Consider the following 57,671-nt stretch of genomic DNA (forward strand, 5'->3'; position numbering starts at 1 on the left):
AGTTGTATGAGGGATAAGGGCAAATTGTAGGTTTTATCTCAGGTTCAAATTTAAGATTTTAGCAGCACTCCAAACTCTACAATTTGCGTATAGTGGTAGCTAATCACTATATCAATCAAGATACAAGAAGCACTGCTTCGCAAGAGGGTAATTAATCACCCCTCCTAACAAGAGAGGGAATTTCTTTTAACGGTTATTCATCAACACATAACGTCCATTTTCATAAATCCAGTAACTTCCGCGTGGTGGTGCCGGTAATCCCAAACGCTGCCAGTCAGTAATCACTGTATATCTCGAACTTTCAATGTAGGCCACATTTGGATCACCATTAACCCAACTATAGCTATTGGAATTCTGGTAAATCGTGGTCGGTGCCTGATACTGGATATTGAACCCGCTTTGGCTCTGTGCAGGAGGATAATATCCGCTATGGGATGGACGTTGCGGATAATAAGGCCGCTGCGAATGAGGCGGCTGTGGTGCATAATGAGGACGCGATGGAGGACGATGTTGAGGTTTAGAACGATCAACACCAGTATAGCCTACCCAGGCATTATCCGCCCAAGCGGGCACCGCAATACCAAACAGGAATGAAGCCAGCAATGCACCTGAAGCTAATTTTTTCATAAGTGCGTCCTCCAAAGATTTCTGACCATATTTTAACCAAAATCCATGCAGAAAATATGGATAAATTCCCTGCTGCTGCAAAGTTTTGTAATTGATTCCATGACTTTAATCAGCTTGCGTGATGAGCGCTGAAGTGCGTATGCTAATATCACCTTTTTAATGCTTTGAGTTGCATACTGTGTCTGATTTAAATTTCGATCGTTTATATGAATATTTTTGCAAGGTACCCAGTGTTCAAAAAGGACTGATTGATAGCTATGGCTCGGATGGAAAACAGGCTTGGTGGTTTAAATTTCAGATCAATGTCGATCATCCTTTAGCATGGCAAACTGTGCAGGAACTGGGTCATGTCCTGAACTATATTTCTAAAAATGAGCGCCTGCCGACTCAGTTTCTTCCAGTTTCTCCACCGCCTTATATGAATGGTGTCGCTAAAGATTTCCTGTCTTGGGTCATTCAGTGTAATCATGCCGACTTCCCACCAGATGTAGTGTGCGACTGGCTAGAAGCACGTTTGCCAAATCCGGTGGATGATGAATCTCAATGGAAAATCAAGACTGATATTTCTGAACTGGATGAGCTGACAGATAAAGAACTGGATCAACTGGTTCCGCCGAATCCAGAATCGAAAAGCTAATACTAGAAATCTCCCTAAATCCCTCTTTGATAAAGAGGGACTTTCCTCTCTTTTTTAAAGGGAGGTTAGGAGGGATTTAAAATCAAAACGTCGACCAACCACTCCATTCCATAAAACAGTATAACCAGTATTTCCAGAATGACTCTTCAGCATATTGAGCATAGTCCACGCTCATGGAACGGCCATTCAAATTAGACCAGGCCGTATTGAAATACTGCTGCGCATCGCTAAAGACTTCTGCCTGAGGCTGACCCACCACACGCAGATTGGTTTCCAGATTATAATTTTTCAGATTACGTGCCGTGAAATTTGCTGAACCCAAAATCATTTCAGCTTGCTGGGCACCATATTTCATCAGAATTTTGTTATGACATTGCTCGCCTTGAGTATTACACCAGCGTACCGGAATACCAGCTTTATGCAGTTCTGAAGCCACTTGGCGGTTAGGAATGCCATTTTTTTCACGACCAAATGCATCTTTGTTTGGATCAAGTAAAACCCGAAGTTTCACTCCGCGCTCATGCGCTGCAATTAACCCTTTCACAATCTTACGTTCTGACAGATAGAACATGGCCAGATCAATCTGCTCATCTGCTTTCGCCGTTTCAAGCAGCTTTAGAACTCCCTCATAAATGGCTTTTTCAGTTAGCACCTGAACTTGAGGCTGTTTTTTTTCTGCTTCAAACTCACCTGCAATCACAGCCGGCATATTGGCTTGAGACATGATCCCGACCGCCTGTTCTGTCGCAAGAATATCAATCGCTGTTCTGCCCCAGACCAGTAGACCAATATTGGAGTGCCGTGAACTGCCATCATGTGGGTTCATTGAGGTAACCAGTGCTTTCCAGCCCTGATCTGTATCCACGACCAGTGTTTTACGATGATTGGCTTTGAAATTAAACAGGTCGAAATAACTGCGTAAGGTCACTTTTTCTGGACCAAATGGATTCGGCAACCAGCCTTTTTCCGGATTATTGCCAATCCCCTGACAGCACAGATACCAGAAACCTGACCAGCTTGGATTAGAAGCACGCAGCGGTGTCAGATTGGTTTCGATTACATCTACTCCCGCCTGACGCAGTTCACGATAATGCTGTGCTGTAATTCCACCGTAGACAGAATTAATCGGATCGGTAATAAATTTGATTTCGACTTCAGGCTGCATCAATCGCTTGTTGAGTAAGGCATCTGTGAGCTGTTTGCTGAGTGCCTGATGTTCCTGTTTAGAGGCACCAGTCTGCTGATTAAACAGAAACATATCCAGCACGATCAGGGATTTTGCTTCCTCAACCATCTTCAGCATTTCATTAAAAATCTGATGATCCAGTTGTTGCTTGCCCTGTGTATCTAGATAAGTCTGATCGACCAGAAATTTCACCTGTGCATGGCGCAGCTTACCCGTGTAATTCAGCCCTTCAGGTAAGGGTTTATAAGTATGATAAATTGCTGAAGCCAGATAACTGGCCATCAGCACACCAATGATCAAGGCCGCATAACGGCGGTTTGACCAGTTCAGTTTATTGTGAATTCGTTGAAAGATACGCATAAAAAAAAACCTAACCCAATATACTCAGGCTAGGTTTAATCTGATGATTTTTCAAGTCTATTTCAGTGACAGTACTTGGATTCGGTCAGTTATTTCATCTGAATCCTAGAAATCATATTGTACGCCGACTGTGAAATTACGTCCGACTTGCGGAATATTCGACAGGAATGAGCTATGTGAATAGACCTGATCATCGAGCAGATTATTGGCTTTAAAATAAACCCGATAGGCATTTTTATCAGCAATGCTATTAGCATAGCTTAGGCCGACATTGACCATGTTATAGCCTTGGGTTTCATCTTCATAACTGGCCGTTTTGTCCTGATTAAAGACATGATAATACTCTGCCATTCCTGACCAGCCATCGGCAAAGTCTGCTTCAACCTTGGTTCCTAAGCGGCCTGCTGGAATACGGGGTGCATTTTCACCCTCAATTTTGCCGCGTACATAATCACCGAACACACCAAACTTGTATGTGTCATTTAATGCATAAGTAGCTTCCGCTTCAGCCCCATAGAAACGAGCTTTATCTTGAGTATATTCTACCCCACGCAAATTTCCATTTCTGGCCGTAGTCGCACCGTAGATATAGTCATCAAACCAGTTATGGTAAATATGCGCATGATAATCCAGCTTAGCACCTTCATATTCGAAACCCAGCTCTAGGTTATTCGAGCTTTCTTTTTCCAGATCAGGATTACCGACTTCATAGGTATTGGTGGCAAAATGCAGGCCATTGGCATACAACTCTTGCGCCAGTGGTAAACGTTGCTGATGTGAACCTACAATGGATAACTTATAGTTCGGGGCAAATTCCCAATTCGCAGCGGCAGAAGCAGAGATACCTGTGCCTGAATAATTTTTCTGTTCAGATTCAACTTGTACTTTTTGATGATCAACACGTGCACCCAGTTCGACATGCACATCACCGAGTTGTTTATGCTCTAAAGCAAACAGACTGTATTTTTCAGTTTTGGTATCTGGCATGACTACGCTTGAACCATGAACATGATGTTCTTCATCATCTTCGTCACCATCTTCATGATGATCATGTTCTGTAGCAGCCAGATTGATTTTCTGCTGGCTATATTGGGTGCCAATTACCCCTTCCCAACCAGCAACCGGAACATGCACCAGCTCTAAACGGCCATCGTAGCCTTTGCTTTTGAAATTACTGATCACTTCATTTTCTTCCAGCTCATCATGCTCATAATCGGTAAAGCTGGCATGGGCACGTAACTTGTCAAAACCAGCAAAAGGCTGTTCCAGTTCAGTACGTACTTCATAACGTTCAGATTTCAGATCTACCCATGGTCCGCCATGCTCTTCTTCATGCTCTGCGGTAGCACCCAGCTCTGGACAGCCATGGAAATGATCACCATGCAATACACAGCCATGATATTCATGACTATGCCCCGGCAAGCCATATTCATCCTGACGGTTGCTATAAGACAGGCCAACGAAACCACGATCATGAATCCATGATCCACCAATATTCACCGTCTGGCCTTCAGCAAAAGTATTACCTACACGACGTTCTTTTTCTAATTCATTACCATGCTCATGAACATAATCCGGAGCAATGTAGTCATTGGCCTTATGTTTAGTGCCTTCTACACGCAGGGCAAAATTTTCACCGACTGCAGCAGTCACGCCTGCACTTGCCAGTTTTTCATCACTGCCCGAGTTGTAACGTAGTCCAGCAGTCCCTTCCAGACCATCTTCCGGCATTTGGGTTGGGATTTTCTGGTCAGTGACATTGACCAGACCACCGACGGTTCCCGCGCTATAAAGCAAAGTTGATGGGCCACGAATCACTTCGACCTGTTTGGCCAGAATCGGATCAACCGTCACCGCATGGTCAGGAGATAAGGTCGATACATCAGCCGTTTCGGAAGCATGCTGCAAAACTTTGATACGTGGACCATCTTGTCCTCGAATTACAGGACGGCTCGCTCCGGTCCCATACTGATTTGAATACACCCCAAGTTCATCTGCCAGCGCATCACCAATAGTTGTCGCACGTTCAGATAAAGCTTTCTGGTCCACCATCAGATCAGCAACTGCAAAATCTGCCGCAGTCTGTACCAGTGGATGAGCTTGTACCTGAATGGTATCCATGGTTTGTACAGGAATAGAAGAAGATGACTGTTCAGCAAATACCGTAGGCGCAACTACAGCAAAAATTGAGAGTGTTATTAGATTCTTAGAAAAGGACATGACCCAAGCTCAAATTCAGCAATTTCGAATAGTGTTATAATATAACATTTCATTGCTTTTGCAATCCTTTACGATAATCAATGAGATATTTTATTAGAATGTCATTTGAATATTTTTCATTGTAGTAAAACACTATTTTTTATGCCCTTTACTTTATCACATGCTGTACTGGCTCCACCTATTTCATATTTAACTGGCAATCGGCTACCTGTTGCTGCACTGGCGATTGGCAGCATGGTTCCTGATCTGTACCGTCTTTTTACCCATAAGAATTCTAATATTACTCATTTATGGTCTTCGCTGATTCACCCTGATTTATGGATTGGTCTCATTTTTTGTGCGGTCTGGTACCTGATTTACCGGCCAGTGATTTATCGTTTCATTGGCATACAGCATGATTTAAATATTCATAATCTATTTTCAGCGTTCAAATTTATTTGCGCTATGTGTATTGCAGTGATGATTGGGACAGCAACCCATATTATTTGGGATGGTCTGACCCATGCAGATTTTCGAACCTTTGCCTTTTATGACATTCTCAGCCAGCAGTATCAAATTTTAGGACGAACTTATCCACTACACCGGATTTTGCAGATCGGGACTTCTGCTCTGGCTCTGCCTTTTATTCTATGGATGAGTCTGCATTACTATAAAACTCACCAGCAATATTTAAGCGTCAGTCACAAGATCCTCCTCTTTTGCTGGGGTCTATTCGGTCTATCTACGCTCACAGGTTTATTTTCGACATGGGACTATATGCGCTATATTCCGGATGATGCTTGGCGATCTGATCTGTATTATTTTACCGGCCGCTCTATCAATGAATTTAGCCAGGGCTTTTTAATCACTTTTAGTCTGGGCTGTCTGCTATTTTTATTTCTGGATCGTGATCGGCGTATGGGCTAGGAAAATCTCTCACTTCCTGCTTATTCACTTTAAAATGATACTGTTTTTGCCTCAAGTTCTTGTGACAACATGCCCAAAGAGGCATAATCCTACCTTTGCTAAAGGCGGTACGCTGTTTACGTATACGCTTCCTTAACCCATATAGTTGGATTTTTAACGCTATGATGCGAACTCATTACTGCGGTTCTTTAACCGAAGCTCAAATTGACCAGACCGTAACATTATGCGGTTGGGTACACCGTCGCCGTGACCACGGTGGTGTCATTTTCCTTGACATGCGTGACCGTGACGGTCTTGTTCAAGTGGTTATCGACCCAGATACACCTGAAGCGTTTGCAACAGCAGACAAAGCACGTTCTGAATACGTATTAAAAATTACAGGCCGTGTACGTCGCCGTTATGCGGGTACTGAAAATGCCAACATGGTGAGTGGTCAAATCGAAGTATTGGGTAAAGAAATTGAAGTTCTTGCTCAGTCTGAAACTCCTCCATTCCCATTAAATGACGAAAATACAAGCATTTCTGAAGAAATTCGTTTGAAATATCGTTTCCTGGACATCCGTCGTCCTGAAATGATCGATCGTTTACGTTTCCGTTCTAAAGTGACCAACCTGATCCGTAACTATTTAGACGATCACGGTTTCCTGGACGTTGAAACTCCGATCTTGACTCGTGCGACCCCTGAAGGTGCGCGTGACTACTTAGTTCCAAGCCGTGTATCTAATGGTAGCTTCTATGCTCTTCCACAATCACCACAGCTGTTCAAACAGTTGTTGATGGTAGGTGGTGTAGATCGTTACTACCAGATCGCTAAATGTTTCCGTGACGAAGATTTACGTGCGGATCGTCAGCCTGAATTCACTCAAATCGACATCGAAACATCGTTCATGAGCGATGACGATATTATGGATTTGATGGAAGGTATGACTGTTAAGATGTTCGACGAACTTCTTGGCATCAAATTCGACAAATTCCAACGTATGCCTTATTCAGAAGCAATGCGTGACTACGCTTCTGACAAACCAGACTTACGTATTCCTTTGAAACTTGTTGACGTTGCAGACTTGATGCAAGACGTCGAGTTCAAAGTATTCGCAGGTCCTGCTAAAGATCCTAAAGGCCGTATCGTTGCGCTTCGCGTTCCAGGTGCGGGCTCACTGCCACGTAGCGCAATCGATGAATATACTAAATTCGTTGGTATTTACGGTGCGAAAGGTCTGGCTTACATCAAAGTTAATGAACTTGAAAAAGGTATCGAAGGTCTTCAATCACCTATCGTTAAATTCATCGAGCCTATCGTGCTGGATCTATTGAAACGTGTTGGTGCTGAAAATGGCGATATCGTCTTCTTCGGTGCAGACAAAGCCAAAGTTGTGAATGATGCAATGGGCGCACTTCGTGTGAAAATTGGTCATGACATGAACCTTGCAACTTGCGAATGGGCTCCGCTTTGGGTGGTTGACTTCCCAATGTTCGAAGAAACTGATGATGGCAAATGGACTTCTGTTCACCACCCGTTCACGCTTCCTAAATCAAGCGTTGAAGATGTGAAGAATAATCCAGGCGAAGCATTGTCTGTTGCTTATGACATGGTATTGAATGGTACTGAAATCGGTGGTGGTTCACTGCGTATTTATACTTTAGAAATGCAAAAAGCGATCTTTGAAGCGCTGGGTATTTCTGAAGAAGAAGCAGAAGAAAAATTCAGCTTCTTATTAAATGCATTGAAATTCGGTGCGCCTCCTCACGGTGGTCTGGCATTCGGTCTGGATCGTCTGGTGATGCTAATGACTGGTGCTTCTTCAATCCGTGATGTGATTGCATTCCCGAAAACCAAAACTGCTGAATGTCCATTGACTCAAGCACCTGCACCAGTTGAATCAACTCAACTGCGTGATTTGGGTATTCGCTTACGTGAAAAACCAAAAGCCGAATCTCAAGAATAATTTCTTGATGATTTGAGTAAAAAAGCCCTGTTCTAACAGGGCTTTTTTATTGCATTGAGAAGCCTGCACGACAGTGGCATAATAGCTTCAGTTTCTATTTTTAGGTAATTTGGCAATGGCGATGCGTCCTGCTGTTCGTAACCGTGGCATCATGCTGATCGTGTTTTCAGTCGTACAATGGCTGTTCATGCGCTATATCCTTGCAAACAACCTGTTTAACCTGGACACCAATGACCGTATTGTGTACTTCTGCCTGAGCAGTATTTTAGGTGCACTTGTCATTTTTGTAGGTTTGATTTATATGGTGCTTAAAGGCAATCCTGATCAAGAATCTTAATCAGGCAAGCTGCACACCATGTACGCATTACTCAAGAACTTCTCCAAACTCCCGTTAAGATTCATTCAAAATTTGGCGAAAAGTGTTGGATCACTTCTCTATATCACGAATTCATCGATTCGCCGTACTACAGAAATTAATTTAGGGATTGCCTATCCTGAACTGTCAGCATCAGAACGTACACGACTGGCAAAACGAAGTGTTCAAAGCCAATGCATGACCTATGCCGAGTCAGTCAAAATTTGGGGTTCTGAACCTGAATTTGCATTAAAACAGATTCGGAATATTCATCATCCGGAAATTTTTACTGATGCACTGAAAAACCCGAATGGAACTTTAGCAGTCGTTCCTCATTTTGGTACTTGGGAGTTACTTAATGCCTGGGTGAATCAACACACTAGCCCTGTCATCATGTATAAGCCAAGTAAAAATCCTGATGTCGATCGGTTTATGCTCGAAGCACGGCAGCGTTTAAATGCTACCCTTGTTCCAACTGATGAAACGGGAGTACGGGCTTTATTCAAGCATTTAAAACAGGGTGGATTCGCTGCCATTCTTCCTGACCATGTACCCAAAGAAAGTGGTGGTATTTACTCACCTTTTTATGGACAGAATGCTCTATCTTCTACCCTGCTCTCTAAATTGGCTACAAAAACCCAATGCTCTGTGATTGGTCTAAGTTGTTTACGTCATGATGATCTAAACGGCTTTGATATTCATGTAACTGAGTTATCAATTGATATTCTATCTAAAGACTTACAGCTTTCTGTAGATACCTTAAACAAGGAAATGGAGCGAATGATTAACATTGCTCCAGAGCAGTATTTGTGGGGGTATAAGAGGTTTAGGAAGATTGAAGGAGATAATAATCTATATAAGTCCAATCTTCGTTAACCTGAAATTCAAAAAAACTTAGTTATGAGGTCGGAAACCTAGCCAATTTTTCCACCAGTAAAATAGCTTAGGACAGGTTAACATTAGGCGTTTCTTCCAATGTAATTCTTGCAATTTATCATCTAAATACGAAAGATCATTCAAACTACGTTGGATAAATGCAGCATATGCCTTAAAATCCATTTTCAAATAACTTTCAAATAATCCTAAAAGTAAGTGAAGGTAAACTTCTTGAAAATGTGCCAAATCACGTTGGTGACGATAAAGCTGAACGCCATATTCTAAGCTACTCAATTGCTTCATATTAACTTGGCAATTGGTAATACTTGATGACCGATAGCGATAAATTAGTAAGGGCTCTGGGATTTCAAAGATATTCATTCCTTCTCGGTATAAAAATGGAATGGAAAGCATATCCTCGTAGAGATATCCTTTAGGGAACTGAAAATCCAATAATATTTCTGTTTTATATACTCGTAGCCATGCATACCATTTATTTTTATGAAATAGATGTTGCAGATATGGTGAATCCACTTGAACTAACCCGGTTTGATCAGCCAAAATCAAAGGCTTTATTGTAAGAGACTTTGTTTCCATATAAGCATTAAAATGAATAAGATCTGCTTCAGGTTCTTCTTCAATTGCCTGCAAAATACGAGCTACAAAATTTGGTTCGACATAATCATCAGAGTCTAGAAACGCAATATAGTTTCCTTGTGCAACCTTATAACCATTATTACGCGCCATACTCAGCCCCTGATTTTCCTGGTTGAGTATTTGAATATGAGCTTCATGTGGATGAGTATTTAAGTAAGCTTGTAATACTTCCATTGAACGGTCTTTACAACCATCATTAACTACAATGCATTCCACCTCTGAGTTTAATTGTGGCAATAATGATGCAATACATTCTTCAATATAATCCTCTACCCCATATACTGGAATAATAATGGATAAAACATAAGGGCGGTTCAAACTCATTAATTCTTTTCACTCAAGTTCAAATAAGCAGTCACAACAGCTTTCATCAAAAATCTTTGATCTAATAAGGCATTAAAATCACTGGTATCCTTACAAACTTGCTGCATTTTTAACGCCAGCGCATCCACGTCCTGTACAGGAACCAAATGATGCAATCGAAGCACCTCTCTTGGCCCGGAAGGACAATCTGTACTAATAATAGGTGTACCTAAAGCTAAAGCTTCTAAAATTGCTATACTAAAACCTTCAAAATCAGAAGATACCACCATTAATTTTGCATGTTTTATATAAGGATATGGATTCTTTTTAAAACCTGTAAAAATAACCTTATCTTCTATCCCTAAGCTTTTAACCAATTTTTTAGATGATTCTAATAATTCACCAGTTCCAACTAAAACCAACTTTTCCTGAACATTTGCTTTTGCATAAGCTTCAATTAAAATATCATGTCGCTTTTGCCGCTTAAATTTCCCAACATTTACAATATAAGGCCCTTCAATTTCTGGCACATATTCATTTGCGGTTGAAATGACTTGATCAACATCAATCGGATTATAAATAGTAGTTATTCGACTTTCAGAACCAAAAACTTCCCGAAAATCTTTCTCAACCCCCTGACTAACAGCTACACACGGTTTCGATAGATAAACTTGGGCAAGTTGATTTTTTAACTTTTTCAGTCTCTCCCCATATTCGAGACTAGTAGTATTATGAATCACTAAATGAATATTCGGGAGTCGACTTTTTGACAATATAAAATCGACAGGAAATAAATTTGAAAGCACAAGATCTGGTGTACCAATATTTTTTAAGACAAATCGATCAAATGCTTTGGCCGCCCATTTTGGCCGTAAACTTTTTGGAATTAGGCGATATTTCTGATAGTCAAAAAAATGCAGATTAACCCCTTCAGGTATAGGTAAATCAATTATATTTTTAAAGTGTACGATATGAGCTTCATGCCCAGCATCTATTAAACCTTTTGCCAAGGTTAAAGCAAAACGTTCAGCACCATTCCCTTGTAAAGTAAAAATAGCTAAAACAACTTTCTTCTTCATTTCTTACAATCTTATATAAAATCTTTTTTATCTAACTTAATAAATCGCTTTTCAGCTTTAGCTATTACTTGGATATATCTAAATGCCATTGCAATTTGCCCAGCTAAACGTCGCTGCTTAAATTTAAACTTTTCATTAAAGGATGCGTATTCAGGTTTAAAATGCTCAGAGCGACCGATTGTTGATTCAAAATGCTCAGTATCCGACAATCCGTATGCAATCATTTGATCTTCTTGAATCAACGCAGCCGGTTCAACCTGATAAGCATTTAAACTATACGTGCTAAAAATAAAAGCATCTGCCGTAGAAGCAGCAAAATGATTTGCTTTTTCTAATAGTTTTTGTGCACCTGTCGGAAACAATATATAGCCTCCTGTTCCTGTTCTCTCTTGGAACAAGTCTAATAATTTGTATCCTGAATTATTTAAATAACAAGCCGGCTTTTTGCCTACAATCTTTTTACGACTTCTAACTTCGAGGTTAATTAAATCAGGTTGTAAATTTAAGGTTTGAGATTGTATATCTTTTAGAAGCTGCGCAATATTGCTTACAATCACAGCATCATCTTCTAGAATAAGAACAGGTTGATTACACTCTAAAACTTGTTGCCATGCTTTTTTATGACTTAGAAAGCATGCTAACTCTACTTTTTTTAATGGCCGCTGCCACCCAAAAGCTTCTGCATTAAATTGCTCTTCTGAAATCTGATCTATTGATACGGCTTGTAAAAAAGTAGGTTGTAGACCAACTTTTAAGAATTGTTGTTCTTGAAAGACACGCCGTTCCTTAGATTTAGGTAAATTAATAATTAATATTTCCATCTTTACCACCAACGTGTCTTTTCACGCGTATGTTGTTTCTTAAATCTTAAATAAACCGTATTGTTTTCTTCATGCTGTAATCGATCGAATATTTCTAAAACTATCACTCCAAGTGGATGTATCTTGCAAATTTGATCTAAACGCCAACGCATATTTCGTAATGTATCATCAGTCCCTACAACGAATGCTGAAGTTCCATCAAATAATGTTACACGTTCTTGTGGTAATCGATCCCGCTTTAATTCACACACTACCTCAGACTGATCACATAAATAACGTTCAGTTTCTTGTAATTTCAATGTATTAATCAACACAACTGCATTCATTAATGTCGCTTTAAGTGCGATATCATCGTGCAAATCTAAAAAAGTATCACATGCTGATATTAACCATCGAATATTTAAAGTCTTGAGCAAAAAATCTCGCTCATTCATCCATAATGCTTTAAATTTTTCAAAATTTTCTTCGACATCTACTTCACGCCGAATCAAAACAATAAGGCTTGCATGATAATGACTTAATGCCGGTTGACCAACAAACTCATGTTTAAGTTGTTCAATATGCTCATTTAAATCTTTAGCTGAACCATGCGTATACCGGATTTGATCACCGATAATAACTTCATTTTTCAGTTGTTCAATATCTACGCCCTCAAGCTGAGCATAGATTTTATCTGCGCCAAAACGACGCTGATGTCGGCTAAATGAAAACCATTGTTCAAACTTACTTTTCTTTCTTACGGGCATGTTTAAACCATTTAATTTGAATTACTGCCAAGCATCCTTGATCCATTGGGATGGCAACACATAGCGATACCATTTACCACCACCACCATTAATGGCATCAGGTGGGTTAATCTCCCCATGGAAAATAATAATTTTTACGCCCTCAGGCTTTACTGGTGGCTTGAAATAAGCCATCGGAATTTTTTGTAGGCAATGGTATTTATAACTTTTGCACCAGCTATCCGGCCAATAACTAAGTTTCTTCTCCTGGTCTACATACCAAGAAAGATAAGCCTGCTCATTACGGAATTTTTGACGGATTTCATCAAAGTGTTCGCGGAAATATGGCAAAAGACCAGGAAAAGCTCCGAGCTTAAAGCGATAAACTGAACTATTACCCGTAATACGCCATGGTCGTTTCCAGTCATGGATAATCAGAAACTCACCCGGATGCGTAAAGAATTCATCAATATTATCGACAATGACAACATCCAGATCTAAAAATAAAGCATTGCCTTTCAAACCATAGAGATCAGGTTCAAAGGTAGAGAGCTTATTCCAGCCACGTTCTGGTGCACCTTCTGGCAAAGCCAACGGTGGAATAGGAAAGCATTGCACATTTGGATCAATCCCTTCAGTACGGTCAGTTAAACACACCATTTGAAAATCAACAGTTGTGTGCCGCTTCACCATATTGTAAAGGCGATTAACATATTCAGACCCATATTTTGTGCCCCATTTCATACAGATCACAATATTTTGCTCAGGTGATTGTTCACCCTGAGTCTTAAGGTCATTTTGCTTTGCGTTCATGCACCCATCATCCACCTATGCAATATCAGTATCATACCATTACTGGTACTGACTGAGCCTATTGCTTTTCATTTCTGCACAGTTTACCGCAAATCTCATAAAGAAATATAATCTTCATTTTTTCATCACAAGAATTGAATATTTTTCCAGCAAACTAGATCGAAATAAAGTTCATATTTGAATGATAAATATAGAGCAACACTAATTTTAGTTGTTCGCTACGCTTATTAGTTTATTTTTATAGTGAATATATAACTTTCCATAATATAAGAATCGTCATTTTTTTCTGCAATTTATTGATTTTTCTACCTAACAACCTAATCGTTTTCATATTTTAATGAAAGTTCATTAAAAATAAAAAAAAGGACTCAAATGAGCCCTTTTTATTTGCTAATTCACTTATTTTACATAAGTTAACCAGTGTACATATTTAGGGTCTTTACCTTGAACTGCATCAAAATAAGCTTTCTGGATTTGAGTGGTAATTGGACCACGTACGCCTTCACCAATTTGACGGTCATCATATTCACGGATTGGTGTTACTTCAGCTGCAGTACCAGTGAAGAAAGCTTCATCTGCAATATAGAATTCGTCACGGGTAATACGGCGTTCTACCACTTCATAGCCAAGATCTTTAGCAATGGTAATAATCGATTGACGAGTAATACCGTCTAATGCGCCACCAGCGATGTCTGGAGTATGAATTACGCCATCACGTACCAGGAATACGTTTTCGCCTGAACCTTGGCATACATAGCCTTGCGGATCAAGCAGCATTGCTTCGTCATAACCAGAATGTGCCACTTCTTGGTGAGCAAGAATCGATAATGTGTAGTTACCAGATGCTTTGGCTTTACACATAGTCACGTTTGGATGGTGGTGTGTGAATGATGAAGTTTTTACACGAATACCTTTCGCCATCGCATCATCACCAAGGTAAGCGCCCCAGCTCCACGCTGCAACTACAGCATGAATGGTATTGTCAGTTGCGGCAATACCCAGTTTTTCAGAGCCAATAAAAATAATTGGACGTAAATAGCAAGATGCCAATTTATTTTCACGAACCACATCAATTTGAGCTTGTTCTAATGTTGCATGATCAAATGGAACTTTCATTTGATAAATTTTTGCAGAATTGAGCAAACGTTTGGTGTGTTCTTTCAGACGGAAAATAGCCGTTCCATTCGGGGTTTCATAAGCACGGACACCTTCAAACACACCCATGCTGTAATGCAAAGTATGTGTTAATACGTGAGTTTTCGCCTCACGCCAGTCTACTAGTTGTCCATCTTGCCAAATGAAACCATCACGATCAGCCAAATTCATGCCACAAACTCCAATTTTTCACAATTATTCACTATCCAGTGCAAATACTGCACTTGGATCAATCAGTCTTTGCCATAACTTGCAAACGGTCTTTCGGGTATCGTGCCAGTCGCTTGCAGACACTTGCATGGATTGATTTGCAAGGGCTAAGCGATGGCTCTCGGCGCGTTCACGGAGATAAGCTTGAATCAGAGCAGTCGCATCGTCGCTGGATAAGCAACCTGATTTTGCGGCATCCTCAAGGATTCTTACATTGTCGGAGTAATGGGCGAGATCTTTATTCGTCCCACTCCAAGCTAACACCGCATACTGTGCCATAAATTCGATATCAACGATACCACCTGCATCTTGTTTTAAATGAAAAATCCCATCTTTTTTTTGCTCTTTGGAAGAACCTAGATGATCTTTCATTTTCTGACGCATTTTCAGAACTTCACTACGTACATGACAGATATCGCGTTTCTGGGTAAGAATTTTACAGCGTAGTGCTTCAAATGTCTCTCTCAGGCTATCTTCTCCGGCAATGGAACGTGCGCGTACCAAGGCTTGATGTTCCCATAGCCATGCATTTTTCAACTGATATTGCTCAAATGCTTTCAGGCTAGTGACCAGCAGCCCTGCTTCTCCAGAAGGACGTAGACGAGTATCGACTTCATAGACACGTCCATCCAGTGTTTGTGTGGTCATGAGCGACATAAACTTCTGTGCCACACGCATGGCAAACTCAAAACCGCTAATTGGCTTGAGACCGTCCGTATCTGCCTGCTCACCCATATAATGAATGAAGACCAGATCCAGATCCGAACCATAACCCAACTCAATGCCACCGACTTTGCCATAGCCAATGACGGCAAAAGCCGTATGTTCTATCGAGCAGCGCTGCCCTTCTGCATCCAGCGGAAAACCATGTCGTTTGGCCACAATCTGATAAGCCAGATGCAGCGCAGCATTCACTGAGACTTCTGCAATATCCGTTAAGGCATCCGAGACTTTCATTAAAGGACTTTCTGCCAACACATCACTGGCAGCTACCGCAAGGACATTGGATTTTTTAAACAGGCGCAGCACCCGCATCTGATCTTCAACCTGATCAATTTCGATTCTGAGCAATTGCTGACGCAGGCTATCTTCCAGATCCTGCCGCTTAGGCAATTCAAAATCCATCGACAGGAACTCATCCAGCAATACCGGATAATGAGTAAGCTCCTCACAGATCCAGGGGCTGACAGTCGCCATCTTGACCAAACGCTGTAAAGCGCCTTTACTTTCAATCAGCATCACCAGATACACCGTACGACGCATGACTGATTCAACCAATGGCATCAGGCGAACCAGTGCAACTTGCGGTTTATCTGATTCTAGAATCGCCTCTATCAGATAAGGCCAAAACGTTTTTAAACGTTGAATGGCTTTAGCTGGCAATTTTTTTAAGGCATGACCATGCCAGAATTCATGCACCAGATTTTTTGCATGATCATCCAAGACTTCATTCAGCTGTTGTTCCAACTGAGAAAAACTTTTGCCTTGAGGCTCTGGTCCATTTTCCTTGATCAAGTGCTCAAACTGGTAAATCACTTTAGCGCGTTTTTGATCCAGCACTTCCATAAAGGCGGACCAGTCTGAAAAGCCCAAAGTATCCACAATACGTTGACGTAAATCTGGCTCAGTCGGCAAACATTGGGTTTGTTGATCATGCAGCGCCTGAATAGCATGCTCTACCCGACGAAGGAATAAATAGGCATCTTCGAGGTCAGTCACCGCCTGTTCATCCAGCAGTTCAGCCTCATCCAGATGATTCAGGCTGACCAGACATTGCCGGTCTTGCAGCTCTAACTTGGCTCCGCCATAAATCAGCTGAAAAACCTGCACTATAAATTCAACTTCACGAATCCCGCCTGCGCCAAGCTTGATATCATCTTCAATATTACGGCGCTGTACTTCACGCTCAATCATCGTCTTCATTTCGCGCATGGCTTCAAAAGCGCTGTAATCGACATATTTACGGAATACAAAAGGACGGGTCATGTCCAGCAGTTCATCACCTTCTGGGCTCGGATTGACGATGCGGGCTTTGATCCAGGCATAGCGTTCCCATTCACGCCCATGCTGGCTGAGATATTTTTCTAGTGCGGCATGACTGATGGCTAAAGCAGAACCATCACCCCAAGGTCGCAGACGCATATCAACACGGAATACAAAACCTTCAGCAGTGATATGGTCTAGCAGATAGATTAACTTTTGCCCCCATAGAATGCAGAACTGCTGAACATCAATACATTTGCGCCCATCCGTTTCACCCTGTTCATCAAAGGCAAAAATCAGGTCAATATCACTGGAAAGGTTGAGTTCCTGAGCGCCCAGCTTGCCCATTGCAATAATAATGAGATCCTGAACTTTACCGTTATAGCCAATTGGCTGGCCATATTTGGCGACTAGAGGAATACGGGCAAACTCTTTGGCAGCACAGATACAGGCATCAGCGAAATCAGACAGCTCGCGGGTCAGTGTGATGACATCGGTGAGTTGATTGGCATCCTGCCAGATCCAGCGGAACATCAGGCGAGCACGCAGAATACGTAAACTACGCATCCACATGGTTTCATCGCTGATATTTAATAGATTGGAATAGATTAAGTCTTGAATCTGTTCAGTGCCGAGTGATCCCTGAAACTGATCAATTGCATAATCCTGATTCAATAGATCTTGATGATTGGCCAATACCTGTTCTGCATACTGACTGGCTCTTAAGGTTTTCTGCAATTGTACCGCGTCCATCACTCGGTGATTCCCTCAAAACTTTTATTTAGTTATAGCAGGAGTTCACATCGAGTGGGAACGGTTTTAATAGAAATTTATGATTTTCAGGACTTTTCAGTATGCAGGTCTTCAAGTACCAATGCCTGATGATCATTGGTCACTTTAGGTAAATGCACAGTAAAGGTGGTTCCAGCGCCTTCTTTAGAATCTACGGCAATCTGTCCATGGTTCAGGTCTACAAAACGCTTACACAGTACCAAACCCAGACCTGCGCCTTTCTCATTGTCCGTGCCTTTTAAACTCACCGTGAGATTTGGTCTAAACAGATTTTCCATTTGCTCTTCAGTCATACCGAGACCAGTATCCTGAACAGTGATCTTGACTTGCTCACCTTCCATTTCAGCAGCCAGAATCACCTGTCCACCCTGATCAACTGGAGTAAATTTCAGCGCATTCGATACCAGGTTCTGCAAGACCGAAGTAATCATATTGATATCAGCATGCACCTTGATATCTTCAGGAACCTGGTCAATTACTTCAATATTCTTTTTCAGTGCCAGACTTTTCAGTACATCACAGACAATTTTAGTAGACTGTTTTAATTCATAGTTAATTGGATGATAAACGAAACGCCCACCTTCGGCCATCGCCCAGGTCAACAGACTTTCTAACAAGTTATACGTCGATTGAGCCGTATCATATAAATAATCAGAAATACTCTGGATACTGGATTCATCCAGAGTGTCACGTTCCTGTGCCAGCACTTCCGAGAAGCCTAACAAGCCATGGAAAGGTGCACGCAGGTCATGAGCAATAATCTGGAAGAATTTGGTTTTACTGAAGTTTTGTGCACATTGCTGTTCGTATATCTCTTTCAGCTGTGTATGTTCCTCATTCAGTTTAACTCGTTTTACTAAAGATTCAGCAAATTGCTGGACGATAATAATAGCTTCCTGATCAAATACTTCAGTCTGATCGTCAAAGAAAACCACCTGCCCCAAAGACTGTCCTTGGGCTGATTTCAAATTGAATGCTACGAGCCGCTGATGGACTACGCCAAGGCTGTTCACATGATCTGATAGTTCTACATATGCAGGATGATTTTGATCGATCACATCCATTTCTTGTAGATATTTAGGGATGTCCACATTCTGTGGTACGTGCAAACCGCGAAAACCGAGCGGACAGCTGTACCAGATATAGGGTTCCATATGGAATCCGATGATACAGGTCTTAACGCCGAGTACTTTACGGGCGACCTTACAGAAGGTGTCTAATAAATTGTCAGAGGTATAGACACCTAAAATGAGAGATATACGGCACGAGCTTAACTGCTCCGTATTCTGACCGATCTCTAGCAGTTTTAGTTCCATGTCTGCCTCTCTGGATGTTATGGAATATAGAATAAAAATTACAACCGACTAAATTAATACAATCAATAACAAAGATTCTATATTTACTCAACGTTAAAATCTCATTTATCGACCAAAGGATTTGTTAACTTATTTCTCTAAAGATACATTGATAGCTTCAATACCTTGATATTTAAATATTAAGAATTACTTGAGAAAATATTCCTCTTATAAAAAATTACATATAATTATTTGAAATCCCTGAATTCATTTCAAATTGTTTCAATATCATCTGAGTTCTGAAATCCGAGGAAGATAAAAACAGCTCATTTTTCTTCTGATCTTTAGGTAAATAAAAGCTTTTGAATTTTCAAATATATAGAAAATACTTATTGTCACCTTCTGAAAAAATAAATCGCTAATCATATTAACTTTGACCTAAATTTATTTCTATTTTTTAAATATTCTTAATAATCATAAAATATTGAGTGATTTAAATAGTTTATTTATGCACTAAAACCAATTTTTTACGTAATCAAAAATATTAAAAGTTTACATTTTTTTACAGTTAACAATGACTTATAGGAACATTCTTGAATTTTCATGGAAAATAAAAATTAATTAGAGTGAATAAAAAAAGCGACAAAATGTCGCTTTTCTTTAATTCAATTTACAATCAGTTATCTGAAATCAGGGCAACTTGCTGCACATAGTTAAACAGCTTTTGCTTTGAGGCTGCCAGTTCTTCTTCCGGTGCCTGATTTTTTAGATCACGATGTACACGTAAATAATGCTGACGTAAGGTATGACGTTCTGTCGCATTATAGGTTTTGGTAAATTCATTAATTGCAGGATCACCATCTTTCACAATACGGTCAACCCAACGCTGCAATTGTGCTGTCTTTTTCAAACCCTGTTTCGGAGTCAGATAAGACAGAATCACGGTTTCATTTTCATTACGAAGTAATTTACCAATACGTGAAAATTGACGACGGCGTGCTTCATGTGAACTGATTTGCTGGACATCCAGCAAAGCTTCAATCAGACGTTCTTCAACGGGTAAATTTTTAATTTGTTTCGCACTCAGTTCTGCCAACTGTGCGCCTAAAGCAGCCATACGCTGAACTGCTTTTTTCTGTTCGGTTTTACTTGCGCGTCCCTCTAAAGATTCAAAGTCTTCTTCAGTTAAACTGCTCGGTCGACGTGCCACGATTAATCTGCCTCATAAAATTTTGCCGCAAACAGTGCCTGAATTTCAGATAAGGCCTTTTCCTCATCTGCACCTTCAATCACTAAGCGTAAAGTTGTTCCTTTGCCCGCACCAAGCATCAGCAAGGACATAATATTTTTGGCATCAACCAATTTGTCCGACTTGCCAATCTGGATACTGGAACGAAATTTGGTGGTAACTTCAATGAGTTTACCTGATGCACGCGCATGTAAACCTAGTTTATTAATTACGTCAACAGTCGTATCAATCATGACCAGTGCTTCATTTCTCGGTGGAGGACTTGAATAGACCATTTTGCCTCAAGCGCTTTTTTTAGTCTATCCACAATATAAACAGAACGATGCTGGCCGCCAGTACAACCAATCGAGATGGTCATATAATGACGATGACCCTCAGCAAAGGTCGGCAGCCATTTGTCTAAAAAATGATAAATATCCTGGAACATGTCTTCGACCTGATCACTTTTTTCCAGGAATTCCTGTACCGGCTGATCCAGGCCTGAATATTTACGCAGTTCCAGTTCCCAATGCGGATTCGGCAAATGACGGACGTCGAAAACATAATCGGCATCTAAAGGAATGCCATGCTTATAGCCAAAAGATTGCAGAATCACAATCAGGTTATCAGTCTGCCCTAGCTTGTACAATAAGGTATGTTTCAGATCATGTACGCTTTTATCAGTGGTATCGATATGCACTGTAGAGCGGAGCTGGATTGGCATCAGCAGGACTTTTTCTTCCTGAATACACTGATGCAGGCTCTTGAAACGGGCAGCCAAAGGATGCGGACGGCGTGACGCACTAAAACGGGCAATCAGCTCCTGATCCTGCGTGGTCAGATAGATGACATCCACCGTACCATGCTGTTGCAGCTGTTCAAACACATGGTCGAATTCCTGCAAATCTGCACGGGTACTACGTACATCCACCCCAAGCGCCAACTGTTCCAGATTATTTTCACAGTCCAGCTTCGCCACAATTTCAGGAAGTAAGGCCAAAGGCAGATTATCAATACAGTAATAACCCAAGTCTTCAAGTACCTGCAATGCAGAAGATTTACCTGAGCCAGATTGTCCTGTCACAATTAAAATGCGCTTCATGCCTTACGATCCTTTTACTTATCCAGCTGCGTATTTGATCTGCAGATTATCAATCAGACGAGTTTTTCCTAATTTCGCCGCGATCAGAATCACGACATCCTGATTAAATTCATCAATTTTCTGCAATTCCGGTGTACGGGCTTCTACATAGTCCACTACCAGACCTGCATCTGTCAAAGTTTGACGGATACCTGCCAGTGCTTCCTCCAAAGTTTTACCTGCATGTAACTGCTGCTCAGCAGTTTTCAGACTCTGGAAAATGACTGGTGCTGTTGCACGTTCCTGCTCGCTTAGATAGCCATTACGCGAACTAAGTGCCAGACCATCTTCAGCACGAGCAATCGGTACACCAATCACTTCCAGCGGAATATTGAGGTCTTGAACAAACTGACGAATCACAGCCAGTTGCTGATAATCTTTCTGACCAAAGAAAGCATAGTTAGGCTGAACAATATTAAATAATTTGGTCACCACGACCGCTACACCATCAAAATGACCTGGACGCTGTAAGCCACATAGATCATTGGTGATACCAGATACACTGATATTGGTCAGACGTGGCTTGTTACCATACATCTGCTCTACAGTTGGGGCAAAGACAATGTCACAACCCACATCTGCCAGTAACTGCTGATCCTGCTCTAAAGTACGTGGATAATTATCAAAATCCTCATTAGGTCCGAACTGGATCGGATTAACGAAAATACTCACAACAACGACATCACACAGTTTACGCGCCTCACGCACCAGATTCAGATGCCCCTGATGCAGGTTGCCCATGGTCGGGACAAAACCAATAATTTTACGCGCAGAACGTGCAGGATTGAGCGAAGCAGATAATCCTTGGATGGTTGTTTCTGTTTTCATGTTACAACTCGACTTGGAATGTTTGTTCAGGTGCTGGGAATGAACCATCTAAAACAGCCGCATGATAGGCTTTAAATGCATCCAGAATTGCAGTCGCACCAGACTGTTCTTTCATAAAGTTACGTACAAATTTCGCGGTATGGCCAAAGGTTAGACCAAGCATGTCTTGAACGACCAATACCTGGCCATCAGTGGCTGCCCCTGCTCCAATACCAATCACTGGAATATGTGGGAAAAGTTCAGTAATTTCCTGACCCAATTGTGCAGGCACGCATTCCAGCAACAGCACTGCTGCACCGGCTTCAACCACTGCCTTACAGTCAGCAATCAGTTGATCGGCCGCTTCACGGGTACGGGCCTGTAGCTTATAGCCACCAAAGACATGCACCGACTGCGGTGTGAGACCCAAGTGAACACAGACTGGGATCCCGTTACGGGTTAGAACCTGAACGGTTTCCGCCAACCAGGCACCACCTTCCATCTTGACCATTTGTGCACCGGCCTGCATCACCGTTTTTGAGCTTTGTAATGCATCATTCAGAGTGGCATAACTCATAAATGGCAGATCAGTCATAATCAGTGCATGCTGATTGCCACGGCGTACCGCTGCGGTATGGTAAGCCATATCTTCTACAGTCACAGGCAAGGTTGAATCACGACCTTGAATCGACATACCCAAAGAGTCGCCTATCAGAATACTGTCAACTTCAGCAATTTCCATGGCTTTGGCCATACTGGCGTCATAGCAAGTCAGGCAAGAAAATTTGCGTCCTTCCGCTTTATATCGTCTTAAATCACTGAGACTGATCATGAAGATGTTCCTCTATTATTGAAGTTCTCTCGAACATGCCAATAATTAAAAATTAAATATTTGCCCAATTCGTGCGGTCAAAAACCGTTAAGGTTGATTGCTTGACGATGTCCAGGTCTTTTAATGTGTTTCCATTCAGCTGCAAGTTGGCATCAATATCCAGTAATGGCACCAATACAAAGTCACGTTCCAGCACGCCCACATGCGGTACGGTTAACCGTTCATTTTGAATCTGTTCATCACCATAAATAAGCAGATCCAGATCCAAGGTACGTTCACCCCAATGACGTAGACGCACACGCCCAGCCTCCTGTTCGAAGGCTTGCAACCGATCCAGCAGATCCAGCGGTGCCAGATCCGTAATTAACTGTACGACAGCATTAAAATAATTCGGCTGATCTTGTGGCCCCATAGGTGGGCTTTGGTATAGATGCGAGGTTTTGACCTGCCCCAGACTTGCCAGCTTTTGCACGGCTTCAGCCAGAATCTGGCGTGAATCGCCCAGGTTACTTCCTAAACCGATATAGGTCACTGTCATTGTGTAGGCCCAAAAATAACCTGGCTTAAATCACGCTGCACCCGTTTACGCTTGGTAATTGGATGGTCTGCACCAATGTCGCCGCTGGCACTGGCCGCCACATGAGAAACCGGTTTGCTACGCTCATTCTCAAATTTGGCTTTACGCGCACGACGGCTACGTGGTTCCGGCTCATTCACCAGAGGTTCAATCTCGGTTACTACATCTTGTGCAGCCAGACGCTGTTCCAGATGTTCTTCCTGAGAAGCCTTGCGACGGCTCTTGGCACGCTGACGATTATATTGGGCAATGGCGCGCTCTTTTTCATCGCTGCCCATTTGCTGATAGGCTTCCCACCAGCTTCCCATACCTTGTGCAGTTTCATCGCCTGATTTTTCACGCAGCAACAAAAAGTCAAAGCCGGCACGGAAACGTGCATGACCTGATAATGCTTCAATCTGTTGCGGTTTTGGATTGAGCAAGCGGGTTTGCATTTCCCAGACTTCACGAATGAAAGTTTCCGCAAAGCGTGGAATCACAGTACGGGTAGCCTGACGTTTCAGTACATCCAGTCCTGCTTGCGCACGTGCTTCCGCAGGCACTACCCCTTTAGACAGATAAAAATCACAGCGCTCCAGGAACGGTTGCCACAACAATACCGCATAGAAGAAAGCCGGGTTGATGGTCTTGCCAATCGAAATACGCTGATCGGTATTTTTCGCTGCCAGTTCAATAAATGCAGTAATGTTTGGCTTGATATCGGCAAACAGCTGACGCCAGATGCCAAAATCAATCAGCATTGGCATCACACGATTCAGATGTCCCATAGTGAACAGCTTTTGCGATTCATCATAGAGACGGTGTGGAGACACATCACGTAGAAGCTGGGTCATTTCCGGAGTGAAAATATCCAGAATGGCTTTATCAATACTGAAATTGAGTTTGGCTGCAAAACGTAAAGTTCGCAGCATCCGGACCGGATCTTCCTCAAATCTTAGAGTCGGATCACCCAGTAAACGCAGCGTTTTGTGTTTAATATCATCTACTGCATTGCAAAAATCCAGCACGATACCTTTGCGTGGCTGGTAATACATGGCATTGATCGAAAAATCTCGACGAGCAAAATCCTGCTCAATGGTGCCCCAGTTATTATCGCGCAGGATCATCCCTGCTGCAGAGGTCACCGCTTTTTTAGGAGGCGCACGGAAAGTTGCCACTTCAACCAGTTCACGGCCCGAATAGACATGCGCCAGCTCGAAACGTCGTCCGATAATCCGACAACGCCGTCCGAACACTTCTTTAACCTGAGCTGGTGTAGCATTGGTCACTGCATCGAAATCTTTGGGATTTAAACCCAGCATCAGATCCCGGACACCACCACCTACGATATAAGCTTCATAGCCTGCCTTGGTTAAGGCATCAATCACATCGAGAATATAAGAAGGTAATTGAGCGGTTGATAAACCACATTTTGACGCGCGCAAAGTTTGCAAAAGACGCTGTCTCCTACGTCTGAACGTAAAATTCTAAGATGACGCTAATCATATCGCTTACACCGCTAAAGGGCAATTTGATTATGTCATTCTCATGGTTCAGATGGATGGCTTATTTACAATAAATTCAGCAGGGTTACAAAGCCAGTTTATCCTTGTTTTTGGCAAATAAGGCCGGCCCGATGCCTTTGACCTGTTGAATATCTTCAAATGTTTTAAATTTACCGTTTTTCTGCCGGTATTCAATGATCGCTTCCGCTTTCTTCTGCCCGATGCCATTTAACTGCTGTAACTGCTCAATACTGGCCTGATTCAGACTGATTTTATCAGCAGCTGAAGAGGCGGATAATGCAGGTTTAGCCAGATAATGATTGTTTTCAGAAACGGGGGTAGCAGCAGCAATTTTCTTCTTCAGGCGTGCATCATGCTGCTGCTGACGTACTTTCCATTCTGCATAATCGGTTGCAGTTGCATGTACTGTTCCAATTGAAGTATAGGCCAGCCAAATGCCTAGCAGGACAGTATTAATCCATGCTGGACCTATGCGATGTTGTACTTTGTTCATGAGCGGCTCTTTGTTTTAATTCTAATTTGGCCTGTTCCCAGAGCTGATCCAATTCAGCCAATGACAGGCTTTCCAGATTGAGTTGCTGTTGTTCTGCCCGATCTTCCATCAGGGCAAAGCGAGTCCGGAATTTATGGATCGTGCCCAATAATGCCATCTCGCTTGAGACACCAAGTTTACGACCAACATTCACCAGTGAAAATAAGCAGTCTCCAAATTCTTCGAGTATTTCATCGGAATTTTGTCCAGCAACGGCTTCTTTGAGTTCAGCCAGTTCTTCTTCCAGCTTGCCATAGGCACCCGCGACATCTGGAAAGTCAAAGCCGATTTTGGCGACATTTTTCTGGATCTCATCCGCCTGTTGCAGTGCAGGTGCATGCTTGATCTCATCCAAACGTGAACGTGGCTTACCCTGTTTTTCTTTCTGCTTGATTTCTTTCCAGAGTACCGAGACATCTTCAGGACTCAGCTGTGCAAACTGTTCAGCCTGAAATACATGCGGATGACGACGAATCAGCTTATCCGTAATCGCCTGAACTACATCATGAAAATCAAAAGCGCCCTGCTCGCTATACATTTGTGACTGAAATACGACCTGTAACAGCAAATCACCCAATTCATCCCGCACCTCATCAGCTTGGCCAGAGCGCACTGCTGCTTCAACTTCATAGGCTTCCTCAATCGCATATTTGGTTAAAGATTCGGGAGTCTGTTGCTGATCCCATGGACATTTTTCACGTAACTCACGCATGACTTGGAGTAATTGTTCCACCGTAAAACCTCTTCTTTACCAAATAGCCGCATTATTTTGCCTGTCTCTTGCTATGCTCAAGAAAAAAAGACAATAAGGAGATCAAGCACATGCACAGTATATTGATTAGTGGTGCAGCACAAGGAATTGGTGCCGCGACAGCCAGGCTATTTTACCAGCAAGGTTATAAAGTCGGAATTTATGATATTAATCTTGAACAGGCAGAACAATTGGCCCAGCAACTCGGTGAACATGCCAAAGCTGGCTTTCTGGATGTAACCGATTATGCATCATGGGAAACTACTCTATCTGAATTCGCATCCTGGTCAGGTGAAATCAATATTCTGGTAAATAATGCCGGGATTTTATATTCTGGTCCTTTTGAAGAAACGAATATTACTAATCACCATCGCACCCTTGACGTGAATATTAAAGGCGTCCTGAATGGCTGTCATGCTGCTTTACCCTACTTAAAGCAGGCTTCCTTTGCCCGGGTCATTAACCTGTCTTCAGCATCGGCGATTTATGGCCAAGCGGATCTGGCTTCCTATGCAACCAGCAAATTTGCGGTTCGTGGTTTGACTGAAGGACTAGATATCGAATGGCAAAAATATGGCATTCGGGTATTTGATGTGATGCCGCTTTTTGTTAGCACTGCAATGGTGAAAGATATGCAGGCCGAAAGTATCAAAAAAATGGGCGTGCATCTAAAAGCTGAGGATGTAGCGCAGGATATTTTCAAACTGGCACAGCTAAAAGATTCAATTTGGCAAGTGACCCATCATCCAGTCGGATTCAAGAGTAAGTTTTTATTTCACTTATCTCGAATGAGTCCACAGTTCGTTAACCGGCTGAGTAATTTAATGATTGCCAAACAATAAGAAATATTTTGGGCTTACTCTACTTTCAAACAGCTTGATGAATCTGAATCACTGGAAATCTTAGGCCTTTACAAGAATACTCGCTTTGCCAGGCCACAGTGAGCATGCAACCCGCTAAAGTATAGTTTTGATAGGCATAAATTCCAATTTCTGGATGTTCACAACGTCCACCATCCTGATGTGGATGGATTTGGGTATTCAGCTCATTGAGGTTTATCCGGATTCCGAGTCCTGAGGCTTTTAGGACCGCCTCTTTGGTGGTCCAGACTTTAAACCAGTATTCAGGATCATAATCTAATGCCTGCCACTGTCTCAGCTCTTCAGGATGAAAAGCGTGTTGGGCTAAGGCTTCAAAACGTACATTTCGATTAAGTTCTTCAATGTCAATTCCCAAATTCTGAATATGTTTGCTTGTTGCTAATGCATAAAAATTCTGGCTATGCGTATGATTAAAACCAAAGTCTGGATGGGCTGGAAAATAAGGCTTGCCGTATTCGGTTGTAGTAAAGTCCTGCTGGTCAATAACACAACCTAAATGTGCAGCTAGCAACTGATTACGATAGCTATAAATTAATTGTTTACGCTGCTGAATATAGGTTTTTCGATCTAAGTCTTGTAAATGCCTAAGTCGTGGTGCCAGCGCAACCCAATCAATATGAATAATAGACTTCAAAAATAGTCGCCCTTATAAAAAATGTTACTTTTAGGGCCTTCAGTATAAATCAACCTGATTGCCTCTCTGACAAACTATAGGTAATATCTTAAAATATATTTTAATAAAACTTAAATAAAACAATAAAATATACTGTAAATCAAAATAAATAATTGAGCTTTCAAACTATTTTTAATCGAATAAAAAATAGTTACAATCCAACCACAATTTTATACATAGAAAAACAGAGGGTCATATGTTTAAGCGAATCATATTCAGTACGACAATTGCTGCACTATCATTTTCAACACAAGCTGGCTCCTGGCTAGAAGCTGCTACTGCAGTTATGGGAGCTAGAAACGGTGCAATCATGGATCAAGCTGAAGCAAATATGGAGCGTAGCCGCGCACAGGCGAATGCTGCTGTTGCACGTGCAGATCGTGCTTATGCTTCTAATTATAATAATGCTTCAAATCAAAATAACGGTGTCTACTCAACAACATACTTAAAAGGTTTAGATTGTACAGATTTGGCAGTAGAAGCGCGCAGTTTTGAACGTACCTTAGAAGCAAGTCAAAATGCACTTAACCAGGCGAATGCTCAAGCCAATAATCCTGTTTCTAAATTGGCAGGTATTGCAAGTGGTGCATTATCTGCTTTTGCAGGTCAATCACAAACAGTTGCGCGCGCAACTGAAATTACCAATGCTTTTACTGGCAATAACAATCAAAATAATATTGCTGCTTCTCAAGCCGATGCTGACGTAGCTTTAGCTAATCTTGAAAATATCCGTATTTATCAAAAAGCAAAAAAATGCTCAATCTAAAATATGAATAAATAAAAAAGCCTGCTTTTGCAGGCTTTTTTATTTAAATATGACAATTAACCACGTTTAAATTTTTTCTCGGCTTTCTTAAATTTCTGTACATAACGACGGCGACGCGCAGCAGTACGTTCATCCAGCTGTGACTTGCGACCTTCAAATGGGTTTTCTGAGGTTTTAAATTCAATTTTTACTGGTGTACCTTCAAGCTTGTACACTTTACGGAATACATTTTCCAAGTAACGGCGATAATCTGCAGGTGTCTTATCTACCTTATTACCATGAACCACGATAGTAGGTGGATTCTGTCCGCCCATATGCGCATAACGCATCTTGATGCGACGACCTTGTACAGTAGGCGGTTGGTGCGCTTCAGTGGCATCATTTAGAATCTGGGTCAGCTTCGCTGGTGATACTTTCAGATGTGAAGAATCATAAGCACGGTGAATCGATGGATACATCTCACCCACACCTGTACCATGTAGCGCAGAAATCAGGTGGATTTTCGCCCAAGGAATAAAGTCAAAACGACGCTCTACATCGAGCTTACATTGTTTACGATCATATTCGGACATGTTGTCCCATTTATTGATCGCAATCACCATGGCACGGCCAGCTTCCAGTGCATAACCGATCAGGTGCAAGTCCTGCTCTACAATGCCTTCACGGGCATCTACCACGATCACAACTACATGTGCATCTTTCATCGCCTGTAAAGTTTTCACAATTGAGAATTTCTCAATCATTTCATCAACCTTACCTTTACGGCGTACCCCAGCGGTATCAATCAGGGTGTATTGACGACCATCACGCTCAAAAGGAATATAGATCGAGTCACGCGTTGTACCTGGCTGGTCAAACGCCACAACACGCTCTTCACCCAATAGACGGTTTACCAGTGTTGATTTACCTACGTTTGGACGACCAATAATTGCAAGACGCAGGCCAGTATTCTTGTCATGTTCTTCTGGGCTTTCATCTTCAGGCACATCTTCAAGTACTTCTTCCAGCATTTGCTGTACGCCACGGCCGTGGCTAGCAGCCACTTGCATAGGCTCGCCCATACCGAGTTTATAAAACTCGACCAGAGCAGCTTCAGCATGTACGCCATCAACTTTGTTAGCTACAAGGAAAACTTTCTTGCCCAAAGTACGCAGTTCACGAGCGATCTGTTCATCAGATGCCAGTAGTCCGGCACGTGCATCGACCACAAAAATGATCATGTCGGCTTCATGAATCGCAGTTTTAGACTGCTCAGCCATGTAGGAGTCAATACCGCCTTCATTTTCACCGATACCACCAGTATCCACGACAATGAAAGATTTGTTTTGATAGATCGCATCACCATATTTACGGTCGCGTGTCAGACCTGCAAAGTCTGCCACCAATGCGTCACGGCTCTTGGTTATCTGGTTAAACAGAGTTGATTTTCCGACGTTCGGACGACCAATGAGCGCAATTACGGGTTTCATAGATTAACCTTTATTCAATATCAGGCTGTCTAAAAATGGCCTGAACATCAGAAAGTTTTGGAAGAAAAAGGGAATAGGATTAAAGCCTAAAATAAATAAAAACACGGGGCATTGAACATTCAATCACCCCGCGTAAAAAATACGGTTGGCTTATTTTAGCATAAGCCAAACAAAAATTAACGATTCTGCCAGATGCTTAATGCACCCTTGCGAGTCGAAACATAGAGCTGGTTGTCAATTACGCGTAAATGACGCACTTCACCAGAAGTTTTAGCACGGCCAATAATCTGTCCTGTTGATGGATCTAATAGGTGCAATACCCCGTCCAGATCACCTACGACAAGCTCAGTTCCCAGCATTACCGGATTGCTCAGCTGACGATTCAACAACTGATCATTTTCCCATAAAGGCTGACCAGTGGTAATTTCATAAGCACTGATTTTACCATCAGTTTGGGCAACGAAGACGCCATTGCCCACCACTTCCGGCCGCTGGATACTGCTGGCATCTTCACTCCAGATCACCTGTTGTGAAGCCAGATCAAATACAGTCACCTGACCTTGATAGCTGGTGGTCACAATAAACTGACCTGCTACGACAGGATCACCGTCAATATCAATCAAACGCTGAATGTCCGAACGGCCATCCGAGATCGCAACACGGCGCTGTAATTTAGGCACACCACTTAGGGCATCGATTGCATAAATATAAGCATTTGAAGTCGCAATCAATACATTACGCACATCTAAAGGCACCGGAGCCGCCATGCCACGCAGGCTAAACTGGACATTCGGTAAATCATAGGTCCAGACCTGAGCGCCTGAAGCTACTTCGTGGGCATATACAGTACCGTCATTGGTAACAGTAATTACGCGACCTGCATGAATCAGTGAAGGCGCCAAGATGGCACCAGTCAATTGTGCAGTCCAGCGTTGTTCGCCAGTCTGCTGATCCAGTGCAATCAATTGGCCTTTGTTGCTGCCAACCACCACGATCCCATCAGCGGCTTCAACGCCAGAGCTTAAAGTATCTTTGCTGACTTTTTTCTGCCACAGGCGCTGCTTGCCACTAAAAGCAGTGACTTCACCCTTAGGGTCGATCGCAAATACGACTCCGTTATCCGCATCCAGACGTAAACGTAGCGGATCAGCCTTCTCTGTTGAAGAAACACTGGTCGAAAATACAGGAACAAGTGTTTTAGTCTGACTGATTTTTGGAAGTGGATTCGGTTTTACTTCTGGTACTTTATTGGTCTTACCCGCACAGCCAGCGAGTGCAAGAGTTAAAACAGTTAAAGCACAGGTGATTTTATATGTTCTGTTCATTCAGCTTCTTCCACTTGTGTTTCTATAATTGGGCGTTCGATTTCCGGGTCATCGACCAACACGCCTACGCTTTCGAGCTTAATTTGTAAAATTTGACGTTCTTCTTTACGTTCAATCAAAGCATCCCATGCACTTTGATATACTTTTTTGGCATTTTCAATATCATTTTTGGCAACATAGATATCGCCACGTGCTTCATCGGCGGTTGCTTTAAATGCAGGTTCAGTCACTGCATCCAAAGTTTTCAGGGCTGCATCATATTTTTTCTGTGCTAATTGTGCATAAGCCAGACGCAATTTAACGACCTGAACCAGGCCTTTATCATCAACTTTAGAGTTTTCAACTTTTTGTAATGCTTTCTCAGCAGCAGCGTAATCCTGCTTGTCATAAGCCAGTTTCGCCATGACCAACTGGGTTTGAATCGCTTGAGCTGAATCTGGCGCTTCTTTGACAATCTTGTCTGCAGTTTCAGATAGCTTGGCAAAAGCATCACCATCTGCAGCCTGTGCTTCATCCATCAGTTGCTGAACCTTGGCAGTCTGCATTTGCGATTCCGCCAGGTTTTTCTTCTGCCAATATTCCCATCCGAAAAAGGCAATCAGCGCAACCAGAATCCCGATAATGATCGAAGAACCATACTTCTTCGTGAAGGATTTCAAACTTTCAAGTTGTTCATCATCAGTCATTGCGCTCATGCGATTACCTTTTTCCTAATGTTTTATCGATTATTTTGAAGAAATTTTAGTACTGAAAAATGCGACAAAGTCTGCAAATGGCACAGTAGATTGCTCTGCAGTCGCCAGCTCTTTCACCGTAAAGCTTTGTGCTTCAAGTTCACGCTCACCGATAATGGCCGCATATAAAGCACCGGCTTGATCGGCTTTTTTCATTTGCGACTTCATTGAACCTTGTGAGCCGACTTTCAGACGAATATTACTGCCTGCAGCTTCCAATTGATCACGAATCTGTTCGGCCAACACCAGTGCTTTACCTTGAGAAGCAGGATCGGCAACCAGGAATACTTCGCAATCACGTACTGGCGTATTATCTTCAACCTGTTCCAGTAGAAGCAATAAACGCTCCATCCCCATCGCGAAACCAACTGCAGGTACAGATTGATCCGCTTTGCCTTTCAATTGACCGACCAAGCCATCATAACGACCACCGGCACACACAGTACCTTGTGAACCTAAATGAGTCGTAGTCCATTCAAATACGGTTTTGTTGTAGTAGTCCAGACCACGTACCAGTTTCTGATTGATGACAAAGCTGATACCGGCATCTGACAAATACTGTTGCAACTGGTTAAAGTGTGCCAGTGTTTCTTCACCCATAAAGTCATGAAGTTTTGGCGCATTTTCTAGGATACTTTGAGTTTTGGCATCTTTCGAATCCAGAATACGCAGTGGATTAGTCGTCAGACGGCGCTGAGAATCTTCATCCAGATCCGCTTTATGCGCTTGCAGGAACTCTACCAGTGCCGCACGATACGCCGCACGTTCATCAGACTCGCCCAAAGTATTTAGTTCGAGTTGCACCTTGTCAGCCACGCCCATACGTTTCCATAGACGTGCTGTCATCAGGATCAGTTCTGCATCTTGATCAGGCGTTGCCACACCAAATGTTTCCACGCCAAACTGGTGGAACTGACGATAACGGCCTTTTTGCGGTTTTTCATAACGGAACATCGGTCCGATATACCACACTTTAGGTGTTGCACCACGAAGCAGGTTATGTTCCAGCATCGCACGTACACAGCCCGCTGTTCCTTCAGGACGTAAAGTCAGAGACTCAGGCGGATTACCTTTGTCCAGAAAGGTGTACATTTCTTTTTCAACGATATCTGTGGCATCACCAATCGAACGTTTAAACAGATTAGTCTGTTCAACTATCGGCAAACGGATCTGTTGATAGCCATAGGCATCCATCAGACCTGACAGATGCTGTTCAAGACGTCTCCAAGCTGGGGTTTGCGTTGGGAGAATGTCATTAAAACCTTTGATTGCGACGATTGAACTCATGATCTACTCAGAAAAACTTGTGCGAATAATTTCTTTTGATTTGGCTTCTTCAAGCTCGGAAACACGTTGACGAACCATTGATTCGATTTCATCAACCAGTTGATTGGTATCGATTAAATGGCTCTTTTCACCATTACGATACACCAGTGAGCGCGGACTTGCACCTACTACACCGATATCGGCTTCTTTGGCTTCGCCCGGACCATTCACTTTACAGCCAATTACAGACACATCCATCGGAACACGGACATCTTCCAAACGTTCTTCAAGGGTCTGCATTACTTTAATCACGTTAAATTCCTGACGTGAACAGCTTGGGCAGGCAATGAAGTTAATTCCGTTAGAACGAAGGCCCAGCGATTTCAGGATATCAAAACCAATCTTGATTTCTTCTTCAGGCTCAGCTGCCAGAGAAATACGCATGGTATCGCCAATACCTTCCATCAGCAGACCACCCAAAGCAATCGCTGATTTCACTGAACCGGTACGATACACACCCGCTTCAGTCACACCCAAGTGCAGTGGATTATCAATCTGTTTAGACAGCAGACGATAGGCATCCATCGTCAAAAACACGTTTGATGCTTTGACCGATACTTTGAATTCATGGAAATTCAGACGATCCAGAATGTCGATATGACGCATCGCAGATTCCAGCAGTGCTTCACCTGTTGGCTCGCCATATTTTTTCTGGATATCTTTTTCCAGTGAACCGGCATTCACGCCAATCCGCATAGAAATGTCGTTATGACGTGCTGCTGCCACGACTTCACGAATCTTGGCTTCTGAACCGATATTCCCCGGGTTGATACGCAGACAGTCTGCACCCAGATCAGCAACAGCCAACGCAATTTTATAGTCGAAGTGAATATCTGCAACCAGTGGTACGTCAACTTGCTTACGGATTTCACCAAATGCAGCCGCTGCTTCCATACTCGGCACAGAGACACGCATGATGTCCGCGCCTACATCCACACAACGCTGAATTTGTGCAACAGTTGCTGCGACATCACAGGTTTCAGTATTGGTCATTGACTGAACAGTGATCGGTGCATCACCACCGACATAGACAGAACCGACACGAATTTTACGTGTTGGACGGCGCTGAATTGGATTTACGATCATGATTTCGCCCTATCTGCTCACCATTAACGTGATAAACGGAAATCTGCTTTTCCGTTAACCGTATAAGGTGACAATGCAATACTTTCATTATTTAAACTGAGTGATACTGCTGTCGCATCATCCAGTCGGATCTGGAATGGCGCTTCACCGCTCAGCTCTATAGTAGACGCTTGACGGCCAGTGGCCAGCACGTTACCGCCTGCATCTACAATATGCACAGAGGTTGGACGGCTAAAATCAAGCTTAAGCTGATCACCGGACATGGCAGCACCGGCATCCAGATTCAAAATCTCAACATCAGAAGAAGTGTCAGCAACTTCAGCATTATTTGAACTGCTTTCTGACCAGTTCTGGATCATGGCGACCAGTGCACCCAAGATCAGTACTACGACCAGCGCAATCAGACCGCGTTTTAACCATTTGCGGTTACGATCACGCTTTGATCCTGGCAATTTACCCATGATCTTGATTGGAGAATCTTTCAGAGCATGCGTTGCAACCATACCGGTATCATTGGCATAAATTTCATCAAAACGCTGAATCAGGCTAGAAGCATCGACACCGAGATATTTGGCATAGGTGCGGTAATAACCCTTAATAAAAGTCGCTTCAGGCAAGGATTTATAATCATCCTTTTCCAAGGCATTCAGGGTTTTTACCGGAATATTGAGTTCTTTGGCAACGTCTTCAAGCTCACGTTGCTGATTAATACGAATCTTGCGTAAGTACTCGCCTGGACGCTGAACATTTCCTAACGCGTTTGGAGCTACGCTCGAATTATTCGAATCTGAATTAGGATTTACTTCCATACGGCCTCAGTACTGTACTGTAATTGCAAATAACGTTGGTATTCCGGGCTTTCAGGGAACAATGCACGTAATTGATTGACCAAAACCTGCATGCCTAACTGATCGCCACTGGCACGCGCAGTGCGAATGCCAATCCAGAGCGCACGGGCACTCTGGTTTTTCTGCCCCACGCCACGTACAAACTGTTCATACATTTGAGTCGCGGCCGGGAACTGCTGGTTCAGATAAAAAATTTCTGCCAACTCTAACATTGATATATACGAAGCGCGATTAGCCTGTAGTGCCTGTTTGAATGATTTTTCAGCATTCACCAGATCACCCTGTTTCAGGTAAATCCGTCCCATATTCTCAAGGGCACGAAAACGCTGGTCATAACCTAAGGTTGCGCCGGCAATTTCGAACTGCTCGATCGCATCTTTATAGCGCTCAAGCTGATATAAATAGGTGCCGTAGTTATTTCGTGCCTGGGCATTTTTTGGATCTGCCGAAATTGCACGCTTGAAATAACCTTCAGCTTTTTCAAGATTGGGTTTGCTGCCTTCCTGCTGAAGCAGCACCCCCATCATCATATTGGCTTGCGAATCACGCGGATTAGTTTCCAGTGCCTGATCCAGCGCACGTTTGGCTGAATCCAGATCACCGTTTTTAAGATATTCAACCGCCAACTGAGTACGAACCTTGGTGGCTTTTTCCGGATCCTTCTGACCCAGATCTGGCGTTTGACACGCAGTTAAAACCAAAGACCCACATACTACTGAAACCAAAGCAAGTTTAGATGTCAGACTACTCAATTGGCGACCTCTTGTTATCCTTGTGAGCGCATAATCTCATTGGACTGCGCAATTTTCTTTTTCCACTGTTCCGCACGACGGGTACGGTCAGCAACTTGTCCTACCAGTTGTCCACACGCAGCGTCAATATCATCACCACGTGTCTGACGAATCGTACACACAAAACCGGCATCAGACAAAGTTTTTTGGAAAGAAATAATCCGGTTACGGCTTGAACGGCCATATGGCGCATGCGGGAACGGGTTAAATGGAATCAGGTTAATCTTGCTTGGCAGATCTTTAAGCAGCTTGATCATCTGCTGGGCATGTTCAGGTTTGTCATTTACGCCATCCAGCATTACATATTCGATAGTCACGTGCTTACGCGCACTTTCATTACCATCTTTAGTGATGTAGCGCTGACAAGCGGCAATAAGCTGCTCTAGCGGATATTTTTTGTTGATTGGCACCAGTTCATTACGCAGCTCGTCATTGGTTGCGTGTAATGAAATCGCCAAAGCCACATCAATATCTTGCGCCAATTGGTCAATCTTCGGCACGACACCAGACGTTGAAAGCGTTACGCGGCGTTTAGACATGCCATAAGCAAAATCGTCCAGCATGATGCGCATAGAGTTTAATACAGCATCATAGTTCAGCAATGGCTCGCCCATGCCCATCATCACCACATTGGTCACTGAACGCTCACGCTCAGCCACAGGCACTTCTTCCATATAGGAGTAGTTGGCCATCCATAACTGACCAATGATTTCAGCTTGAGTCAGGTCACGCTGGAAACCTTGCTTACCGGTTGAACAGAATGAACAGTCTAGGGCACAGCCCACTTGTGAAGAAATACACAGGGTCTTACGTGAACCAGTTTTATCCTCTGCCGGAATCAGGACAGTTTCAACCAGAGAGCCATCACCATCACCGACACGGAACACCCATTTACGGGTACCGTCTTTGGAATAGTTTTTATGCACTACTTCTGGCGCTTTAATTTCACAAATCTTTTCCAGTTTTTCACGCAGCTTGCCCGAGATATTGGTCATCTCGGCAAAATCAGTCACGAAATACTGATGAATCCATTTCATCACCTGACCGGCACGGAACTTCTTCTCGCCCATATCTTCGAAGAATTTTTCCATTTGCGGACGTGACATGCCTAGTAAGTTCACTTTTTCCACAGAATTTTGCTGTGCAGGAGTGGACGGAGATTGTTGCTGTGCATCAGAAACTGCTGATGTAGCGACCACTTCAGTACTCATGTGTATACCTAAACCATGTCTAAAGATGAAAGGAGAAGCTCAATATCTGAGCAAAGAATTATTCAGAGAATAAAAAAACCAGATAAGTATAATAACACTTATCTGGTTTGAATACTGCGTATTAACGAGTACGTGGAGCAATCTCAGTTTGCGCGAAGAAGTAGTTAATTTCGCGGTCAGCAGATGCTACAGAGTCAGAACCGTGAGCAGCGTTTTCGTCGATGCTTACAGCGAAGTCTGCACGGATTGTACCAGGAGCAGCTTCTTTAGGGTTAGTCGCGCCAAGGATGTCACGGTGAGCAAGAACAGCGTTTTCGCCTTCAAGAACTGAAACAACAACTGGACCAGAAGTCATGAATGCAACTAGGTCACCGAAGAAACCACGTTCTTTGTGCTCAGCGTAGAAACCTTCAGCTTCAGCTTGAGTCAGGTGTTTCATTTTAGTCGCAACGATTTTAAGACCTGCTTTTTCGAAACGAGCAAAGATGTCACCGATGTGGTTTTTAGCAACTGCGTCTGGTTTTACGATAGATAATGTACGTTCAATAGCCATGATTGGCTCCTTAAGTCAATTGTTGACATGAAAATTTGCCGCATTATACCGAATAATGGACTTTTTTCTGCCTTTAAACTGTAAAAAAATTGCTTTTTTCAAACTGGCAATTAACGTGCTTCGTCAATCCATGCCATTTGAATGGCTTCCAGAAGCCCTTCGGTTGATTTGGTTGGATCGTCTTCAAAATCAGGAAGTGCACATACCCAGGCATGCAGGTCGGTAAAGCGAACCCATTGCGGATCCACGTCTGGATGCGCTTCATATAATTCAATCGCGATATCGAGGGTATCTGTCCAACGTAAACCCATGTCTATTCCTAAGCCTATTTACTGTGATGTAGTACTTTAGCAAATCTGCAAAATTCTGCGAGTCTTTGCCGGATCATCTCGTGATTTTTTACAACATGATATTAAAAAAAGGTGCCGTAAATACAATCATGGTCGCCACCAGCGCACCCAATATGGCTCCTACCGCCACATCACTCGGATAATGCAAGCCTAAAACCATTCGAGAGATCGCCACTAAAATGGCAAACGGCAGCATCAAAAACAATAAGAAAGGTACGATATAACCCAGTACAATGGTCACCATCACTGCATGCAAGGTATGTCCCGAAGGAAAACTAAAATGATCCAGCGGATGCTCACAGAGCCGAATCACCTGATGCACCTGATAAGGACGTGGCCGTACTGTTTTGGTTTTTAATAGTTTATAAATCAGGGTTCCGACCATACTGCCAAACACCAGATAAACAATCTGTAAGGTATACATCAGGCCCTGAATCAGCCAGACGGCAATGAGCATCAAATACCAGAATACGCCATTGCCCAACCGGCTAATGATTTTAAAAAAAGCTGCAATGCGTTCTGAATGTGAAAAATGATTAAGATAAATACAGCCTTTTAAATCAATTTCTAAAAATTTTAGTTTTGCATTCTGAAATTTCATTGTAGAGCTCTTATTGTTTTATGCCCTGTATTTCAGGTTTTGCACGACTGAAAAATAGAGCTTGTTCAAATTGACACATGAGATAATCGCTATTCACCTTTTTAGTTTGTTAATGTCCGCATCCTTCTGTAATCGTTATAAATCGCTTAATTCAGACATCTAAAGATGAATTCTTACTACTATCCCAACCCAATCAGCCAACTTTTCCGATCATGTTGCAGCTGTAAACAAGTACATCCATGATCATTAGCGATCACTGCTCCACCGCTGGCCATCGCCTCCTGCACTATATTTTCTAACCTTTCAATCCGACCTATCTGAACTGTTAATAGATGATTTATGTATACTGGCATTCATTGAAATACGTCTGGATCACTACATTCAATTCATTCTTTGAGAATACTAGCCTTTAACAAAACCTGAGAAGGATCGAATGTGTTTTGAGTATAGTGCAGTTATAGCGCACAAGACTTTGGTGAAAATGTATCTGTAAGCCGCTTCTTGCCTTGCTCTTACTCAAAATTCGGCTATTTCCAAGCATTTAAAAGTTAATGAGATATAACTATCTATACTTTTAAGTATGGGGCTCGGGTGTGACTGTTTTATGAATTGATTTATGGGAGCTTAGCATTTCTTACATTATCAAACTTGCTGATGCTTTATGTCTGTTCCATCTACCTTTTCAATTTCTTTACTATACTTATGCTCAACCAATAACCGATTAAATACCTGATCCATGCCAATGAATTCAACTTGTAAAATAGTTGCCATTTTTGAATATGATTTATTTTTTGAGATAACATTTTATCTTCAAATCCCCAGTCAACCAACAAAGCTGCTCTAAGCAATAAAATTAAAATTAAAATTAAGACAGCTAACCACAAACTTAATGAAAGCCAACTACCCCACAATACATCACGATAAATAATTGTTTGGATTTGCTGCCATGAAGTTTTGGTATTTTTTAATTCGAATGCATATTGCTCAAACTCTTGATCACCTACTCCTACTTCAGTCCAAGCATAGATATGATTTTCTATATTAAAAATTCAGTTCAATCTTTCATCTTATCTTTTTATATTTATTTAAATTATTATTCGACTATATAAAAAAACCCACTCTAGTGAGTGGGTTTTCGCATTCAAATCAAATGATTCAAGAAATTAGTTTTTCTCTTTATCAACGATTTTGTTTGCTTGAATCCATGGCATCATCGCACGCAGTTTAGCACCAGTTTGTTCAATACCGTGTGCAGCGTTTTGACGACGACGAGCAGTCATAGATGGGTAGTTCAACGCACCTTCTTGGATAAACATCTTCGCATATTCACCAGATTGGATACGTTTAAGCGCATTACGCATTGCTTCACGAGACTGTTCGTTGATAACTTCAGGACCAGTTACGTATTCACCGTACTCAGCGTTGTTAGATACTGAGTAGTTCATGTCAGCGATACCACCTTCGAACATCAAGTCAACGATCAGTTTAAGTTCGTGTAGACATTCGAAGTAAGCCATTTCAGGCGCATAACCAGCTTCAACCAGAGTTTCGAAGCCCATTTTAACCAGTTCAACAGCACCACCACAAAGAACCGCTTGCTCACCGAACAGGTCAGTTTCAGTTTCTTCACGGAAAGAAGTTTCGATGATACCAGTACGGCCACCACCTACACCTGAAGCGTAAGAAAGCGCAACATTACGAGCATTACCAGAAGCATCTTGGTGGATCGCGATTAAGTCAGGAACACCTGAACCACGTTGGTATTCAGAACGTACAGTGTGACCAGGAGCTTTAGGCGCAACCATGATTACGTCTAAGTCTTTACGTGGAACAACTTGGTTGTAAAGAACAGAGAAACCGTGAGCAAATGCAAGAGTCGCGCCTTCTTTGATGTTTGGCTCGATCACGTCGCGGTAAAGTTGAGCTTGGAACTCATCTGGAGTCAAGATCATTACTACGTCAGCTTGAGCTACAGCAGCAGGAACTTCAGCAACTTTAAGACCAGCGTTTTCAGCTTTTTTCCAAGAAGTAGAATTCGCGCGTAGACCAACAGTTACGTCAACGCCAGAATCTTTAAGGTTAAGCGCGTGTGCGTGACCTTGTGAACCATAACCAATGATTGCTACTTTCTTAGATTGGATAATAGATAAGTCGCAGTCTTTATCGTAAAAAATTTGCATTGCTGTCTCCGCTTAAATGCTTGTGTGTCCGTTTCACCAGGCAATGATCCTTGATCACATTGCCTGAAGCCCCCTTCTTATTAGAATGAGGAAATAATTTAAAAAATTTAGATGGTTAGTACTTTTTCGCCGCGTGCGATACCTGACACGCCTGAACGTACCACTTCCAAAATCGTGTTTTCCGCTAATGCATCAATAAAACCGTCGATTTTTTCAGTCGTACCCGCGATTTGAATCGTGTAAGTTGTTGGTGTTACGTCAACCACCTGACCACGGAAAATATCGGTCGTACGTTTGATTTCATCACGGGTTGCGCCTAAAGCTTTCACTTTGATCAGCATCAACTCACGTTCAATGTGCGCACCTTCAGACAGATCCACGACTTTAACCACTTCTACCAGCTTGTTCAGCTGTTTGGTGATCTGTTCGATCTTGTGATCATCACCATAAGTCGTCAAAGTCAGACGTGAAAGTGTTGGGTCTTCAGTTGGCGCAACGTTCAATGTTTCAATGTTGTAGCCGCGTTGTGAGAATAAACCCACCAAGCGAGAAAGCGCGCCTGCTTCGTTTTCTACGAGTACAGAGATAATATGTCTCATTTCGTGCGCTCCCCTTTTGCTAACCACATATCCTGCATCGATTGACCCGCAACCAGCATTGGATATACGTGTTCTGTACGGTCAACCATTACGTTAATAAATACGCACTTATCATTGATCGCCATCGCTTCTTCAAGCTTAGACTCAAGCTCATCCGCATGGTCAATCTGAATACCTACATGACCATAAGCTTCCATCAATTTTGCAAAGTCAGGTAAAGACTCTACATAAGAGCTAGAGTGACGACCTTCGTAGTTCATGTCCTGCCACTGTTTCACCATACCTAAGGCACGGTTGTTCAGGCACAGGATTTTCACGTTCAAGCCATATTGCTTACAGGTAGAAAGTTCCTGGATACACATCTGAATCGATGCTTCACCAGTAATACAAACTACTTGCTGATCCGGGAATGCAAGTTTCGCCGCCATCGCATATGGCAGACCTACACCCATCGTACCTAGACCACCAGAGTTGATCCATTGACGAGGACGTTTGTAGCGATAGTGTAACGCGCCGAACATCTGGTGCTGACCAACGTCAGACGTGATGATCGCTTCACCATTGGTGATTTTGTCTAGAGCACGAACCACTTGCTGAGGCTTCATTGAGCCATCAGTCGGTACATCAAACTTCAAGCCATGAACCTGACGCCATTCATCAATCTGTTTCCACCATGCCGCAATCGCTTCAGGATTTGGCTTGGACACATTCATTTGCTTCAACTGGTTCAGCATTTCGTTCAGCACAGGTTCTACTGCACCCACGATTGGAATGTGCGCCATGATGGTTTTAGAAATGGTCGCCGGATCGATGTCAATGTGAATGACTTTGGCATTCGGACAGAATTTCGCCGGGTTATTGGTTACACGGTCATCGAAACGTGCGCCTACACACAGAATCACGTCTGCATTGTGCATGGTCATGTTGGCTTCGTAAGTTCCGTGCATACCCAACATGCCGATGAATTGTGGATCATCGCCTGGGAATGCGCCAAGGCCCATCAGGGTATTGGTAACCGGGTAACCCAATAGATGTGCAAGCTCAGTTAATTGTGCTGAAGCATTGCCCTGAACCACGCCGCCGCCTGAGTAAATGACTGGGCGTTTCGCATGAATCAGTTCATCAATCGCTTTACGGATTTGACCTGAGTGACCACGATATGGTGGTTGATACGAACGCATCTTCACTTTTTCAGGATATTCGTAAGCAAATTTCTCTGCCGGGTTGGTTGCATCTTTAGGAATATCAACTACGACTGGACCTGGACGGCCAGATGACGCGATATAGAATGCTTTTTTGATAATTGAAGGAATTTCGCTGGCATGGCGAACCTGGAAGCTGTGCTTCACGATTGGGCGAGAAATACCGACCATATCAGTTTCTTGGAACGCATCCTCACCGATCAAATGGCTTGCAACCTGACCAGACAGGATCACCATTGGAATGGAGTCCATATAAGCCGTTGCAATTGGAGTAACGGTATTGGTCGCGCCTGGGCCAGAAGTGACCAGCACAACACCAGTTTTACCTGTTACGCGTGAGTAAGCATCCGCCATGTGACCGGCAGCTTGTTCGTGACGTACGAGGTAATGATTAATTTTGTCTTGTTGAAATAGCGCATCATAAATATGCAGTACTGCGCCGCCTGGATATCCAAAAACATGTTCAACGCCTTCATCCGCTAATGCGCGAACGAGCATTTCACCACCAGATAGAAGTTCCAACGTGATTCACCCTATATTATTCACTGCACAAATGGGAGGCATTTGCAGTGTTCATTCATTAACTGTCTGCACTGTTATAGCACACAAATTTCATAGTTTTCAAAGCAATAGGAATAAAAAATCCGATCTACCTGCTGTTCGAGCAATACAAGATCTAAAACATGTTGGGGTAAACATATTTTGTTCGCTTTGTTCAATTTTTCGGCTAGAAAAATTGCCCATTGCATGACATGACACTTATTCGAAGGGTGATCGATCTAAGGCATATAAAACTATTGCTGCATTCTTGTGTTTTCAGCCTTTAAAGTCAAGTTTAAAAAACAGGCTATTATTGTTTATACGTCTAAAATTTGCTGCTTTTACAGGCAATTTCGACTTTAACTCTGGTTTTTAGCTTTAAAATTCTAATTTAAATTAATAAATTTCATATACTTAAAACTTTAATTTTATAAATTTTTAATATGTCTTATATAAAAAAATTGAATGAATTTTTAAGAAATTCAATGCAACTGTTTATAAATAAATTTTTTTTATATAAAATTACTCTTTTTAGGTATCAGCTCAAAACATTAAGATCACTACTGATCACAAAATTAATTGAATTAAAAATCATCTTATGGCAAAAAATTCTCTACAATAACAACTCTATTTAACCGCTTGAAATTTTCAGGACTTTTACTCATGAAAAGATCTTTCCTGACCGCATTAAGTTTTGCCACTACGCTTGTTTTAGGTGTAGCAAGCAGCTCTGCTTTAGCGATTGAATATTATAAATGGGTCGATGCCAAAGGCGTGACTCACTATACCAAAACCCCGCCTCCTAAAAATGCCAAGCATAAAAGCAAAGTAGAAACCTATGGCTGGACCAATTCCGCGCCTACTCCAGCAAGAACAACCGAAAATGAGAACCGGACCGAAACGGGTAACTCAAACTCATCTGCACCTGTGCCTGTCGTTTCTGAAAATGAGCAGCAACAGCGTGAAGCCAATGAAGCTTTACAACGTGGTCAGTCTGAGCATGTAGCCTTCTAATCATACTCGTCTGCCAATTTAGATTTTTCCTGCAGAATCCCGTACGCAAAATTCACTTTTAGGTGCATTTTGCGCTATGCTGTGCCTTATATTTTTTTTAACCGTTCTCTTGTATTACGTATATGACTACTCACATTGACTCAGAATATCAAGCCAGTGCGATTGAACCTCAAGTCCAGCAGGACTGGGAATCTCGCAAAGCCTTTAAAGTTGCCGACACTGTAGAAGGTCCACGTCGTTATATCCTCTCGATGTTCCCTTACCCAAGTGGCAAACTGCATATGGGTCATGTGCGTAACTATACCATTGGTGACGTGATCAGCCGCTTTCACCGTTTAAAAGGTGAAACTGTATTACAACCCATGGGTTGGGATGCTTTCGGTCTTCCTGCGGAAAACGCTGCAATTGCACACCAGGTCGCTCCTGCAAAATGGACTTTCGAAAATATTGATTACATGCGTAATCAGTTGAAAAAACTTGGTCTGTCTGTAGATTGGGACCGTGAATTCGCAACCTGTACACCAGAATACTATCGCTGGGAACAATGGTTATTCGTTCAGCTTTATAAAAAAGGTCTGATCTACCGTAAACTTTCCACTGTGAACTGGGACCCTGTCGACCAAACCGTTCTTGCTAATGAACAGGTTGAAAATGGTCGTGGCTGGCGTTCAGGTGCATTGGTTGAAAAACGTGATATCCCAATGTACTACTTCCGCATCACTGATTATGCGCAAGAATTACTGGACGATCTTGAAACACTGAAAGACGGCTGGCCACAACAAGTCCTGACTATGCAACGCAACTGGATTGGTCGCTCACAAGGTATGGAAATCACCTTCCCTTCAGCGAATCCGGAAGTCTATGCAGACGGTTTAACTGTATTTACCACGCGTGCCGACACATTGATGGGTGTAACTTATGTTGCAGTGGCAGCAGAACACCCAATGGCGTTAAAAGCTGCGGAAAATAATCCTGAGCTTCAAGCATTCATCGAAGAATGCCGTATGGGTTCTGTGGCAGAAGCGGATCTTGCGACTGCTGAGAAGAAAGGCATGGCAACAGGTCTTTCTGTAAAACACCCTGTCACAGGTGAAGAAGTTCCAGTCTGGATCGCAAACTACGTACTGATGTCTTACGGTTCAGGTGCGGTGATGGCGGTGCCTTCACATGATGAACGTGACTTCGAATTTGCCAATAAATATGGCTTAACCATCAAGCAAGTGATTGATGCCAAAGGTGCAGAAGATACAGACTTTGACGCAACTCAATGGCAAGAATGGTACGGCTCTAAAGACGGTAAACTGGTTAATTCAGGCGAATTTGACGGTTTAGACTTCCAAGGCGCATTTGATGCATTCTTGGCGAAACTTGAACCACAAGGTCTTGCGAATGTAAAAGTTCAATTCCGTCTACGTGACTGGGGTGTATCTCGTCAGCGTTATTGGGGTTGTCCAATTCCAATGATCAACTGTGACAAATGTGGTCAAGTGCCGGTACCTGAAGATCAACTTCCTGTGGTACTTCCGACTGACGTGGTTCCAGACGGTTCAGGTAACCCACTGAACAAGATGCCTGAATTCTACGAAACCACTTGTCCTTGCTGTGGTGGCGATGCACGTCGTGAAACAGATACGCTAGACACATTCGTAGAATCATCTTGGTACTATGCACGTTATGCATCTCCAGACTTTACTGATGGCATGGTAAAACCTGAAGCAGGTCAAACTTGGCTTCCTGTAAACCAATACATCGGTGGTGTTGAACACGCGATTCTGCACTTGCTCTATGCACGTTTCTTCCACAAATTGATGCGTGACGAAGGCGTGGTACAAGGTAACGAGCCGTTCACTAACTTGCTCACTCAAGGTATGGTGCTTGCGGATACTTATTACCGCGAATCTGAATCAGGCAAGAAAACCTGGTTCAACCCTGCCGACATCGAACTTGAGCGTGATGAGAAAGGTCGCATCACTTCTGCGAAATACAAAGGTGATGGTCAAGATGTCATCGTTGGCGGTCAGGAAAAAATGTCGAAATCGAAAAACAACGGTATCGACCCGCAAGCGATTATTGACCAATACGGCGCAGACACTGCACGTGTGTTCATGATGTTCGCAGCCCCACCTGATCAATCACTTGAATGGTCTGATGCCGGTGTTGAAGGTGCAAACCGCTTCCTGAAACGTGTATGGCGTTTGGCAACCGGTTTCCTTGAAAAAGGTAATACCGCGACTGACTTCGATAAAGCCGCTCTTTCTACAGCTGCGCAAGATTTACGCCGCAAGACTCACGAAACCATCCAGAAAGTGGGTGATGACATTGAACGTCGTCACGCATTCAACACTGCGATTGCAGCAATGATGGAACTGTTAAATGCGAACAACAAATTTGAAGCGAAAGATGATAATGACGTTGCTGTAGCTCGTGAATCGATCACTACGCTTCTTACATTGCTTGCTCCATTTGCACCACATTTAAGTCAGACTTTATTGGCTCAGTTTGGAATCGAGTTAACTCAAGCGCAGTTCCCACAAGTGGATGAATCTGCATTGACTCGTAATACACAAACCATCGTGGTTCAGGTGAACGGTAAACTTCGTGGCAAACTCGAAGTGTCTGTGGATGCATCGAAAGATGACATTCTTGCTCAAGCCAAAGCATTGCCAGAAGTTCAGCAATTCTTGACTGGTCCAACCAAGAAAGAAATTGTGGTGCCGAATAAGTTAGTGAATTTGGTGGTTTAATTTCCTTGAAGCCTCCTTGAGCAAGATATAAAGCACTGCTTTATATTGAAGCGCAAGAAAGGGAGGTTTGGAGGGATTTAATCTCCCCTAACCCCTCTTTAATAAAGAGGGGAATTCCCGTCCATATATAAAAAATGGGTTCTCCTCCCTTTTTTAAAGGGAGGTAGGGAGGGATTAAAAAACAATTCCAAACAAAGCCCGTTGCCAGCCAACGGGCTTTGACTTTACAATCCGGTTCAGGATTTCAAATATTTCCCTGAGGGAAAAAGAGGATACTCATGCATTTAGGCAAACGTTTAGCAGCAATTGTTTTAACTTGTGGTCTAAGTGCAGGCCTCGTTGGCTGTGGCTTTCATTTAAAAGGAACCAATCCGAGTTCCGCACCTGTAGCTTACTCAGTCATGAGTCTGGCCCTCCCTGACAATACTGAAGATCTTCAGGAAAAACTGGCTGTTTACCTGGGTGCTGCTGGAGTACAGCTGAGTAATGCACCTGATGCTTATGTCTTACGTGTCCTAGATTACACCCCTCGCCGTTTAGAATTGAATGGCAAACTGGTGGAAACCTTATTGCGTCTGAATGTGACTTTCCGAATCGAAGATGCACAAGGCAATCCGGTGACTGAACCACGTACTGTGGTAGCAACTCGTACCTATCAATATGATATTGAAACCGTGAATACGGATGACCAGGAACAAAAATATTTAAACCAAGTCATTATTGATGACATTGCACAGCAAATTGCGCGTCAAATTTCATCGAATCGTTTGCCATTGGCAAAACCAGAAACTTCGACTCAACCAGCCCAATAAGACGACCCAATGAAACTTGACTACCTCCAGGCATTAAAACGTGTCAATGAAGCTCGCGGTGCCTGGGTGTTGCATGGTCAGGAGCCTTTGCTGGAACAGAATCTGGTAGATGCCTTTCGTAGCAGCTGGCAAAGCCGTGAAGTTGAACGCCAGCGTTATGATATTAGCTCTGCCTCTGACTGGAAAAATGTCTTCAATGCTTTAAACAGCCTGTCATTATTTTCTAGCCAACTGGCAATTGAAGTGCATGGCAATATCAAACCGGATGCCAGTGGTCTCAAACTATTAAAAAGCTATCTGCAACAGGACAGTGACAACCTGCTGTTGGTGGTCATGCCGAAGCAAGATGCCAGCAGCCTGAAATCCAGCTTTTTCCAGACCATTGATGCCAATGGCGTAAATGTATCGCTAGTGGCCAACTACCCAAAAGATCGTCAACAGATCCTCGGAATTGAAGCGGAAAAACTAGGAATTAAGCTGGCCAATGACGCCTGGCAATGGCTAGAGCAGCATCATGAGCACAATTTGCTGGCAGCCAAAAATAGCCTGATGCGCGTAGCAGATACCTTTGCTGAAGTAGATATTATCCAGATTGACCATCTATATGCCTGCTTGCAGGATCAGTCCCGTTACAGCACCTATGATCTGAGTGATGCCTTGCTCAATGGGAATTTGGCACAATCAATTAAGATCTTTCAGTATCTGATTGCCTCAGGTGAACCGATGAGCCTGATTTTGTGGAGTATCAGCAAAGAAATGCGTCTATTGATGCAATTATTTGAACAGCCACAAAATGCCTTACAAATCGGTATCTGGAAAACTAAAGTGAGCTTATATCAGCAAGCCTTGCGTCGTTTAAGTCCACAGCGCTTTTTAAGCTGGCCTCAGCTTTTGATCCGGATCGATGCTGCAATCAAAGGGATGTCCAGAGAGAACCCTGAACATCTGATCTTGCAGGCCATTGCTGAAATGTGCGGTCAAAGCTTGTTTGCATCTCCGAGTGCCTAACTAAAGAAACGCGCAAACCAGCCTTTGCCTTTTTTCTTCTCCTGCGTTCGCAGGTAGCTCAGCATATTGTCCCGTACTGCTTCTACATAATCCTGATCATCGTGCTGAATATGGTTGATGAGCCATTTGGACAGAAGACGATATAAATCTTTTTCAATGGACTGACCTTGCTCAAACTTCAGACGATAATCATTTAATTTTTTGACAAATAATTCATGTATGCCGCGATGTGAAGGCAAATATTGATAACTCACCTGTTCCAGCAGGTTTTCTTCAAAGCTGAAATGTGACTGGGTATAGTCAATTAAATCGTCTAAAACCTCCCGGATTTTATCGCGATCTCCGGTACTTTTGACCTGCTCTAAAGCATTTATATAGTCCAGAATCTGGCGATGTTGATGATCAATCACCTCAATTCCAATATTGTAACTTTCATTCCATTCCATCTATGAACCTCATTAATTTTCTTAGTAAAGTCGTATTATTTTCCGCTCATTAAATGAGCATATTCTCTTAATGAATAAACCCATATTTTTTTTATGGAATTAGATATTACAAACTTTATTTGCTTAAATCTATATGTAAAACATAGATTTTTTAAATTTTAGTAGAACACATCATTCGAAAAATTAGATTAAAAAATAAAAGAGGTTGGCTTTAGCGCAGAATTATTTTTACAACAAATATCATTAAAAACTTCCATGATATTGAGCGGCACTATGGCGTATTTTTATCAGCAATTTAGTGGCCAAGTTTTTGCATGCAGTATATCTGAGAAGTACTTTATACTCCCATGAAGATTTAATTGATTCATCATATGATCAATATTTTTCAGATAGCTAAATCGTATAAAATTTCACCTAAAAAAGATAACTCTAATAGGAGTAGTTCAATGAATCCCTTATATAAAATCAGGTTTTATCTTATATGCTTTTTTAAACCAGGCAGTGGAAAATAGTTCTCATTTTAAATAAAAAAAATTCACGTTTTATCCTAATTTCGCTTTTATAATCAACTGTTATCCTACGACCCGAATCTGAATCCATATGCCAAAAATAAAACCTACGAAACTCATTATGGCGATTGTAATTGCCATCCTGGTGGCAGTCACTGCCTGGTATTTTCTGAAACCAAAAGAGCAGCAGCCACAATACATTACAGCTGAAGTGACCCAAGGGGATATTGAAAATTCGGTACTAGCAACTGGTGTACTTGAAGCCACCAAAATGGTCAGTGTCGGTGCTCAGGTTTCGGGTCAGGTTAAAAAAATGTATGTGCAACTCGGTGATCAGGTCAAACAAGGCCAGCTAATTGCCCGAATTGACTCTGTTCGTCAGGAAAATGATTTAAAGACTGCTGAAGCCAGCATTAAAAACCAGATGGCACAGCTTGCCGTGAAACAGGCCAACCTTGCCAAGGTGGAAGCCGAGTATAAGCGTCAGCAAGCCATGTATGCCCAAGATGCAACCTCGCGTTCAGAACTGGAATCTGCATTAGCCAGCTACAAAACCGCTCAGGCAGATATCACTGCGATTAATGCACAGATTGAGCAGTCACGTTTAACCTTGGCAACCGCGAAAGAAGATCTCGGTTATACCCAAATCGTGGCACCCATGGATGGAACTATCGTAGCGATCGTGACTGAAGAAGGTCAGACTGTAAACGCCAATCAAAGCGCACCAACGATTGTGAAACTGGCACAACTGGATACCATGACGATTAAGGCTGAGATTTCCGAAGCCGATGTCATGAAAGTTCAGGAAGGCCAAACAGTGTACTTCACTACTTTGGGTAATACTGATAAGAAAATTTACGCCAAACTTCGTCAGGTTGAACCTGCACCAAATTCAATTAATACCGAAACCAATACTTCAAGCTCAACTTCAGGCTCTGCAGTGTATTACAACGCCCTGTTTGATGTACCGAATGAAGATGGCAAGCTGCGTATTGATATGACGGCGCAAGTCTATATTGTTCTTGATGAAGCACGTAATGTACTGACTGTTCCAGCGGCTGCCATTCAAGGTTCAAACCGTCCACAACGTCCGAATCGTGGTGAAGGCTCTCGCGGCGCCGGTGACCCATCTGCACGTGGCGAAGGTCAGGATCAAGCCCGTGGCGATAGTAAACGTCTGGAAGGTGACCGTCCTCCTCGCTTAGAACTTTCTGATGCTGAACGTGCCCTGATTGAACAAGGCAAAGCTCAGCGTGCCATGGTTCGTGTATTGCAGGCAGACGGAACAGCAAAACCAACCCCTGTCCTGATTGGTCTGAATAACCGTGTAACCGCACAAGTGATCAAAGGCTTGAAACGTGGTGATCAGGTTGTGATTGCAGATGGCTCTGATACTTCTAATGACGGTGCTAAACGTGGCGGCAGTGGCCGTGGTCCTGGTGGCGCCGGCCCAATGAGAATGTAAGCATGAATCAACAACAGCAACCTCTACTCGAGGTCAAGAATCTGGTTCGTGAATTCCCTGCGGGTGAAAGCACGGTCCAGATTTTAAAAGGGGTCAATCTGGAGATTTATCCGGGCGAACTGGTCGCCATTGTCGGTCAGTCCGGTTCGGGTAAATCCACCCTGATGAATATTCTGGGCTGTCTGGATAAGCCGACCAAGGGCAGCTATAAAGTTAAAGGCCGTGAAACCCGCGAACTTGAAGCTGATGAACTAGCGCAGTTACGTCGTGAATATTTCGGCTTTATTTTCCAGCGTTATCATCTGCTCAGTGATTTAAGTGCGGCAGGTAACGTCGAAGTTCCTGCAATTTATGCCGGTGCAGATTCAGATACCCGTCACGAACGTGCTGTCAAATTACTGACTGATTTGGGCTTGGGTGAAAAAACCCAGAACCGTCCGAGTCAATTGTCTGGTGGTCAGCAGCAGCGTGTTTCGATTGCCCGTGCCCTGATGAATGGCGGTGACGTGATTCTTGCCGACGAACCAACCGGTGCACTGGATAAGAATAGCGGTATTGAAGTGATGCGGATTCTGCGTGAGCTGAATGCCAAAGGTCATACCATTATTCTGGTCACACATGATCATAACGTGGCAAAAAATGCGACGCGTATTATCGAGATTTCAGACGGGAATATCATTTCAGATAAACCGAATATGCCTGAAGTTGATGATGGTTTCGAGAAAGAAAATCTGGTCCGAAATGAACAGAAGAAAATCTCGAGCTGGCGTTCTGCAGTAGACCGTCTCGGTGAAGCTTTCCGTATGGCCTTATTGGCCATGAATGCGCACCGGATGCGGACCTTCCTGACCATGCTCGGGATTATTATCGGGATCGCATCGGTGGTTTCGGTCGTTGCGCTCGGTAATGGTTCACAAAAGCAGATTCTGGAAAATATCAGCAGTCTCGGGACCAATACCATTACCGTGTTCCAGGGCCGGGGCTTCGGGGATAATTCACGTTCCTCCCAATCCAAGACGCTAATTCCCGCTGATGCCGATGCACTGGCAGAACAGCCTTATGTGGATGGGGTTAGCCCATCGGTCAACAGCAGTGTCACTGGACGCTTCAAAGAGATTGAAGCATCAACTACCGTCAACGGCGTCAGTGAAGACTTCTTCTATGTCAAAGGTATGACCTTTAAATCAGGTCAGCCATTTGATAAAGAAAGTATTACTGAGCAGGCGCAGGATGTGGTGATTGATACCAACACCCAAAACACTTTCTTTGCAGATGGCACCAATCCTGTCGGTCAGGTGCTGCTTTTAGGCAGTGTACCAAGCCGGGTGATTGGCGTCATTGATGCGCAAAAAGGCATGATGGGAAACAATGATAGCCTGAATGTGTATCTGCCCTATTCTACCGTCATGAGCCGTATGCTGGGTCAACCGAATGTGCGTCAGATCATTGTGCGTATTAAGGATGAATATCCAAGCGCAGCCGCGGAAAATGCCATTTTGAATTTACTGGTCCAACGTCACGGTGCGCAGGATGTGTTTACGCAAAATGCAGACAGTATCCGTGAAACGATTCAGCAAACGACTCAAACCATGACCTTGCTGATCTCTGCGATTGCGGTGATTTCTCTGGTCGTCGGTGGTATCGGCGTAATGAATATTATGCTGGTTTCCGTGACTGAACGTACTCAGGAAATCGGGGTACGGATGGCGGTCGGTGCGCGCCAAAGTGACATTCTGCAGCAGTTCCTGATTGAAGCTGTTCTGGTTTGTATTCTGGGCGGTATTTTAGGCGTATTGCTGTCACTCGGTATCGGTCAGCTGATTACCCATTTTGCTGGAGGAACCTTCCAGATGGCATACTCGACCACATCGATTGTCGCGGCCTTTGTCTGCTCAAGCCTGATCGGTATTGTGTTCGGCTTTATCCCGGCACGTAATGCAGCCCGTTTGAATCCGGTCGATGCACTTTCTCGAGAATAAGGAATCTGATATGCATACTCTTACCAAACTTGCCAGTGCCCTGATTCTAGGGAGTTCATTGGTTGGCTGTGCGGCCGTAGTGAAAACGCCGTATGAACAGCCTGCTGTACAGGTGCCTAACAACTTTCAAAACAGTAAAGCTGTAAGCCAGCAAATCCATGCTGATATTCTGGCAGATCAATGGTGGACTCTATTTAAAGATCCGCAATTGAATAATCTGGTGAATGACGTACTGGCAGCCAATAGTGATCTGGCCGTTGCCGGGATCAATTTACAGCAAGCTCGTATTCAGGCCAGACAAACACAAAGCCAGCAAGGTGTACGTATCAGTGATGCGGGGTTAACCACGCGTAGAAGCTTTGATCTGGAAGATGGCAGCAGTTCATCCGGCTTTGGGGTTAATTTCCCTGGCTTAAGCTATGAACTGGATCTGTTCGGTAAACTGGCCAATCAGACTGAAGCAGCACGCTGGGAAGCCCTGGCATCTGAAGAAGACTTGCAAGCGACTGCACAAAGTCTGATTGGTACGACTGCTCAACTGTACTGGCAGCTGGGTTATCTAAATGAACGTTATAGCGTGGTTCAACAAAACCTGGCGACTGCACAGCGTACCTATGATCTGGTCAATGTCCAGTATCGTGCCGGTGCTGTGTCTGGTTTGGATTTAACTCAGGCTGAACAGGCGATCCAAAGCCAGCAAGCGACCTTAAGTCAGATTGAGCAGCAACGTGTGGAAACACGTACGGCGCTGGCAGTACTCATGAATATGCCTGTGCAACAGCTTTCGATTCAGGAACCGAAACGTTTACCGAATATTGCTTTACCGTCGATTGAAGCTGGCTTGCCTGCTAGCCTTCTCTCCCGCCGTCCTGACTTGAGAGCTACTGAATTGCGTTTGCGTAAAGCCTTGGCCAACAAGGATGCCAATAAAGCCAGTTATTATCCTTCGATCAGCCTGACTGGCAGCCTAAGTACCGGCGTGGGCACCAGTTCATCATTGTCAGATGCACTTAAAAATCCGGTGGCGACCTTAGGTGCTGGACTCAGCCTGCCATTCCTGCAATGGAATGACATGAAGCGTGATTTGCAGGTGAATGAACTGGAATATGAAAAAGCGATTATCCAGTATCGTCAGACCATGTATGAAGCTTTTGCCGATGTAGAGAATGCCTTGTCTAATCGTACTGAACTCACCAAACAGGTTGCGTTACAACAGCGTAACGTTGAACTGGCTGAACGTACTGAACGTTTGACCGAAGTGCGTTATCGTAATGGTGCAGTAGCATTGAAAAATCTGCTGGATGCACAGGAAACTACGCGGAATGCCCGTCTGTCTTTGGTGCAAACCCGACAAAGCCAATACAATGCTTATGTGACCCTGATGCAAGCTTTGGGTGGTAGCCCGATCAAACAACTACCTTAAGCAATATATTTGACTCAAAAAAGACCGCTGTTAGTCAGCGGTTTTTTTATTGAAGTTTACATATGCAGATAAGCATTTACATTGTTGAGCTGTTCAATAGAAGGCTCATATCCTAACAGACTGCCTTTTTCTAGCCATTGACGGGCAATTGCAATATCACGTTCTACACCAATGCCTTTGGTATATAAGCGCCCCAGATGACTATAAGCATCAGCATTCACCTGCGCAGCCGCTTTACGATAGCACTGGATTGCCTGATCCAAATTGGCTTCAATGCCAATTCCTTGTTCCAAAGCCTCACCTAAAGCATTTAGTGCGAGACCATTATGCTGGCTCGCAGCCTGTTCCAGATATTTCAGTCCTAAAGCCGTATCCTGCTCCACCTTTTTGCCCTTTAAATACATTAAGCCTAATTCGGTCTGGGCTTGTGCATTGCCCAATTGAGCTGCCTGATGCAGATAACGTTTGGCCTGTTCCTCATTCACTTCAAAGACTGGATAAAAACCAGAATATGCTTGATACAGATACCAGGCAGCCTTACTTGATCCTTTCGCCACCGCCTGATTCAAATATTGAATTGCCTTTTCTCGGGTCGGCAGCGGATATTCAGGCAAGCCATAAAAACGTCCCACTATATAAATCAGATCAGCTTCAGACTGTGCTGCAAGTTGCTCTTGCTGTGCAACTTCCTGAATCATTTGGGTAGCTTTAGTCGTATCCTTGGCTACCCCCACTCCGTTTAAATAGCAGAGTGCCAGGCCCATCTGACTAAAGCGATGATCAGGATCGCTTTGCAAGGCATGTTGATAGAGTTCAAATGCTTTCTGCGGTTCATGTGCGACCAGATAGGATTCAAAATATAGTGCGGCAATCAGACTCAAGGCCTGTGGATGCTGGGTTTGTGCTGCTTCAGACCAGTAGCGAAATGCCATGGTTTCATTTTTTTGTACATACCAGCCATGAAAATAAGCCAGACCGATCAGGGTTTTGGCCTGTGCATCTTTATGTTCTTTGGACTGCTGTAATAGATGCTTAAACACCCGTTGACGTTGATCAGGATCAATAGTACCGAGTAACACGCCGGCATAGTAATCATATAAACCACTCTGATCACCGAGATGAATACAGCGTTTAATGAAACTCAAAGCCTGCTGTTGATCTTTGGGCAAGATTTTGCCATTTGCATAGGCTTCGGCAATATCCTGATTGGCCGCCAAGTGGTCCTGCTGTGCTGCCAGAAACAGATAGTGAATACCCAGACTTAAATCTTGCGCTGCACCATCTGCCAAATAATATTGGGCTAACTGATACTGTGAATTGGCATGTCCCTGCTCGGCATTTTGAATTAACAGTTGCAGACGTTGCTGTTCTGCAGTGTCATGATCAGATTCAGCCAGCTCAGTGATGCGATACTGCGCATCCAGATGACCGCGCGCGACCGCATGCCGATACCAGTACAAGGCTTTTTCAGGATCATTTAATTGGTATTGATGACCATCATAGATCTGGCCTAAATGATAGGCTGCATCCTCACCACCTAAACTATAAGCTTTTTCAAGAAAGCTAATGGCTTTTTCTGTGCTCTGCTCACGACCCTGTCCGTTTAAATGCATTAGAGCCATGCCCACATAAGCCTGTGGCAATTCTTGCTGCTGGGCTAACCCCTGATAAATTTGATAGGCACGTTCATAATCCGGATGATGCGGATCCGTACTTAGACGGGTTGCATACTTCAATTGAGCATCAATCTGCTCAATCCATAGATCATGATGCACGGCTTTGGCCTGATCACGTTTCACCGGATCAGGACGTTTCCACATCCAGATTGCTAAAGCCCCAATCCCCAAAACCAGCACTAGCAAAAACCACATAGCTGCTCCAAAACCAAAAGATTGTTTTTGTTATATGTTTAAAAATTCATTTTAAACTTAGCATAAAAAAAAGCACAGATCGTGTGCTTTTTTTTGACTCAATCAGGCTTTAAGTCTTTTACTATCGAGCTTTTTCAATACTTCCGATACCGCAACCATGGCGAAGCTAGATGTCACTACCACTGCAGACCCATAACCACCACAGCGTAAGCCTGCGCTTGCACAAACATCTGCACTCGAGAATGGGTTATCGATAGAGTAGACACAAGTGATGCCAAATTTTTCTTTTGGTTTTTTACAGATGCCTTTAGCACGTAATTGCGCACGTAATTTTGCCAGCATTGGATCCTGTTCGGTTCTGGATAAATCGGCAACACGGATTTTTAAGGGATCCAGTTTACCGCCTGCTCCACCGGATACAATCAATGGAACCTTGTTAAAACGGCAATGCAGCATCAAGGCAAATTTCGCTTTGACGTCATCGATACAGTCCAGAATGATGTCAGGATTTCCTGACAGAATTTCTTTCACATTTTCTGGCGTCAGATAATCGTCAATCAGATTGATCTTGATGCGTGGATTAATCGAACGGCAGCGTTCTGCCATGATTTCGATTTTTTCACATCCTAGTGTCGCCGTCATAGCTGGTAACTGACGGTTAATATTCGATGCTGCGACCACATCCATATCGACCAGTGTGAGCTCACCAATCCCGGTACGTGCCAATGCTTCGACTGCCCATGAACCAACACCGCCAATTCCGATCACCATCACGTGACTGTTTTCATAATGATGAAAGCTATCGTCACCATAAATTTTGGCTACACCCGCAAAACGGCGGTCATACTCATCATCTTGAAGCAGATCAGTCATAGGTCATCAATAGCAAGAAAAACACCAGAGCATTTTAGCAAAATCATGGACACTTTACTGCCACTAAAATCCA

General features: G+C 43.1%; 52 protein-coding genes. 14 read left to right on the plus strand and 38 right to left on the minus strand.

Annotated features, from left to right (window positions below):
* Positions 1-186: 186 nt before the first annotated feature.
* On the minus strand, positions 187-627 hold the full coding sequence (locus FTU03_RS05725; RefSeq protein WP_179992353.1) for an RcnB family protein: 441 nt from the start codon (positions 625-627) through the stop codon (positions 187-189).
* A 178-nt stretch (positions 628-805) separates the two neighbouring features.
* Here FTU03_RS05725 and FTU03_RS05730 point away from each other — a divergent pair, with 178 nt between their 5' ends.
* Complete coding sequence (locus FTU03_RS05730; RefSeq protein WP_125279367.1) at positions 806-1,264, plus strand: hypothetical protein; 459 nt, start codon at positions 806-808, stop codon at positions 1,262-1,264.
* A gap of 82 nt (positions 1,265-1,346) precedes the next feature.
* On the opposite strand, the gene FTU03_RS05735 is transcribed toward FTU03_RS05730, so the two are convergent.
* The gene (locus FTU03_RS05735; RefSeq protein ID WP_179992354.1) at positions 1,347-2,810 is read right to left on the minus strand and encodes a phospholipase D family protein; all 1,464 of its coding nucleotides are present in this window, start codon (positions 2,808-2,810) and stop codon (positions 1,347-1,349) included.
* Between the two features lie 105 nt (positions 2,811-2,915).
* On the minus strand, positions 2,916-5,030 hold the full coding sequence (znuD, locus tag FTU03_RS05740) for a zinc piracy TonB-dependent receptor ZnuD (protein ID WP_179992355.1): 2,115 nt from the start codon (positions 5,028-5,030) through the stop codon (positions 2,916-2,918).
* Between the two features lie 141 nt (positions 5,031-5,171).
* On the opposite strand from znuD, the gene FTU03_RS05745 reads away from it, so the two are divergent.
* From FTU03_RS05745 to FTU03_RS05760, 4 genes are all read left to right on the plus strand, one after another.
* Positions 5,172-5,936 (plus strand): DUF4184 family protein, encoded by a 765-nt coding sequence (locus FTU03_RS05745; RefSeq protein WP_179992356.1) that lies wholly within the window; start codon positions 5,172-5,174, stop codon positions 5,934-5,936.
* A 161-nt stretch (positions 5,937-6,097) separates the two neighbouring features.
* Positions 6,098-7,882, plus strand: a complete 1,785-nt coding sequence (aspS, locus tag FTU03_RS05750; protein ID WP_034704264.1) for an aspartate--tRNA ligase — start codon at positions 6,098-6,100, stop codon at positions 7,880-7,882.
* Positions 7,883-7,997: 115 nt separating this feature from the next.
* Positions 7,998-8,219: a hypothetical protein gene (locus FTU03_RS05755; protein ID WP_005232078.1), complete on the plus strand. Its 222-nt coding sequence runs from the start codon at positions 7,998-8,000 to the stop codon at positions 8,217-8,219.
* 18 nt (positions 8,220-8,237) lie between these two features.
* A complete protein-coding gene (locus FTU03_RS05760; protein ID WP_179992357.1) occupies positions 8,238-9,113 on the plus strand; it encodes a lysophospholipid acyltransferase family protein in 876 nt (291 codons plus the stop codon).
* An 18-nt stretch (positions 9,114-9,131) separates the two neighbouring features.
* Here FTU03_RS05760 and FTU03_RS05765 read toward each other — a convergent pair whose 3' ends face one another.
* The 17 genes from FTU03_RS05765 to mazG form a co-directional block, all read right to left on the minus strand.
* A complete protein-coding gene (locus tag FTU03_RS05765) occupies positions 9,132-10,094 on the minus strand; it encodes a glycosyltransferase family 2 protein (protein WP_179992358.1) in 963 nt (320 codons plus the stop codon).
* A complete protein-coding gene (locus FTU03_RS05770) occupies positions 10,094-11,152 on the minus strand; it encodes a glycosyltransferase (protein ID WP_179992359.1) in 1,059 nt (352 codons plus the stop codon). Before FTU03_RS05770 ends, FTU03_RS05765 begins: the two co-directional genes overlap by 1 nt.
* Before the next feature lie 11 nt (positions 11,153-11,163).
* Positions 11,164-11,973 carry a glycosyltransferase family 25 protein gene (locus tag FTU03_RS05775; protein ID WP_257225575.1) on the minus strand — a complete coding sequence of 270 codons (810 nt, stop codon included), beginning with the start codon at positions 11,971-11,973 and terminating at the stop codon, positions 11,164-11,166.
* Positions 11,974-11,975: 2 nt separating this feature from the next.
* On the minus strand, positions 11,976-12,719 hold the full coding sequence (locus FTU03_RS05780) for a hypothetical protein (RefSeq protein WP_179992361.1): 744 nt from the start codon (positions 12,717-12,719) through the stop codon (positions 11,976-11,978).
* Between the two features lie 21 nt (positions 12,720-12,740).
* Entirely contained in the window at positions 12,741-13,511 is a 771-nt protein-coding gene (locus FTU03_RS05785; RefSeq protein ID WP_179992362.1) for a glycosyltransferase, read from the minus strand.
* 399 nt (positions 13,512-13,910) lie between these two features.
* A complete protein-coding gene (locus tag FTU03_RS05790) occupies positions 13,911-14,837 on the minus strand; it encodes a branched-chain amino acid transaminase (protein ID WP_179992363.1) in 927 nt (308 codons plus the stop codon).
* Positions 14,838-14,861: 24 nt separating this feature from the next.
* Positions 14,862-17,612: a bifunctional [glutamate--ammonia ligase]-adenylyl-L-tyrosine phosphorylase/[glutamate--ammonia-ligase] adenylyltransferase gene (gene glnE / locus FTU03_RS05795; protein ID WP_179992397.1), complete on the minus strand. Its 2,751-nt coding sequence runs from the start codon at positions 17,610-17,612 to the stop codon at positions 14,862-14,864.
* A gap of 86 nt (positions 17,613-17,698) precedes the next feature.
* On the minus strand, positions 17,699-18,967 hold the full coding sequence (locus tag FTU03_RS05800) for a sensor histidine kinase KdpD (protein WP_179992364.1): 1,269 nt from the start codon (positions 18,965-18,967) through the stop codon (positions 17,699-17,701).
* Between the two features lie 655 nt (positions 18,968-19,622).
* Complete coding sequence (yjgA, locus tag FTU03_RS05805) at positions 19,623-20,156, minus strand: ribosome biogenesis factor YjgA (RefSeq protein WP_179992365.1); 534 nt, start codon at positions 20,154-20,156, stop codon at positions 19,623-19,625.
* Positions 20,157-20,158: 2 nt separating this feature from the next.
* Positions 20,159-20,428 (minus strand): HPr family phosphocarrier protein, encoded by a 270-nt coding sequence (locus tag FTU03_RS05810; RefSeq protein WP_034169914.1) that lies wholly within the window; start codon positions 20,426-20,428, stop codon positions 20,159-20,161.
* Positions 20,425-21,276: an RNase adapter RapZ gene (rapZ, locus tag FTU03_RS05815; protein ID WP_004782131.1), complete on the minus strand. Its 852-nt coding sequence runs from the start codon at positions 21,274-21,276 to the stop codon at positions 20,425-20,427. The genes FTU03_RS05810 and rapZ overlap by 4 nt, the downstream gene beginning before the upstream one ends.
* An 18-nt stretch (positions 21,277-21,294) precedes the next feature.
* A complete protein-coding gene (gene panC / locus FTU03_RS05820; protein ID WP_005232104.1) occupies positions 21,295-22,143 on the minus strand; it encodes a pantoate--beta-alanine ligase in 849 nt (282 codons plus the stop codon).
* Position 22,144: 1 nt separating this feature from the next.
* Entirely contained in the window at positions 22,145-22,954 is an 810-nt protein-coding gene (panB, locus tag FTU03_RS05825) for a 3-methyl-2-oxobutanoate hydroxymethyltransferase (RefSeq protein WP_004782128.1), read from the minus strand.
* Positions 22,955-23,006: 52 nt separating this feature from the next.
* Positions 23,007-23,492, minus strand: a complete 486-nt coding sequence (gene folK, locus FTU03_RS05830) for a 2-amino-4-hydroxy-6-hydroxymethyldihydropteridine diphosphokinase (RefSeq protein ID WP_179992366.1) — start codon at positions 23,490-23,492, stop codon at positions 23,007-23,009.
* Entirely contained in the window at positions 23,489-24,964 is a 1,476-nt protein-coding gene (gene pcnB / locus FTU03_RS05835) for a polynucleotide adenylyltransferase PcnB (RefSeq protein ID WP_179992367.1), read from the minus strand. The genes folK and pcnB overlap by 4 nt, the downstream gene beginning before the upstream one ends.
* A 136-nt stretch (positions 24,965-25,100) precedes the next feature.
* Positions 25,101-25,529, minus strand: a complete 429-nt coding sequence (locus tag FTU03_RS05840; RefSeq protein ID WP_179992368.1) for a ComEA family DNA-binding protein — start codon at positions 25,527-25,529, stop codon at positions 25,101-25,103.
* Positions 25,489-26,301 (minus strand): nucleoside triphosphate pyrophosphohydrolase, encoded by an 813-nt coding sequence (mazG, locus tag FTU03_RS05845; protein WP_179992369.1) that lies wholly within the window; start codon positions 26,299-26,301, stop codon positions 25,489-25,491. Before mazG ends, FTU03_RS05840 begins: the two co-directional genes overlap by 41 nt.
* An 89-nt stretch (positions 26,302-26,390) precedes the next feature.
* Here mazG and FTU03_RS05850 point away from each other — a divergent pair, with 89 nt between their 5' ends.
* A complete protein-coding gene (locus FTU03_RS05850) occupies positions 26,391-27,161 on the plus strand; it encodes an SDR family oxidoreductase (RefSeq protein ID WP_179992370.1) in 771 nt (256 codons plus the stop codon).
* 25 nt (positions 27,162-27,186) lie between these two features.
* On the opposite strand, the gene FTU03_RS05855 is transcribed toward FTU03_RS05850, so the two are convergent.
* On the minus strand, positions 27,187-27,801 hold the full coding sequence (locus FTU03_RS05855) for a 4'-phosphopantetheinyl transferase superfamily protein (RefSeq protein ID WP_257225581.1): 615 nt from the start codon (positions 27,799-27,801) through the stop codon (positions 27,187-27,189).
* A gap of 268 nt (positions 27,802-28,069) precedes the next feature.
* Here FTU03_RS05855 and FTU03_RS05860 point away from each other — a divergent pair, with 268 nt between their 5' ends.
* Positions 28,070-28,639 (plus strand): hypothetical protein, encoded by a 570-nt coding sequence (locus FTU03_RS05860; RefSeq protein WP_159124108.1) that lies wholly within the window; start codon positions 28,070-28,072, stop codon positions 28,637-28,639.
* A 56-nt stretch (positions 28,640-28,695) separates the two neighbouring features.
* On the opposite strand, the gene der is transcribed toward FTU03_RS05860, so the two are convergent.
* The 14 genes from der to FTU03_RS05930 form a co-directional block, all read right to left on the minus strand.
* Positions 28,696-30,108, minus strand: coding sequence for a ribosome biogenesis GTPase Der (gene der / locus FTU03_RS05865; protein ID WP_004782108.1), 1,413 nt, complete (start codon positions 30,106-30,108; stop codon positions 28,696-28,698).
* A 176-nt stretch (positions 30,109-30,284) separates the two neighbouring features.
* Positions 30,285-31,433 (minus strand): outer membrane protein assembly factor BamB, encoded by a 1,149-nt coding sequence (gene bamB, locus FTU03_RS05870; RefSeq protein WP_179992372.1) that lies wholly within the window; start codon positions 31,431-31,433, stop codon positions 30,285-30,287.
* A complete protein-coding gene (locus FTU03_RS05875; protein ID WP_005232125.1) occupies positions 31,430-32,128 on the minus strand; it encodes a tetratricopeptide repeat protein in 699 nt (232 codons plus the stop codon). The genes bamB and FTU03_RS05875 overlap by 4 nt, the downstream gene beginning before the upstream one ends.
* Before the next feature lie 30 nt (positions 32,129-32,158).
* On the minus strand, positions 32,159-33,454 hold the full coding sequence (hisS, locus tag FTU03_RS05880) for a histidine--tRNA ligase (protein ID WP_179992373.1): 1,296 nt from the start codon (positions 33,452-33,454) through the stop codon (positions 32,159-32,161).
* 3 nt (positions 33,455-33,457) lie between these two features.
* Positions 33,458-34,579: a flavodoxin-dependent (E)-4-hydroxy-3-methylbut-2-enyl-diphosphate synthase gene (gene ispG / locus FTU03_RS05885; protein WP_179992374.1), complete on the minus strand. Its 1,122-nt coding sequence runs from the start codon at positions 34,577-34,579 to the stop codon at positions 33,458-33,460.
* A gap of 23 nt (positions 34,580-34,602) precedes the next feature.
* Complete coding sequence (locus FTU03_RS05890) at positions 34,603-35,388, minus strand: helix-turn-helix domain-containing protein (protein ID WP_179992375.1); 786 nt, start codon at positions 35,386-35,388, stop codon at positions 34,603-34,605.
* A complete protein-coding gene (gene pilW, locus FTU03_RS05895; RefSeq protein ID WP_373684495.1) occupies positions 35,379-36,152 on the minus strand; it encodes a type IV pilus biogenesis/stability protein PilW in 774 nt (257 codons plus the stop codon). The genes FTU03_RS05890 and pilW overlap by 10 nt, the downstream gene beginning before the upstream one ends.
* A gap of 41 nt (positions 36,153-36,193) precedes the next feature.
* A complete protein-coding gene (gene rlmN, locus FTU03_RS05900) occupies positions 36,194-37,429 on the minus strand; it encodes a 23S rRNA (adenine(2503)-C(2))-methyltransferase RlmN (RefSeq protein ID WP_005232136.1) in 1,236 nt (411 codons plus the stop codon).
* 121 nt (positions 37,430-37,550) lie between these two features.
* Positions 37,551-37,982: a nucleoside-diphosphate kinase gene (gene ndk / locus FTU03_RS05905; protein ID WP_004782097.1), complete on the minus strand. Its 432-nt coding sequence runs from the start codon at positions 37,980-37,982 to the stop codon at positions 37,551-37,553.
* A 110-nt stretch (positions 37,983-38,092) separates the two neighbouring features.
* The gene (iscX, locus tag FTU03_RS05910; protein ID WP_005232138.1) at positions 38,093-38,293 is read right to left on the minus strand and encodes a Fe-S cluster assembly protein IscX; all 201 of its coding nucleotides are present in this window, start codon (positions 38,291-38,293) and stop codon (positions 38,093-38,095) included.
* 88 nt (positions 38,294-38,381) lie between these two features.
* Positions 38,382-38,933 carry a phosphatase PAP2 family protein gene (locus tag FTU03_RS05915; RefSeq protein ID WP_004782094.1) on the minus strand — a complete coding sequence of 184 codons (552 nt, stop codon included), beginning with the start codon at positions 38,931-38,933 and terminating at the stop codon, positions 38,382-38,384.
* 1,163 nt (positions 38,934-40,096) lie between these two features.
* Positions 40,097-41,113, minus strand: coding sequence for a ketol-acid reductoisomerase (gene ilvC / locus FTU03_RS05920; RefSeq protein WP_004782092.1), 1,017 nt, complete (start codon positions 41,111-41,113; stop codon positions 40,097-40,099).
* 107 nt (positions 41,114-41,220) lie between these two features.
* The gene (ilvN, locus tag FTU03_RS05925) at positions 41,221-41,712 is read right to left on the minus strand and encodes an acetolactate synthase small subunit (RefSeq protein ID WP_004782091.1); all 492 of its coding nucleotides are present in this window, start codon (positions 41,710-41,712) and stop codon (positions 41,221-41,223) included.
* Positions 41,709-43,436, minus strand: a complete 1,728-nt coding sequence (locus FTU03_RS05930) for an acetolactate synthase 3 large subunit (RefSeq protein WP_166139073.1) — start codon at positions 43,434-43,436, stop codon at positions 41,709-41,711. Before FTU03_RS05930 ends, ilvN begins: the two co-directional genes overlap by 4 nt.
* A gap of 681 nt (positions 43,437-44,117) precedes the next feature.
* Here FTU03_RS05930 and FTU03_RS05935 point away from each other — a divergent pair.
* The 4 genes from FTU03_RS05935 (at position 44,118) to holA (ending at position 49,032) form a co-directional block, all read left to right on the plus strand.
* Complete coding sequence (locus FTU03_RS05935) at positions 44,118-44,468, plus strand: DUF4124 domain-containing protein (RefSeq protein ID WP_179992377.1); 351 nt, start codon at positions 44,118-44,120, stop codon at positions 44,466-44,468.
* A 122-nt stretch (positions 44,469-44,590) separates the two neighbouring features.
* Positions 44,591-47,212 carry a leucine--tRNA ligase gene (gene leuS / locus FTU03_RS05940; protein ID WP_179992378.1) on the plus strand — a complete coding sequence of 874 codons (2,622 nt, stop codon included), beginning with the start codon at positions 44,591-44,593 and terminating at the stop codon, positions 47,210-47,212.
* A gap of 278 nt (positions 47,213-47,490) precedes the next feature.
* Positions 47,491-48,024, plus strand: coding sequence for an LPS assembly lipoprotein LptE (gene lptE / locus FTU03_RS05945; protein ID WP_166136360.1), 534 nt, complete (start codon positions 47,491-47,493; stop codon positions 48,022-48,024).
* A 9-nt stretch (positions 48,025-48,033) separates the two neighbouring features.
* A complete protein-coding gene (gene holA, locus FTU03_RS05950; protein ID WP_179992379.1) occupies positions 48,034-49,032 on the plus strand; it encodes a DNA polymerase III subunit delta in 999 nt (332 codons plus the stop codon).
* Here the strand turns inward: holA and FTU03_RS05955 are convergent.
* Entirely contained in the window at positions 49,029-49,478 is a 450-nt protein-coding gene (locus FTU03_RS05955) for a bacteriohemerythrin (protein WP_166136355.1), read from the minus strand. The genes holA and FTU03_RS05955 overlap by 4 nt on opposite strands.
* 600 nt (positions 49,479-50,078) lie before the next feature.
* Here FTU03_RS05955 and FTU03_RS05960 point away from each other — a divergent pair.
* The 3 genes from FTU03_RS05960 to FTU03_RS05970 are packed head-to-tail and all read left to right on the plus strand — an operon-like array spanning position 50,079 to position 54,854.
* Positions 50,079-51,452: a MacA family efflux pump subunit gene (locus tag FTU03_RS05960; protein WP_179992380.1), complete on the plus strand. Its 1,374-nt coding sequence runs from the start codon at positions 50,079-50,081 to the stop codon at positions 51,450-51,452.
* A gap of 2 nt (positions 51,453-51,454) precedes the next feature.
* Positions 51,455-53,431 (plus strand): MacB family efflux pump subunit, encoded by a 1,977-nt coding sequence (locus FTU03_RS05965; protein ID WP_179992381.1) that lies wholly within the window; start codon positions 51,455-51,457, stop codon positions 53,429-53,431.
* Positions 53,432-53,441: 10 nt separating this feature from the next.
* Positions 53,442-54,854 carry an efflux transporter outer membrane subunit gene (locus FTU03_RS05970; protein ID WP_179992382.1) on the plus strand — a complete coding sequence of 471 codons (1,413 nt, stop codon included), beginning with the start codon at positions 53,442-53,444 and terminating at the stop codon, positions 54,852-54,854.
* A 56-nt stretch (positions 54,855-54,910) separates the two neighbouring features.
* Here the strand turns inward: FTU03_RS05970 and FTU03_RS05975 are convergent, their stop codons facing one another.
* Both FTU03_RS05975 and FTU03_RS05980 read right to left on the minus strand, forming a co-directional pair.
* On the minus strand, positions 54,911-56,725 hold the full coding sequence (locus tag FTU03_RS05975; RefSeq protein ID WP_179992383.1) for a tetratricopeptide repeat protein: 1,815 nt from the start codon (positions 56,723-56,725) through the stop codon (positions 54,911-54,913).
* Positions 56,726-56,827: 102 nt separating this feature from the next.
* Positions 56,828-57,598, minus strand: a complete 771-nt coding sequence (locus tag FTU03_RS05980; RefSeq protein ID WP_004782076.1) for a ThiF family adenylyltransferase — start codon at positions 57,596-57,598, stop codon at positions 56,828-56,830.
* Positions 57,599-57,671 lie beyond the last annotated feature (73 nt).

Source organism: Acinetobacter sp. YH12046, assembly GCF_013419905.1.
Taxonomy (GTDB): Bacteria; Pseudomonadota; Gammaproteobacteria; order Pseudomonadales; family Moraxellaceae; genus Acinetobacter.

What these genes read in the sequence shown, in the direction of transcription:
- FTU03_RS05960 (WP_179992380.1), top strand. Translation starts at nt 50,079, where the DNA reads ATGCCAAAAATAAAACCTACGAAACTCATTATGGCGATTGTAATTGCC.
- bamB (WP_179992372.1), bottom strand. Translation starts at nt 31,433, where the DNA reads ATGAACAGAACATATAAAATCACCTGTGCTTTAACTGTTTTAACTCTT.
- FTU03_RS05860 (WP_159124108.1), top strand. Translation starts at nt 28,070, where the DNA reads ATGTTTAAGCGAATCATATTCAGTACGACAATTGCTGCACTATCATTT.
- FTU03_RS05790 (WP_179992363.1), bottom strand. Translation starts at nt 14,837, where the DNA reads ATGAATTTGGCTGATCGTGATGGTTTCATTTGGCAAGATGGACAACTA.
- folK (WP_179992366.1), bottom strand. Translation starts at nt 23,492, where the DNA reads ATGACAGTGACCTATATCGGTTTAGGAAGTAACCTGGGCGATTCACGC.
- FTU03_RS05935 (WP_179992377.1), top strand. Translation starts at nt 44,118, where the DNA reads ATGAAAAGATCTTTCCTGACCGCATTAAGTTTTGCCACTACGCTTGTT.
- iscX (WP_005232138.1), bottom strand. Translation starts at nt 38,293, where the DNA reads ATGGGTTTACGTTGGACAGATACCCTCGATATCGCGATTGAATTATAT.
- ilvN (WP_004782091.1), bottom strand. Translation starts at nt 41,712, where the DNA reads ATGAGACATATTATCTCTGTACTCGTAGAAAACGAAGCAGGCGCGCTT.
- aspS (WP_034704264.1), top strand. Translation starts at nt 6,098, where the DNA reads ATGATGCGAACTCATTACTGCGGTTCTTTAACCGAAGCTCAAATTGAC.
- FTU03_RS05765 (WP_179992358.1), bottom strand. Translation starts at nt 10,094, where the DNA reads ATGAGTTTGAACCGCCCTTATGTTTTATCCATTATTATTCCAGTATAT.
- glnE (WP_179992397.1), bottom strand. Translation starts at nt 17,612, where the DNA reads ATGGACGCGGTACAATTGCAGAAAACCTTAAGAGCCAGTCAGTATGCA.
- panC (WP_005232104.1), bottom strand. Translation starts at nt 22,143, where the DNA reads ATGAAAACAGAAACAACCATCCAAGGATTATCTGCTTCGCTCAATCCT.
- FTU03_RS05725 (WP_179992353.1), bottom strand. Translation starts at nt 627, where the DNA reads ATGAAAAAATTAGCTTCAGGTGCATTGCTGGCTTCATTCCTGTTTGGT.
- lptE (WP_166136360.1), top strand. Translation starts at nt 47,491, where the DNA reads ATGCATTTAGGCAAACGTTTAGCAGCAATTGTTTTAACTTGTGGTCTA.
- FTU03_RS05970 (WP_179992382.1), top strand. Translation starts at nt 53,442, where the DNA reads ATGCATACTCTTACCAAACTTGCCAGTGCCCTGATTCTAGGGAGTTCA.
- FTU03_RS05780 (WP_179992361.1), bottom strand. Translation starts at nt 12,719, where the DNA reads ATGCCCGTAAGAAAGAAAAGTAAGTTTGAACAATGGTTTTCATTTAGC.
- ispG (WP_179992374.1), bottom strand. Translation starts at nt 34,579, where the DNA reads ATGATCGTAAATCCAATTCAGCGCCGTCCAACACGTAAAATTCGTGTC.
- FTU03_RS05760 (WP_179992357.1), top strand. Translation starts at nt 8,238, where the DNA reads ATGTACGCATTACTCAAGAACTTCTCCAAACTCCCGTTAAGATTCATT.
- ndk (WP_004782097.1), bottom strand. Translation starts at nt 37,982, where the DNA reads ATGGCTATTGAACGTACATTATCTATCGTAAAACCAGACGCAGTTGCT.
- FTU03_RS05800 (WP_179992364.1), bottom strand. Translation starts at nt 18,967, where the DNA reads ATGGAACTAAAACTGCTAGAGATCGGTCAGAATACGGAGCAGTTAAGC.
- der (WP_004782108.1), bottom strand. Translation starts at nt 30,108, where the DNA reads ATGAAACCCGTAATTGCGCTCATTGGTCGTCCGAACGTCGGAAAATCA.
- FTU03_RS05965 (WP_179992381.1), top strand. Translation starts at nt 51,455, where the DNA reads ATGAATCAACAACAGCAACCTCTACTCGAGGTCAAGAATCTGGTTCGT.
- znuD (WP_179992355.1), bottom strand. Translation starts at nt 5,030, where the DNA reads ATGTCCTTTTCTAAGAATCTAATAACACTCTCAATTTTTGCTGTAGTT.
- FTU03_RS05775 (WP_257225575.1), bottom strand. Translation starts at nt 11,973, where the DNA reads ATGGAAATATTAATTATTAATTTACCTAAATCTAAGGAACGGCGTGTC.
- ilvC (WP_004782092.1), bottom strand. Translation starts at nt 41,113, where the DNA reads ATGCAAATTTTTTACGATAAAGACTGCGACTTATCTATTATCCAATCT.
- FTU03_RS05980 (WP_004782076.1), bottom strand. Translation starts at nt 57,598, where the DNA reads ATGACTGATCTGCTTCAAGATGATGAGTATGACCGCCGTTTTGCGGGT.
- holA (WP_179992379.1), top strand. Translation starts at nt 48,034, where the DNA reads ATGAAACTTGACTACCTCCAGGCATTAAAACGTGTCAATGAAGCTCGC.
- FTU03_RS05850 (WP_179992370.1), top strand. Translation starts at nt 26,391, where the DNA reads ATGCACAGTATATTGATTAGTGGTGCAGCACAAGGAATTGGTGCCGCG.
- FTU03_RS05810 (WP_034169914.1), bottom strand. Translation starts at nt 20,428, where the DNA reads ATGATTGATACGACTGTTGACGTAATTAATAAACTAGGTTTACATGCG.
- hisS (WP_179992373.1), bottom strand. Translation starts at nt 33,454, where the DNA reads ATGAGTTCAATCGTCGCAATCAAAGGTTTTAATGACATTCTCCCAACG.
- rapZ (WP_004782131.1), bottom strand. Translation starts at nt 21,276, where the DNA reads ATGAAGCGCATTTTAATTGTGACAGGACAATCTGGCTCAGGTAAATCT.
- FTU03_RS05745 (WP_179992356.1), top strand. Translation starts at nt 5,172, where the DNA reads ATGCCCTTTACTTTATCACATGCTGTACTGGCTCCACCTATTTCATAT.
- FTU03_RS05785 (WP_179992362.1), bottom strand. Translation starts at nt 13,511, where the DNA reads ATGAACGCAAAGCAAAATGACCTTAAGACTCAGGGTGAACAATCACCT.
- FTU03_RS05755 (WP_005232078.1), top strand. Translation starts at nt 7,998, where the DNA reads ATGGCGATGCGTCCTGCTGTTCGTAACCGTGGCATCATGCTGATCGTG.
- FTU03_RS05975 (WP_179992383.1), bottom strand. Translation starts at nt 56,725, where the DNA reads ATGTGGTTTTTGCTAGTGCTGGTTTTGGGGATTGGGGCTTTAGCAATC.
- FTU03_RS05840 (WP_179992368.1), bottom strand. Translation starts at nt 25,529, where the DNA reads ATGAACAAAGTACAACATCGCATAGGTCCAGCATGGATTAATACTGTC.
- FTU03_RS05875 (WP_005232125.1), bottom strand. Translation starts at nt 32,128, where the DNA reads ATGAGCGCAATGACTGATGATGAACAACTTGAAAGTTTGAAATCCTTC.
- panB (WP_004782128.1), bottom strand. Translation starts at nt 22,954, where the DNA reads ATGATCAGTCTCAGTGATTTAAGACGATATAAAGCGGAAGGACGCAAA.
- FTU03_RS05770 (WP_179992359.1), bottom strand. Translation starts at nt 11,152, where the DNA reads ATGAAGAAGAAAGTTGTTTTAGCTATTTTTACTTTACAAGGGAATGGT.
- leuS (WP_179992378.1), top strand. Translation starts at nt 44,591, where the DNA reads ATGACTACTCACATTGACTCAGAATATCAAGCCAGTGCGATTGAACCT.
- FTU03_RS05955 (WP_166136355.1), bottom strand. Translation starts at nt 49,478, where the DNA reads ATGGAATGGAATGAAAGTTACAATATTGGAATTGAGGTGATTGATCAT.
- FTU03_RS05915 (WP_004782094.1), bottom strand. Translation starts at nt 38,933, where the DNA reads ATGAAATTTCAGAATGCAAAACTAAAATTTTTAGAAATTGATTTAAAA.
- FTU03_RS05890 (WP_179992375.1), bottom strand. Translation starts at nt 35,388, where the DNA reads ATGGAAGTAAATCCTAATTCAGATTCGAATAATTCGAGCGTAGCTCCA.
- rlmN (WP_005232136.1), bottom strand. Translation starts at nt 37,429, where the DNA reads ATGAGTACTGAAGTGGTCGCTACATCAGCAGTTTCTGATGCACAGCAA.
- FTU03_RS05735 (WP_179992354.1), bottom strand. Translation starts at nt 2,810, where the DNA reads ATGCGTATCTTTCAACGAATTCACAATAAACTGAACTGGTCAAACCGC.